This is a genomic window from Pseudomonas iranensis (assembly GCF_014268585.2).
In the GTDB taxonomy this organism is placed as follows: Bacteria; Pseudomonadota; Gammaproteobacteria; order Pseudomonadales; family Pseudomonadaceae; genus Aquipseudomonas; species Aquipseudomonas iranensis.
Window position 1 is genome coordinate 1659645 of sequence record NZ_CP077092.1, and the last position, 57135, is coordinate 1716779.

Sequence of the window (57135 nt, forward strand, 5' to 3'; positions counted from 1 at the left end):
CATTCCCACCGGGATCGATTTGCCGCTGTTGCTGAAGCTTTCGCGCGGCTTGCCGGCGCTGTTGGGCCACGATGTGCCCGGCCAACTGGCCAAGGCCGGGCGCAATTGCGATCTGCATCCGATGCCGACCTGAAGATACAAAACCCTTGTGGGAGCGAGCCTGCTCGCGAACGCGGTGTGTCATTCAACATCGGTATCGACTGATCTGGCGCATTCGCGAGCAGGCTCGCTCCCACAGTTCAAAAGCATTCAGCAGTAACCAGACAACAAAAACAATCGGACGCCCATCGGCAGTCCGCCTGGAGAAAAATCTATGAGCCTCAATGTAATGGAGGCGGGCGTGAATCCGTCCGTCGATCACGACGCCGAAAAAGCCTTGATCAGCAAAGTCGCCTGGCGGTTGATGCCGCTGATCATGGTCTGCTACCTGTTCGCCTTTTTCGATCGCATCAACATCAGCTTCGCCAAATTTCAGCTGCAGGCCGACCTGAGCCTGAGCGACACCGCGTATGGCTTGGGCGCCGGGCTGTTCGTGGTCGGTTATGTGCTGTTCGAAGTGCCTAGCAACATGATGCTGTACAAGGTCGGCGCACGGCGCTGGATTGCGCGGATCATGATGTCGTGGGGCGTGGCGACAGCGGCGATGGTCTTCGTCAACAGCGAATGGCAGTTCTATGCGCTGCGCTTCGTCATCGGCGCGATGGAAGCCGGTTTTGCCCCGGGCGTGCTGTATTACCTGACCCTGTGGTTTCCGCAGCACTTCCGTGGCCGCATCACCTCGATGCTGTTTCTCGCCTCGGCATTCGCCGGGCTGGTCGGCGCGCCGTTCTCCGGGCTGGTGCTGCAACACCTCGACGGCGTGTTGGAGATGCGCGGCTGGCACTGGTTGTTCCTGCTCGGTGGCGTGCCGTGCATCGCCCTCGGTTTCCTGGTGCTGACGCAGCTCAAGGACCGCATCGAGGATGCGCACTGGCTCACCGCTGACGAGAAGAAGTTGCTCTCCAGCCGCATCGCCCATCACGAGCCACACAAGAGCGGCGGCTCATTGCTCGCGGCGCTGAAAATTCCCGGGTTCCTGACGTTGGGTTTGATCTACTTCCTGATTCAGGTCGCGTCCTACGGGTTGAATTTCTGGGCACCGCAATTGATCCGCAGCGCCGGCACCGAAAGCCCGGTGATGATCGGCCTGCTGACCGCCATTCCGTACATCTGCGGGGCGATCAGCATGGTCGTGATCGGGCGCTTGTCAGATGCCACTGGTGAGCGGCGCAAGTTTGTCGCCGGGCTGGTGATCGTCGGCGCAATCGGCTTTTTCAGCGCAGGAATCTTCGCCAGCCACACGACCTTCCTGATCGTCGCGCTCGGCCTGCTTGGCGCCGGCATCATCGCTTCGATCCCGAGCTTCTGGACCCTCCCACCGAAACTGCTGGCGGGCGCCGGTGCCGGCGCAGCGGGCGGGATCGCGGTGATCAATACCCTGGGGCAGTTCGGCGGGATCGTCAGCCCGGTCATGGTCGGACGCATCAAGGACCTCACCGGCAGCACCACCCCGGCGCTGTACGTCATCGGCGTCGCCGCGCTGATCGCCGCAGCGTTGCTGCTGTGGGGCTTGCCGCAGAAGTTGCGCACGCTGGACAAGTATTGAGATTTGCGGCGTTGGCGATGACGCCTTCGCGAGCAGGCTCGCGCCCACATTTGCAATGCGGCTTTCCTGTGGGAGCGAGCCTGCTCGCGAATTCCGACTTCAGACACATGAGAGGATTCGCTGGCCAGATCTGTTGAATCCTCCGATGCAGAAAGGGATAGTGCGCGCCTGGAAATATCTTCAAGGAGCAGGAAGTGACAATGAAGTCCATATGGATCAGCGCTGCGGCGCTCTGCGGGTGGTTGGTGGCTGGGCAGGCGTGGGCCGATTGCACGCCGCCTGCGCTCAGTGGGGAAGCGGACTTTTCTTTGTGCAAGAACTGGCCGGCTTATCCGCAGCTGACGATTACCGCGCTATCGACGTTCGTGCCCGATCCCGTCTATGGCCATGACGGCAGCGTGGGCTCGTACGATCTGGGCCTGGCCGTCACTACGGCTGGCAGCCCCAAGCCGCTGGCAACCTACCATCAGCCGTCGGCGTTTCTCTCCGATGCCATCGCGCTGGAGAGTCTGGAGCTGGATACGGCGCGTTATAAACTCACGCCAGACCTGCGTGCCTTCGGCGTTCGCGCCCATTTCAAAGGCTCGTCACGCGTTAATCCGCTGGATGAAATCTTGCTGTCGCTCTACGTGAAAGAGGGCGACAAACTGCGCCCGGTGCTGGATCGTTTGGTCGTCTACAGCTTCAATGGCGAATGGGATGGCAATTGTGCCGGAGAGCGCTCGGAGACGGTGCGTACGCTTGAGATGGGCAAAACCAGTTCCCATGGTTACGCCGATATCATTGTCCGCTCGGTCACCATGGGCCTGGTCGGTGAGGGACCGGCTGACGCCTGCGAATCGAAAACTACCCACGAAAAGCCGGTACTGACCACGTTGCGCTATGACGGCAAAACCTACGTTTTGCCGCAAGGTTTCAAGGGCATTTGACTGGTGTTACTGATACGAATACTTCAAGGAAGAATCATGAATCTGCATCTCCGAATCTATATCGCCCTCGGCTTGTTCGCGCTTACGGCCCAGGTCCATGCCGCTTGCGAAGTAAAAAAATTCGACGGCCATACTCTCTCGCGCTGCAAAATCTGGCCTGCGTTCAACACTCAATCAATTGCAGCGAAGGCCACCTTCGTTCCCGATTCCGCGGGTGCTCAAGACGGCGTGTTCGATCTGGCACTGTCAGTAATCAACGCCACGACGGGCAACACAGTCGCCCGTTATGCCAAACCCGGCGCTTACAACTCCGATGCGATCAGCTTCGATGATCTGATCATCGATACGGCGCGTTACCGCTTGGCGGCGGATGTCCGTGCGTTCGGGCTGCGATCGACGTTCATGAGCCACGGTTCCAGAGCGAATCCGTACTCCAAAACCGACCTGGCTTTGTATGTTCGCGAAGGCAATCGCTTACGCCCAGTGCTGGAAGGCCTGGTGGTGCGCAAGGATTTCGGTGAGGGTACCGGGGACTGCGATACGCGAGACACACGCATTCGCAGGACTGTCGAAATCGGCTCATCCAGCCACAACGGGTTTGCGGATCTGATCGTCAGTTCCAGTGGTTCGTTGATGGAGTCTTTCACTTCGGGCAAACAATGCGCTTCGAAAACCACCAAACTGAAGAACACCCAGGTCACCCTGGCCTACGACGGCCAGCAATATGTCGTTCCCGAAGACCTCAGAGGTTACTGATTCGATGCTTACCGGTCTTAACCACCTGACCCTGGCCGTCCGCGATCTGCAGCGCAGTCTGGCGTTTTATCGCGATGTGCTGCAATTGAACGTCGAAGCGACGTGGGATAACGGCGCCTATTTGTCACTGCCCGGACTGTGGTTGTGCTTGTCAGAAGATCCTCAGCGCAGTGGGGAGCCGGGCGCGGACTATACCCATTACGCTTTGAGCGTGAGCGCGGCAGACTTCACTTCACTGGTTGAGACGTTGAAATCGGCTCAGGTGCCGCAGTGGCGAGACAACCGTAGCGAGGGCGCGTCGTTCTACTTTCTCGACCCCGACGGGCACAAGCTGGAAGCCCATGTCGGCGATTTGCAATCGCGGCTGGCTGCGTGTCGGCAAAAACCGTACCCCGGCATGCGTTTTAACGACGCGCAGTGATCGGGCGCAGTCGGCTGATATAGACTGGCCGCCACGTGTTCTGGCGCTCGCAGGTTTTCCATGACTCCATCATTGCTGTTGGCCGTTCTGGCTTCGGGTTTCATCTACGGGATCACCCCCGGGCCGGGCGTGCTGGCGGTGTTCGGGATTGGCGCGGCCCATGGGCGGCGGGCCGGGGCGGGGTTTCTGTGTGGGCATCTGCTCGGCGACGTGATCTGGTGCAGTACCGCGCTGGTGGCGATTGTCGGTGCGCAGGAAATCGGCAGCACCGCGTTCGATGTCCTCGGCGTGCTCAGCGCGGTGTACCTGTTCTGGCTCGGCTGGCGTGCGGTGCGTGCCCAACGCCGTAGCGGCGACGAGGCGCAAGGCGCGGCGCGGCAGCCGTTCTGGCACGGCATCGTCTTCGGCCTGACCAATCCCAAGGCGTACCCGGTGGCGGTGGCGACCTTTACGGCGCTGCTGTCGAGCCGCGCCGAACTGCTTAATTGGTCGATGCTGCCGGCGCTGATCGCCCTGAGCTTTATCGGCGGTGCGCTGGCTTACGCTATCCTCATCGGCGTGGTCGGCGCGCAGCGGGTGCGCACGGTGTATCAGCGTCATGAGCTGCTCATCACCCGTTTATGCGGCGTGATGTTTATCGGCTTCGCCATCAATGCGTTGATGCACGCGCTGCCGGGGCTGCTGCCGAACAAGGGCTGATACAAACGCCGTTCGTCGCGCCTCGCCCGGTTTTTCTAAACCTTTGACCGTTAAAGCATTCCTAACAGAGGCGGACGCTTGTCCGCCGCGAGCATTTTGAGCAGCGGGTGAAACTCGGCCCGCGTGAATTATCAACGAAGGAGGGCGCGACCATGAGCCGGATGGCCACCCGTTTACGTAATGCCAGTTTTGCGACTCTGCTGGGCCTGTGCGCCAGCACTGCGTTCGCACAGTCGCCTGCCGAATTCATCAACGATGCCTCTGCCAAAGGCATGGCCGACATCGAAGCCAGCCGTCTGGCCCACGGCAAGACTGAATCCAAAGAGGTGAAGGATTACACCATCGTCGTCATCAACGACCGCACCACGGCCAACCAGCATTTGGCGAAAATCGCCAAGAAGCTCGACCTGCCGGTTGCCCCCCGCGAAGAACTCGCCGACAAGGCCAAAGAGTTGATGCCGGAAGTGAAGGACGGCGCGACTTTCGATCAGGCCTACGCCGCCAGTCAGGTCAAGGCGACCGAAGAGGCCATCACCCAGATCGAGCAACAGGCACAGACCACCGACGTGCCGGAAATCAAAGCGTTTGCCGATGAGACTTTGCCGAAGCTGCAAAGCCATCTGGAAAAGGCCCGCGCGTTGCAGGCCAGTCGCTAGCCTCGCTGTATTGTTGCAGCGCGAACGAAGCCTTCAGTTGAAATGCATGTTTCCTTTGTGGGAGCGAGCCTGCTCGCGAAAGCGGTCTGTCAGTCAATGATGTTTTGACTGACCCTCCGTCTTCGCGAGCAGGCTCGCTCCCACAGGGTGTGTTTACTTGCTCAGCACTCATTCAAATCCTGCTTTGGCTTGCTCTTGTCGCCAAGCCCCTCAAGATCAAACACCTGATTCTCACCCAGCGCGCGGTAATGCCGGCGCAGCGCTTCAAGCTGTTTCAGATCCAGCGCCTCCAGCCCGAGCATCGCGTTCTGCGCTTCCTTGTTCACCCGCAGCAGCTCATCGAGTTTCAAGTGCAGAATGTCGGTATCACGGTTCTGCGTGTTCTGAATCAGGAACACCATCAGGAACGTGATGATCGTCGTCGATGTATTGATGATCAGTTGCCAAGTGTCGTTGTAACCAAAAATCGGCCCGCTCAAACCCCACAACCCGATCAGAATCAACGCCCCCATGAACGTCTTCGGGCTACCGGCCCACAGGGCAAGTTTTTGGGCAATTTTTGCGAATTTCATGATGGGAGTCCTTGTTTTGGGAGCTTGAAATTCAGACATCGGCGTTGCGCTGAAAATTCTGTTTACAAGTTCTCCGTTCACTCAATACCTGGGTTAGGACTTGCCAATCTTAGGCTTATATATGGACACCTTTCATTGTGGAGGTTTAGGTCTAGTATCAAATGGCAGTCAAACCAAACTGCCATCAGCTCATTCCACGGATAGAAACCCGTAAGAGGCGCCTCATGGAATTCTTCGAAAAGTTAGCCAGCCTAGCCGCAAAAGTCCGCTTGCAGAGCGCTGCGATCCAGACTGAAGAAGCAACGAAAAATGCATTCGTCATGCCTTTTATCAGCACGGTTCTGGGTTACGACGTTTTTGACCCGACTGAGGTGACCCCCGAATTCGTCTGCGATATCGGCACCAAAAAAGGCGAGAAGATCGACTACGCGATCATGAAAGAGGGGGAAGTGCAGATTCTGATCGAATGCAAAAAGATCGGTGAATCGTTGCACATCAATCACGCCTCACAGTTGTTCCGATATTTCCATGTCACCAGCGCTCGAATCTCCATTCTTACCAACGGCCAAGTCTATAAATTTTTCACCGATCTGGACGCGCCGAATAAAATGGATGAGAAACCGTTCCTTGAATTGGATTTGTTGGACATTGATGAGTATTCAGTCCCCGAGTTGGTAAAGTTGACGAAGTCAGCTTTTGATGTTGATTCCATCATCAATGCAGCGGGGGAGTTGAAATATGTCAGCCAAATCAAAAAGGTCCTCGCCGCGCAGGTCAGCAAGCCGGACGATGACTTTGTAAAGGTTTTCGCTTCTCGGGTTTATGACGGCGTGATCACGCAGAAAGTGCGCGACCAGTTTCACGAGCTGACCAGAAAAGCTGTCGGTCAATTTTTGAATGACCAGATCAATGATCGGCTCAAATCGGCCATGAGCGGCGCTATCCAGCCAGCGTTGGCCTCCCTGCCATTAGTTTCTGCCGGAACTGATCCGGTAGATCCGCGTGACGAATCAGATGACAAGGTTTTAACAACGCTGGAAGAGCTGGAGGGCTATCACATCGTTCGGGCGTTGGTTCGATCTGTCGTCGATGCCAAGCGCATTGTTCAGCGCGATACACAGAGCTATTTCGGTATCTTGCTGGACGACAACAATCGCAAACCGATCTGCCGTTTGCATTTCAATCGATCACAAAAGTATCTCGGCATCTTCGATGAAGAAAAAAACGAGACCCGTCATGCGATCAACTCGGTGGATGACATCTATGAGTTCTCGGATCATCTGAAAAAAACTGTCGGCTATTACGATTGATGGAGAGTCGACCGTTCAATCAGACACCTCATGCAACGTTCGCACTGGAATTGCCTTTCATGCTGCCTGTATCGTGAAAAGCAATTGAACACCCAACAGGAGAACGCAATGAGTTGGTCTGCCCAGCAATACGTCGCTTTCGAAGATGAACGCACCCGTCCGGCCCGTGATCTGTTGGCGGCGATACCCACGGCGCACGCCCGGGCGGTGGTGGATATTGGTTGCGGGCCGGGCAATTCCACCGAGTTGCTGGTGCAGCGTTTTCCCGAGGCCCGGGTCAGTGGCCTGGACAGTTCGGCGGACATGATCGCCGCCGCGCGCAAGCGCTTGCCCGATGTACAGTTCGAGGTGGCCGAGATCGACAAGTGGACCGATGAAGCCCCGTTCGATGTGATCTTCGCCAATGCGGTGCTGCAATGGGTGCCTGATCACGCTTCGTTGTTGCCAGCCCTGGCCAGCAAGCTTTCAGATGGTGGCAGCCTGGCGATTCAGATGCCGGACAACCTCAACGAACCGTCCCACCGCTTGATGCGTGACATCGCCGCCGATGGGCCGTGGGCGAGCAAGTTGGCAGACGCTGCCGGGCAGCGTACCGACATGGCCAGTGCCAGTGAGTATTTTTCAATGCTGCGCCCGCACTGCGCGCGGGTCGATGTGTGGCGCACCACCTATCATCACCAACTTCGCGATGGTGCGGCGGGGGTGGTGGAGTGGTTCAAGGGCAGTGGTTTGATTCCGTTTCTGAACCCGTTGGCCGAGGAGGAACGGGCGCAGTATCTGCAGCGGTATCTGGCGGAAGTTGCCAAGGCTTATCCGGCCTTGGCTGACGGCTCGGTGCTGCTGCCGTTTCCACGTTTGTTTATTGTTGCGACTCGCTGAATCACGCCTCTAACTTTCTTGAGTTCGCCACGTTATCTCAGGTCAGCGCATCCTTTGAAAGCAATCCGGTCGGTTCCCTCTCCCTCGGGAGAGGGCTAGGGTGAGGGGCTTCTTGGCGCATGCAAATCCGATCACCGCTGCACCGCCACCATCATCGTCCTCTGGCATCCTTTCAACTCGTTCACGCTGAACTCGTCGGAAATTTCCTTCTGTTTTCCAGGCTTTTACACGTGGTGCGCCATGGCTGTTTAAAGCTGAATTGCGTTACGTCCCGATGCCTACAAATCCTTGCGCCGCTGCCTACCGGTACGCCAGAATCCGCCGGCTTGTGCGCCTGGAGGGCGGTCGGTAACTTGGTTCGCGTCACTGATTTCCAGTGATCGGGTTTAGCAGCCCGGCCAGGATTGACCAACGGTTGCACATGTACCTTCCAGTCAGGCTTCGCCTGCACTGATGGTGGCTGTGCGCATGGCACCCTCGGGTGCGCCGGGTTTTGGACTTCCTACCGGTCTGCTAACTTGCGTACAGCTGCCACCCTTTCGTATAGCAGCGGGACGGTTGCAGTTACCACTACAGGAAGATTCCATGTTCAAGGTAACGCCAAATCCACCGGAAACCGATCCGGCCTCTCCGTACGAGTCCCTCGATTCGAAAAAACTCCACGAAGCCGCCGAACGCGCCCTCGACCACTACCTCATTTCGCCGAAAACCAGCTCACCGCCATACCAGACCAGCAGCATGTTCATGGTCAACCCGAGCACCGACACCGAGTCGCTATTGGTCAACGCCAGCGAATCCCTCGGCTCGGCCAGCGTCATGCTCGGCGACTTCGCCGCCATGCTCGACGGCAGCCAGCGCAAAACCCTGCTCGGCATCGCCCAGGTCGTCATGCTGGGCGAGCTGGCGGTGAATCGGGCGCTGGATAATGTGGTGCCGGTCGGTTAGCCGGCGCTGATTTCCGGGCAAAAAAAACCGGTCGTTGCGACCGGTTTTTCGGCTAGTGCAGCGTCAAAACCGCTGATCAATACCAGGTTTGTCCTCTTGAAAGGGCTCGGAAGGGGGAATCGGGAATTGCTGCTCCTCATACTCCCCCACCCGCCGAGCGAGAATTTCCAATTCATCGCCTTCCGGCGAGTTCATCTCAGCGCCCCAGATCTGCTCGATACGCAGCAATGCTGCGGACAAGTCTTCAGTGCTCCGAATGGGTTTGATGTCCATAAATGATGTCCGCTTTGGTAACCACATGAGCGGCGATCTGAACGGCACGACAAACGCTGTGTTCATCATTACGTTGCCAAATATGACTGCATTGCGGAGAGTCAGATTCGCGGTGACAAAAGCGGCCACGCGCGTAATCCTCAGTGTCAGCGGTGTAGCAATCAGAAGATCTCTAATGCTCCACGGAATTAGTGAAAATTACTTAAAAATGGTCATATCTGATCCTTAAGGAAGATTAGATAGCTACAATGGCTCAATTAAGATCCTTAAGAATTGGAAGGGTTTGCCATGTCATTCATGCATTTGCTTCACTCGCCGGCTGAGATCGCTAGAAATGTCGGAGAAAACGCCAAAATCCTGCGGCTCTCCAAAAACCTTTCCCGCAAGACGCTCGCAGAAAAGGCGGGGGTTTCCGAATCCACCATCAAGCGATTCGAAGCGACCGGGCTCGTGACGTTGGAGGCTTTGATCCTGATAGCCACTGCGCTTGATGAACTCAACGCTGTGACCAAGCTGTTCAAACCAGAGCAACCGAGCTCGCTGGATGAGCTGAAGAATGCCAGGCGCAAGAGAGGGATGCGCTGATGATCAAGCCTTTCAAACACACAGAAGCGCTGAATGTTTTGAAAGAGGGCGCCAAGGTTGGCGAGCTGGTCAGAGTCGCGGGCCGGGGGATTTACTTCGCTTACGATCCGGGTTGGCTTGCCACTGGCTACAATCTTTCGCCGCTGACAATGGCTTGGGACGAAAAGCCCCAGTTGGCCAGGAACACCAGCCTCTTCGAAGGGCTACACGGACCGTTCGCCGATTCACTGCCTGACGGCTGGGGCATGCTGCTGATGGATCGATATTTCGACAGCACCTTCGGTGACGGCACCCACCTAACCCTCACAGCGCTTAATCGCCTTGCTTATATGGGCGAGCGCAGTATGGGTGCGTTTGAATATCAGCCGAAGGCGGAAAAAACAGAGCTCACAGGCCCTTTGGATATTTGCCAACTCTACGAAGCTTCAATCGAAGTTCAAGAGGGTGAGACCCCTGCAGTGCTTACCAAATTGCGTCTGGCTGGTGGCTCACCGGGGGGCGCACGACCGAAGGCAATCGTGGCGCTGTCTGCCGACAAAAAACACGCAATTTCGGCCTTTGATGCCCTGCTCGAGGGCTATGCACATTGGATCGTGAAGTTCAGGGCATTGTACGAACCGATTGAAACCGGCGGCATCGAACTCGCCTATGCCGAGATGGCTCGTGCCGCCGGAGTGACCATGGCTGAATCGGATCTTCTGGATGTGCAGATGCCTGGCGGCGAGGTTGAGCGTTTCTTCGCAACCCAGCGCTTCGACCGCGACGGCGAGCGCAAGATTCACATGATGACCGTCTCGGCGCTCATGTACGCGGACTACCGCGCATTGTCATCCATCGACTACCCGAACCTGCTCAAGCTCACTCAGGTGTTGACCAGAAGCTCCGTCGAAGTGGAAAAGATGGCCAGGTTAATGATCTTCAATGCGCTGTCTCACAACCATGACGACCATGCGAAGAACTTTGCCTTTCTCTGCCACAATCCTGAAAAAAAAGGCGAGAGAGAAACCTGGACGCTGTCCCCGGCATACGACCTGACCTTCGCAAACGCCATGGGCGAGCACACCACTGACTTCGGTGGCCGCACTCCCGGCAAGCCTACGCGCAAGCGGATCCTGGAGATCTGCAAGGATTACAAATACCTCAAGGCCGAGGAATACATCGAGCAGACTCTCGCTGCGCTCGCCGACTGGAGGAAAGTATTCACTCGATTGAATGTCCCGCACAAAGCCGGGGAGCCGATCTTCAATGTACTGGCGAGGCTGCATCAGGATTTCGAGAAGTAATCCGGGGAGGAGGGGCTCGGCAATTTTCCGGAAGTCTTCACCGCCAGCACGCTTCAACTCCAGACACAAAAAAAACGGCCATCAAGGCCGTTTTTTTCTATTCCTGCATCCCCCGTCAGACAACACAACGCGAGATCAATATTCGGTGGAGCGGGTAGAGGGAATCGAACCCTCATCTAAAGCTTGGGAAGCTTTCGTTCTACCACTAAACTATACCCGCTCAGAGCGGCTGACTTTGTACCAGACTCGGCCACGGATTTGAAGTTTTCTTTTCTCTGCGAGGGCTTTGCCGCGCAGAAATCGGTCGATCGCGAGCAAGGGCTGCGCCGGTGCAACAGGCACTTCAAGCTTGCAGCCTTGCCGCGATGACGCTGTTTCAAATGGCCAGGGCATGGTGATCCTGCACAAACGAGTAGCGCGTTCGGCTGGCTTGCGGCGCAGGTTTCAGAAAGCCCAGCAGAGCGTTCTGGCTGTCGCGGCAGGCGGCCTTGTGCTCCATGTCGAGGAAGTGCCCGGTGGCTTGCAGGGTGGTGAAGCTGCTGTGCGCTACGTGATTGCCAAACAGGCGTGCGTCTTCAGCAGCGGTGTATTCGTCCCATTCGCCATTCAGGAACAGCACCGGCACGCTGATCTTTTTCGCCGCATTCAGATAGCACTGGCGATCGCTGTGCAGCACGTCGTTGATGTGAAAGTGCATCTGCCCGTACTCATGCTCGGCGAGGCTGCTGACATGGCGATAGTTGAAGCGCTTGAACAGCGACGGCAGGTGTTTGCCGATGGTGTTGTTGACCAGATGACCGACCCGGTCGCCGTCGCGGCTGCCGAGGTAATCGACGCCGCGCTCAAGGTAATCGAGCATGTGCGCATTGATTACCGGGGAGAACGAGCTGATCACGGCTTTTTCAATGCGCCGCGGTTGCTGGGCGAGGGCGACCAGAGTGGCGGCGCCGCCCCAGGAGAACGACAGCACGTGTTCGGCGGCGAAGTGATCGATCAGCTCCAGGAGAATCTGCCCTTCGACTTCCTTCGTCAGATGTTTCTCATGCCGGTTGTGGGCTTTTGAGCGGCCCGCGTAGGGCTGGTCATAGCAGACCACGTTGAATTGCGGGTGCAGGTTTTTCACGGTCTGTGCAAACGACGCAGTCGTGGCCATCGAGCCGTTGACCAGAATGATGGTCTTTTCTGCGGCGTCTGCGCGATAGAACTCCGTGTAAACCCGATACTGACCCTGTATATCCAGCACAGCGATTTCTGGCCTCATGTCATAAGACTCCTGGCAAGCAAGCGGGTATGCGCGCAATCGAGATTGCACGAGCTTTGTGACAGGTAGGCATACGCCTGAAATTTGCTGGCCCATGTCGATCCGGTACGGCAGGTCGACGGGTGTTGTTATTGGCGGGCAGATTGCCGGCTGAGGCGCAGCCCTTGAGGGCAGACGACCGACAAAAAGTTTCTTGGAAGTATGTAGTGACTCATCGGTCACATTTCGGCCGACGTCCTGATTCAAGCAGGGGACTCAGGATCACGCAAGTGCCGTCGGCGAATTGTTCGACAACTTCGGCTGAGCGGTCGCCGGCTTAGAACAAATGAATCTCTTCGGTGCGCAAAGCGCGGTATTCGCCCGGTTTTAGCGCGTGATCGAGGGTCAGTTCGCCGATGGATTCGCGGTGCAGGCGCAGGACTTTGTTGTTGAAAAACCCAAACATGCGCTTGACCTGATGGTAGCGGCCTTCAACGATGCTCAGTCGCGCCGAGCGTGGGCCGAGCAGCTCCAGTTGCGCCGGTTGCGTGGTCAGATCTTCAAAAGCGAAGTAAATGCCCGCGGCAAATTTCAGCGCGTAGCTCGGGTCGATGTCCTGTTCGGTTTCGACGTAATAGACCTTCGACAGTTTGGTTTGCGGCTGCGTCAGGCGTCGCGACCAGGCGCCGTCATTGGTGATCAGCAGCAGCCCGGTGGTATTGAAATCCAGACGTCCGGCGATGTGCAGATCGTCCTTGTGCGGTTCATCGAGCAGGTCGAGCACGGTCGCATGCTGCGGATCGCGGGTGGCGCTGACGCAACCCGGCGGTTTGTGCAGCATGAAATAGCGCGCCGGTTTACCGCTTTGCAGCACCTCATCATCGACTTCGACCCGACTGAATTCCAGCACCTCACTGTGCGGGTCGCTGACGACTTTTCCGTCAATCCGCACGCGCTTTTCCACCAGCAACAGGCGAACCTGCTGACGGTTGTAGCGGGGCAGATTGCTGAGGAAGCGGTCGACGCGCATGGTCAGGATTCAACGGATGAAGGGCCGCGCATCTTACGGGATCGGCCGCCGGCCTGCTTGTAGTTGCGCTTCGACCTGTGCGCAGCGCGGGCACAGGCAGGCTTGATTGCGCAGCTCGGCCGGCAGCGCTTCGAGCACCGCCGGGTCGATGGTCACGCCATAGCACCAGCATTCGCGGTCGGCGGTGCGCGGGTCGGCGAGGCTGCAATCGTTGCGCGCACCGCAGGCCGGGCATTGGTCGGGTTTGACGTCGTTATCAGGCATAGGTCGAGTGCGGCATTTCCATGCAGGTGCGGTTGCGCCCGGTTTGCTTGGCGCGGTACATCGCATGATCGGCTCGGGACAGCAAGCTGTGCAAGGTGTCATCGCGTTGCACGGTGGTGGCGCCGATGCTCACGGTCAGATGCAGGCTGTGGCCATCGTAGGCATATTCGTGTTGTTCGACGTGCTGGCGGATCTTCTCGGCAATTTTCTGCCCGGTCTCGCCGTCGGTGTCTTTCAACAGAACGATGAACTCCTCACCGCCCCAGCGGCAGACGATATCGGCGTGACGCAGGCAACTTTGCAGGTCGCGGGCGAAACCGATCAACACCTGATCGCCGGCCATGTGGCCGTAGGTGTCGTTCAACGCTTTGAAGTGGTCGAGGTCGAGCAACAACGCGGTCAGCGGCTTGGTTTCCCGTTGGGCCTCGTGCAGCGCTTGCGCGGCGAGGATGTCGAAACCGCGTCGGTTCGGCAGTTCGGTGAGACTGTCGAGGGTGGCGTGCGCCTGAATCTTCGCCTGGAAGCGCTTGATCACTCGATTGAGCAAGGCCAGCACGATCAACGTCACCAGCAGGCAGATCAGCAGATTGAGATACAGCGACTGGCGGATCTCGCTCAGCGCGCCGTCCTCGCGTTTATCGACGAACAGGTACCAGTTCAACTCGGGGATAAACCGCACGTTGAGAAAATGCCCTTGGCCCTGAGTGGAATATTCGTAGCTGCCGCTGTGCGGCTTGGGCAACTGGCTGACCAGACTTTTCATGCTCTCCAGTTCGCCAAGACTCTGGCCGATGTGCGCGCCTTCCGGGCCACCCTCGGCACCGGTCAATACGAGGCGGCCGAAGGTATCGACGAAGTACACGCTGCGTTGATAGCGCTGTTGATACTTGTCGATCAGCTTGATCACCGCGTCCACCGTCAGGCCCACGCCCGCGGCGCCGATGAAGCGGTTGTGGTAGTCGTAAACCTTGTAATTGATGAAGAACGTCAGGTTGTCCTTGTTGGCCAGATCCGGGTCGACGTTGATCTCGTACGGGTCCTGCATGTCGCGCACGCGGAAGTACCAGGTGTCGCGCGGTTCATCGACTTTGACCTGCTTGAGCACGCCTTTGGCGTGGTAGTAGGTGAGCGTGGCATTGGAAACGAAGAACGCCGTGTAGGCGCCGTAATGGGTCATGACCTCGTCGAGATAGCGGGTCATCTGCTCGGGATTCTGCTCGCCATTGACCACCCAGTCGCGCATGAACGTATCGCGGGACATCATCGAGGAAATCAGGATCGGCCGGACCAGATCTTTCTGGATTTCCGAATAGACCGTGTCGGAGGTCAGCGGCAGTTCGGTGTTGACGATGTTGTCGCGGATCGACTCGCGGGAGGCGAAATAGCTCAACAGTGACGTAGCGAGAAAGCCGGCGCCGAGCAGGGCAACCAGGGTGAGCACCAGTGAACGTTGCGAGTACAAGGGAGAACGAAGCGGCATGGCAGATCCGTTGGCAGTGGCCCGATGGGATGCATTCTAGTGGCACTGCGCGCAAATAACTGCTCCCTGTGCGGCGTGAATGGTCGTTCCTTTATTCGGGGGGGGCCAGAACCCGTGGGAGCGAGCCTGCTCGCGAAGGCGGTGGGTCAGCCACATCAATGTTGAATGACATACCGCATTCGCGAGCAGGCTCGCTCCCACAGGGCGACAGATTCAGGCCAGGGTTTTGAGGTATGCCCGCCATCCCCCCAAATGACTGATATCCACCGCACCCTCCAACCCATACGGCTCACAGATAAACCCGCTCTCCCAGCGCCCATCCGCCAGTTGCACCTTACCCAGCCCCAGCGGCGCCGGAATCCCGGTGAGAAACGAGCCCAATTCGCTGCTCGGCAACTCCCAAACCTCCACGGCAATCGCCTCGCCGCCATCCTTGACCCGCACCATCCCCGGCCGCAATGGCGGGCCGCCGGCGAGGGCGTGCAGTCGATAGTCCGGCGAACTGAACGTGGTTTCCAGCAAGCGCCCGCCACGCTGGGTCAGTTGCCAGTTCAACGCCAGCCCTTGCAGGTGCGCGCCACACACCACCAATCGAGCGCGATCATTGCGCGCAGGGTTCGTCGGAGTTGGCAGGGCACTGTCGTGCTGGCGCTGCAAGGCATCGGCCACGCTCAACAGATACTGGTCGGTAAACACCCGCCCGAACAACGTCACGCCCCACGGCAGACCATTGCTCATGAATGCGGTCGGCACGGCCACGGCGGCGTAGTCGAGCAGGTTCATGAAGTTGGTGTAATAGCCCAGTTCGGAATTGCGCAGCACCGGCTCGGCCTCAAGCTCGGCCAACGTCACTGGACGGCCGATGGTCGGCGTCAGTACGCAGTCGAGATTTTCCAGGGCCTCGTCGCAGAGGGCCTTCAGTGCCTGCAATCGATATTGCGCGCGAAAGGTCTGCACGCCAGTCACTGCCGGAGCCTTGGCCAGCACCGCACGGATCACTGGCAGCACCGCTTCGGGATTCTGCTCCATCAGCTCACCGGCGACGCTGTAACGCTCGGCGACCCACGGCCCGTCGTAAAGCAACCGCGCCGCTTCCAGAAACGGTGACAAGTCCAGCTCGACGGCTTCGCCACCCAAGGCCTTGAGCCGTTCGATGGCCGCTGCGAACAACTGTGGCCCCTCGCTGCAACCGAAAAACTCCAGATCCTGCGCCCGTGGCACGCCGAAGCGAAACGGCCGTGGCGCGCCAAATGCCGAGCCGTCGTTCCATGCCGGATTTCCTCGGCTGTATTCATCGCGAGGATCGTGTTTGGCCGTAAGCGCCAGCAACTGACTGGCCTCGCGAGCAGTCGCGGTGAAGGTGGTTACGCAGTCCAGCGTGCGGCACGCCGGCAGCACGCCGGCGGTGGTGATCAGGCCTTTGCTCGCCTTCAATCCCACCAGATTATTCAGCGCCGCCGGCACTCGCCCGGAACCAGCGGTGTCAGTGCCCAAGGCAAAACTCGCCACACCCAGCGCCACTGCCAGTGACGAGCCGGCGCTGGAGCCGCCGGACGGATACTCGGGCAAAACGCTGTTCGGACACGCACCATAAGGCGAGCGGCTGCCATTGAGGCCGGTGGCAAACTGATCGAGATTGGTCTTGCCCAGCGGAATCGCCCCCAGCGCCAACAGCTGCTCGACGATGCTCGCCGACTGCTGCGGCACATAGGCAAACGCCGGGCACGCGGCGGTGGTGGGAATGCCGGCCAGATCGATGTTGTCCTTGATCGCGAACGGCACGCCATACAGCGGCAGACTGTCGAGGTCACGATCGTCGAGGGCGGCCAGATACGGCTCCAGTTCATCGACGCTGAGCAGGTGGATGAACAGGTGATAGTCGGGATTCAGCGCAGCGGCTTTTTCGCGCAATTGCAGCAGCAGTTGGCGCGGTGTGGTATCGCCATTGCGATAGGCCTGGCGCAGTGCATCGAGTTGCAGATTCATCAGTTGATCCTTTTCAGAAATGGCTTCAGTCGAGTTCCAGCACCGCCACCCGTTGTCCGGCGCGCACCGCCGAACCGGGTTGCACGCGGATCTCGCGCACCACGCCGGCCAGCGGCGCGAGGACAGGGATTTCCATCTTCATCGACTCGAGAATCACCAGTACATCGCCCGCCGCGACGCGCTGGCCGGTCTCGACCTGCACCTGCCAGAGATTGCCGGCGATGTGGCTGTCGACGCTGTGTTCACCGCTGTGCAGCGGTGCTTCTTCGCTGGCGTCAGGCACGGCTTCTTCGCTGTCGAAATGCGCCTGGCCGCTGGCGATCCAGCGCTCGCGTTCAGCCTTGAACGCGCCCTGTTGCTGCGCACGGAAAGCGCTGATGCCCTCGGCTTCCTGACTGAGAAATGCCTGATAGTCGGCGAGGTTGAGCTGGCTGTGTTCGATGTTCAGATCGAAGCGCCCAAGGGGGAAGTCGCGGCGGATGCGCAGCAGTTCTTCAGCGCTGACCGGGTAGAAGCGGATCTGATCGAAGAAGCGCAGCAGCCACGGTTTGCCATCGAACGCGGCGACTTCGCGATAGCGATTCCACATCTGCAGGGTGCGCCCGACAAACTGATAACCGCCCGGGCCTTCCATGCCGTACACGCACATGTAGGCGCCGCCGATGCCCACCGAATTCTCGGCGGTCCAGGTACGCGCCGGGTTGTACTTGGTGGTCACCAGACGATGGCGCGGATCGAGCGGCGTGGCCACCGGCGCGCCGAGGTAAACGTCGCCAAGGCCCATCACCAGATAGCTCGCATCGAACACCGTGCGCTGCACTTCGTCGAGGTTCGGCAGGTCGTTGATGCGCCGGATGAACTCCAGATTGCTCGGGCACCACGGCGCGTCCTTGCGCACGGTGGTCATGTATTTCTCGATCGCCAACTGGCAGGCCGGGTCGTCCCACGACAGCGGCAAGTGCACGATGCGCGACGGCACTTGCAGATCTTTTGCGGCGCACACCGCGTCCCATTCGCCGGCGATGATGCCGAGCAGATCGGCCAGCGGCAGTTGCTCCGGCTGGTAGTGCACTTGCAGCGAGCGAATGCCCGGGGTGAGGTCGATCACCCCATCCAGGGCTTGGCTTTCCAGCGCCTGCATCAGTGCGTGGGCGCGAAAGCGCAGGACCAGATCAAGCTCCGGCGCGCCGATTTCCAGCAGTAGATGAGTGTCGCCAGAAACCCGTGCAACCAGTCGCTGATCGCCTTGGCCCAACGCCAACACCACAGGCGACATCAAACCCTGTGGGAGCGAGCCTGCTCGCGAAGAGGCCGTGTCAGTCAATATCGATTTGTCTGGGGCGACGCTTTCGCGAGCAGGCTCGCTCCCACAGGGGGCATCCCATTTCAGGGCGAGATCGCGGGCGGTGCAGAGGTCGACGGGGATGAACTGAATTTTATCGCCCGCCTTGAGCTGCCCCAGCTGCCACAGATCCGCCTCGATCACCGTCACCGGGCAGACAAACCCACCCAGGCTCGGGCCATCCGGGCCGAGGATCACCGGCATGTCCCCGGTGAAATCCACCGCACCAATCGCATACGGATTGTCATGGATGTTCGACGGGTGCAGACCCGCTTCACCGCCATCCTCACGCACCCACTCAGGCTTCGGTCCGATCAGGCGCACGCCGGTGCGGCTGGAGTTGAAATGCACTTCCCACTGGGTCGCGAAGAATGTGGCGATGTAGTTTTCGCTGAAGTATTCCGGTGCGCCGTGCGGGCCGTAGATCACCCGGATCTGGCGCACGCTCGGCAGCGCCGTGATGTGCTGTTCGGCCAGTTGCTGGCCGGCGCTGCGCTCGGCCAATGCCGGCACATGCAACACGTCACCGGCCCTCAACGCGCGACCGCCATGCCCGCCAAACTGGCCGAGGGTGAAGGTACTTTTGCTGCCCAGATAATCCGGCACCTGCACGCCGCCGCGCAGGCACAGATAACTGCGCGCGCCGGCGCCGCTGATGCTGCCCAGCTGCAACGTCGCGCCGGCCGGGATCAGCAGCGCGGTGTTCATCGGTACCGGTTCAGCGTCAAGGGTCAAGGCAATCGGCGCGCCGGTCACCGCGACCACCGCGTCACAATTGAAGCGCAGGATCGGCCCGCTCATGGTGATTTCCAGTGCGGCGGCGCCTTGTTCATTGCCGAGCAGACGATTGCCCAGGCGCAGCGCTCGGCTGTCCATCGGCCCCGAGGGTGGCACGCCGACGGCCCAGTAGCCGAGGCGTCCGGGATAGTCCTGCACGCTGGTTTGCGTACCGGCGCTGAGTACTTCGAAGGTGTTGGCGTGATACAGCAGATTTTCCAGACAACGGGTCCACGGCTGACCGCTGGCGAATGGAGTATCGAGCAGAATCTGGCGCAGGTAATCGCGGTTGGTTTCCACGCCGTACAGCAGGCTATCGCCCAATGCCTGATGGAGTTCGGCGCGAGCCTGTTCGCGACTCGGCGCCCACGCGATGAGCTTGGCGATCATCGGATCGAAATACGGCGGAATTTCTACACCGGCCTCGACCCAGGTGTCGATGCGCAACTCAACGCCGTTGGCTGGCGGAAATTGCACAGCGGTCAGCAGGCCCGGGCTCGGCTGGAAATCACGCCCCGGATCTTCCGCGTACAGACGTGCCTGAATCGCATGGCCCTGCGGTTCCAGGCCTTGATACAACTCGTTCAGCGGCGGCAGATCACCAGCGGCCAGCTCGATCATCCAGCGCACCAGATCCACGTCCCACACCTGTTCGGTGACGCCGTGCTCGACCTGCAACCGCGTGTTCACTTCGAGAAAATAGAAGCGCTGGCCCTCGCTGTCGAAGACGAATTCGACGGTGCCGGCGCTGCGGTAATTCACTGCTTGCGCCAGTTTGATCGCCGCTGCGCACAGCTCATCGGCCATGCCTTCTGGCAGGTTCGGCGCCGGGGTTTCTTCGAGGACTTTCTGGTTGCGCCGCTGCACCGAACAGTCGCGCACGCCGAGAGCGATGACTTCACCGCAGCCGTCGCCGAACACCTGCACTTCCAGATGCCGCGCGCGTTCGATGTACTTCTCGATGAACACGCCGGCGTCGCTGAAGTTATTCTGGCCGAGGCGTTTCACGGCTTCGAACGACTCGCTCAACTCGCTCGCGCTGCGGCACACGCGCATGCCGATGCCACCACCGCCAGCGGTGCTTTTCAGCATCACCGGGTAGCCGACCTGTTCGGCGGCGCTCAGCGCGCAATCGAGGCTGTCGAGCAGGTCGGTGCCTTCGAGCATCGGTACGCCGTGCTGTTTGGCCAAGGCGCGAGCAGTGTGCTTGAGGCCGAACACCCGCAATTGCTCCGGCGTCGGCCCGATGAAGGCGATGCCCTGCGCTTCGCAGGCTTCGGCGAACGCTGCGTTCTCGGAGAGAAATCCGTAGCCGGGATGAATCGCCGTGGCGCCACTTTGTTTGGCGATCGTGAGGATTTTGTCTATCGCCAGATACGTCGCGGACGCCGCGCCTTCGCCGAGGCTGTACGCTTCAGCGGCCTGGGAGATGTGCAGGCTGGCAGCATCGGCTTCGGAGTACACGGCGACGCCTTGGGCCTTCAGCACGTTGATCGTGCGCAGGATGCGACAGGCAATCGCGCCACGGTTGGCGATGAGGATTTTTTCGAACATGGCATAACCCCTGAAGGGGGAGCGGGCCGTCCCGCTGTTTTTCGACAGACATCCGGGCCGTCCCGGATGGAAAACACACACTTCACTCCAACCCACCACAAACCCACAGGGTTCAGGGTTGTCCGGTGGATTTCAGGCACTGCCCGGAACGCGCCTGGCACAGTGCAAAAAGCCAACGGCGTAAGCGGCTGATGGTCAGTTCCATACGAGCAACTCCGCCGGGGTCGGGTTGTAGGCATTGCATGGATTGTTCAGCTGCGGGCAGTTGGAAATCAGCACGATGACGTCCACCTCCGCGCGCAAATCAACGTACTTGCCCGGCGCAGAAATCCCGTCCTCGAAGCTCAGCCCGCCATCTGCCGTTACCGGCACGTTCATGAAGAAATTGATGTTCGGCCCGATGTCACCTTTGCTCAATCGGCCGTCGTGGGCGCAGGCGCGCAGGTAGTTGTCGCGGCAGCTGTGCATGTAGCGTTTTTCCAGGGCGTAGCGCACGGTGTTGCTCTCTTGCGCGCAGGCACCGCCGAGGGTGTCGTGGCGCCCGCAGGTGTCGGCAACGATGGTCAGCATCGGCTGGCCGAGGTTGGAATACAGCACGCTGCCGGTGCTCAGGTAGACGCTGTTCTGCCGGCGCAAGGTGCGTTGCACGTCGTAGCGTTCCTTGGGGTTGGCGAGGCTGTAGAACAAGGTGTCGACGGCCTGATTGCCTTCCAGATCGAGGATGCGCAGGGTCTGCCCGGCCTTGACCTCCATCAGCCAGGGCTCGCCGGCGGGAATGGTCGCGCGGTAGATCGCGCTGTCGGCTTGCTTGTGCGAAGTGGCGATTGCGAGTGACATGGCTGCGATCCTCAGGCGAACAAACGGTCGGTGTTGATGAAGCCGCGCTCGTTTTCCGGGCGCGAAGTGCGGCAGTGTTCGGCGACGCTGTCGTCGGCGTTCATCCAGCTCAGCTTCAAGGGTTTCGGGGCGTATTCGGGGGACGGGTCCATTGGATGTTGCAAGGCGGTGAGCACCACCAGGCTGTCCATCGGCGCGTATAGCTCGATGTAGTCGCCGGCCTTCGAGTTGCCTTCGACGAAGTGGAAACGCCCGGCCTCATCGACGTTCACACGGCTGAACAGATTGAGGGTCATCAGCAGGTCGGACAGGCCCAGGCCCCACTTGCCGAGCTCCACCAACAGGTTGTCGGTGCCATTGCGAAAGAAGCCGTTGCGCAGTTCCTGGTAGCGGCCCTGGCCGTATTTTTCTGCGACCTCTTGCGCGCACAGCACGCCGCCGAGGCTGTCGCTCCAGCCGCAGGTGTCGGTGGTGATCGCGGCTAGCACGCGGCCCATGTCCGAGTACAGGCAGTGGCCGGCGGTGAGCTTGGCGGTGTGTTGGCATTTGAGGCTGTCGGGCAGGTTCAATCGCTCGGTTTTTTCATTGGCATTGAGCAAGGTCAGGCTGACATTGGCGCCGCCGCGCAGGTCGGTCAGGCGCAGCAATTGGCCGCGCTTGAGCACGAATGAACGGTGGCCGCCGCCCGGCAGCAGTTCTTCAGCGAAGGGTGGGAAGAGTTGGATTGAATCAGTCATTGGAGCAGTCCTCTCAAGCAGTGCGAAGGGTGCCCGCCAGCGGCAGCGGCAGGGCCTCGACGGCGGCGCGCTGGGCGCGGCGGTCGCTGTTCAACGGGATGTCGTAGGTGATGCGGGCGCCATAGGCGCCGGGGGCGTGCGGGTCGAGGCGCACCTTGTCGAACACCAGCAGGCGCGTGCCCAGGCTGAAGCCTTCCGACAGGTCGTGGGTGACCATGAACACCGTCAGTTGCGTCTCGCGCCACAGCTCCAGCAGCAGCGCGTGCATGTCTTTGCGAATGCCCGGATCGAGCGCGCCGAAGGGCTCGTCGAGCAGCAACACGCGCGGCTTCATGATCAGCGCCTGGGCGATGGCCAAGCGTTGCTGCATGCCGCCGGACAGCTGTGCCGGGTACTTGTCCTGCGCATGGCCGAGGCCGACTTTTGTCAGCAGGGCTGCAGCCTGCTCGCGCGCCTCGCGTTTGGCGTTGCCGAACAGCCGGCCGAGCAAGGGCGCGCGCGGCAATTCGAGACCGAGGGCGACGTTGTCGAGCACGCTCAGGTGCGGGAACACCGAGTAGCGTTGGAAGACCACGCCACGGCTGGCATCCGGCTCGCTGGCCAAGGGCTGGCCGTCGAGCAGAATCTCCCCGCGACTGGCGCTTTCCTGGCCGAGCAGCAGGCGCAGGAAGGTCGATTTGCCGCAACCGGAGGCGCCGACCAAGGTGCAGAACTCGCCTTCGTTGACGCTCAGGTTCAAGCCTTCCAGAACCACTTGATCGGCGTACTGCTGCCAGACGTTTTTTACTGTGATGAAGCTCATTTCGCCGCTCCCTCATACCAAGGGAAAGCGCGCTGGGTCAGCTGTTTCAAGCCCCAGTCCATCAGCCAGGCGAGCAGGGTGATCCACACCACGTAGGGCAGGATCACATCCATCGCCAGGTAGCGCCGCACCAGAAAGATCCGGTAGCCGAGGCCATCGGTGGAGGCGATCGCTTCGGCGGCAATCAGGAACAGCCACGCCGAACCGAGCATCAAGCGCAGCGAGATCAGCAAGCGCGGCAACAGCTGCGGCAAGACCACGCGCAGCATCAACGTCCAGGTCGAGGCGCCGAGGGTCTGCGCCTTGATCAGCAGTTCGACCGGAATGTCGCGGGCACGCTGTTCCAGATCCCGGGCCAGTGCCGGGGTGATGCCAATCACAATCAGCATGACTTTCGACAACTCGCCCAGGCCGAAGACGATGAACAGAATCGGCAGGATCGCCAGCGGCGGCACCATCGACAGCACCGTCAGCAACGGCGACAACGGCGCGCCGAACAGCGGCAGGGTGCCCGCCGCGATACCGAGGCAAAGACCCGCCAGCGCCGCGATGCCGAGGCCGATGGCCAAACGCCGCAGACTCGACGCAGTGTCTTGCCACAACAGGTATTCACCGGTGCGGCTGTCGGCGTTGAAGGCCAAGCGTTTAACCGCGTCGCTCATCTGCACGGCGCTGGGCAGCAGTTTGTCGTTGGGGTTGTCCGCCAGGCGCTCGGCCGAGCCTGTGAAGTAGGCGAACAGCACCAGCGCGAACGGCAGGATCACCAGCAACAGGCGACTCGGGCGATCAGGGTGGCGATTGATCAGGCGCATGGCCAAATCCTCCGTGGCTTACAGCTTGGCGTCGGCGGCCATCTGCACGTAGGTCGGATCGAAACGCAGCTTGAGGTTGGCGGTGTCGCCGCTGGTCACGCCGTTGGCGAAGGACATGCCCACCGCGCTCGGGTCCTTCGCGCCTTCGCCGAGCAAGCCGTGCTCGAAGGAGAACTCGGCGACCTTGCGCATGGTGTCCGGCAGTTGTTTGCTGGTGGCGAAATTCAGCGCTTCGCTTGGCGTGGCGAACAGTTTTGTGGTGTCCAGTTGCGCCTGGAAGCCGGCGAGATCGGTGCCAGAGGCCTTGGCCATGTGTTCCAGTGCGGCTTTGCTCGCGGCATTTTTCGCGTTCATCAAAGCGACCACTTCGAACCACGCGCCAGTCAGCGCTTTGCCCAGTGCCGGGTTGTCTTTGAGCGTGGCGCTGTTGACCACCATCATGTCCATGATCTCGCCGGGGATCTGGCTGGAATTGAACACTTCGCTGACGCCGGGTTTGGCCTTGATATCCGAGAGCATCGGGTTCCAGGTGGTCACGGCGTTGACGTCGTCGGTGTTGAATGCGGCGGCAATGTCGGCGTCGGAGGTGTTGACCACCTTCAGGTCTTTCTCGGTCAGGTCCACCGAGTCCAGCGCGCGAGCCAGCAGGTAATGCGAGACCGAGAGCTCGACCAGATTGACGTCCATGCCTTTCAGATCGGCGACTTTTTTACCTTCGCCTTTGAGCACGATGCCGTCATTGCCATTGGAGAAATCGCTGACGATCAACGCGGTGCTGTCAACGCCTCCGGCAGCCGGAATGGTCAGCGCATCCATGTTGGTCATGGTGCAGCCGTCGAACTGGCCGGCGGTGTACTGGTTGATCGATTCGACGTAGTCGTTGAGTTGCACGACGTCGATCTTGATCCCGTATTTCTTCGCCCATTTGTCGACAATGCCCTGGCTGCCGGCGTATTCCCATGGCATCCAGCCGGCGTAGATCGTCCAGCACACGCTGAAGTGGTCTTTCTGGGCGGCGGAAGATTGCGTGCTGATGAGCGCGGCGAAAGCGGCGGCGAGCAGGGCGGGGAAACGTAGTCGGATCATTGCGGATTCTCCAGTTGATCGAGGGCGGACAGGAAGGCAACGCGGCACCGCGAACGGTGGCTTGTCTCCCGGGCTTTTGTCCCGCCGTGTAACCTCAACTGGAGGTCGCCAACTCTCGGACCAGCCACTCGCGCTTGCGAGCCGGAACCCTAGTCAGCCATTGCAAATTGTGGTGCCGCGAACCTGTGATGACTCCTGCACAGGTTTGCTAAAGCGAGAGGCGTGCCAAGTCGCGCCGAGGCCTCTGCGGCGGGGATCTGCTGGATTGCCGGGGGGAGCGGGGCGAGCGACAGCGCATCGTGGTGGTGCGCGGTTGCACCGTCATGCAGCGCGTTTACGCATCACTGATCGTTGATTTGCGGATTAACAAGATTTCATGATCACTTGTTTCAACTTGTTGCAGGAACGCACCAGATTCTGAAACCGCTGTCTGATTCTTCGACAGTCACGCAATTGCTGACGGTCGCCTGCCAGCGTCGCTGGTGTGGCCAACCCGCGGTCCAGGAGGCCGCCATGTATCGCCGAATCGTACTGCTTGCCGTGATGCTTTTTTCCCTTGGCGGATGCGTTCCTTATTCCTATGGAGACAGCTACTACAGGTCAGAGGTCTACACATCACCCGCTCCGGCCTATTACAGCGGTGGCGGCTCCTATTACCGCAGCGGCGGCACTTATTACACTCAGCCGCGCTACTACCAACCAGCGCCGCGGTACTACCAGCAACCGCGTTATTACCAGGCGCCGCGGCACTATCAACCGGCCCCGCGTTACTACGAAAGCCGGCGTTGGCACGGCAATGATCGCGGACGCTGGGACGGCCACCGTCGCGGCGGTTGGGACAATGACCACCGGGGTCGCGGCAACTATGATCGTCACAGCGGTCGCCGTGACCACAATGGCCGTGGCAACCGCTGGTAAATCACCGCAACGAACAAGCGGCGCATCAAGCGCCGCTTTTTTTTGCCCGGCGAAAAAGCGTTCCGTGGGCCATCTCCCAAGGCAATCCCGGAAGCGTCCTACAGTTTCATTTCGTGGTGTTTGTTAGCGTTCGTGGATGCCGAACGAGGCGAGCAATCCTCAGCTCGATAGCGGCGAAAAATGGACGTTCAGCGCTATGAAGCTACTGGTTATTCATCAAAATTTTCCCGGTCAGTTCCGTCATGTGGTGCTGGCAGCGCTGGAGCGCGGTGATGAGGTTGTGGCGATAGGCCGGGACACGGCACCGGGCGTCGCCGGTGTGCAAATCCATCGATATCGAGCGACCAGCCGAGCGCCCGGCAATATTCACCCCTATCTGATCCGCTATGAACAAGCGGTGATCGACGGTCAGAAGGTTTTTGAAATCCTGGGCAGGCTGAAACGTTCGGGTTATCAGCCAGATGTCATTCTTGCTCATCCCGGATGGGGAGAGACGCTGTTTGCCAAGGATGTCTATGCCGATACGCCGCTGATTCACTATTGCGAGTATTACTATCGAGCGCAGGGCGCCGACTGCGGGTTCGACCCTGAATTCCGCCGAGCCGCAAGGGAGTCGTCACGGCTGCGCGTGCTCAACTCGCTGCATCTGTTGAATCTTCAACAATGTGATATCGCAATCGCGCCTACGCAATGGCAGCGCAGCCTGTTTCCGGCCGCTTACCGGTCGGCGATTCGGGTCATTCACGAAGGTGTGATTCAACGTTCTGACCTGGCGAAAGTCGGGGCAGTCAGATTGCCCAATGGAATCGAGCTCAAAGCCGGACAGCCGATCGTTACCTATGTCGCCAGAAACCTCGAGCCTTATCGCGGCTTTCACAGTTTCATGCGAGCGATCCCGCTTATTCAGGCCGAGTGCCCCGATGCGCAGATCATCGTGGTTGGCGGTGACGGTGTCAGTTATGGCAGTAAGCCGGTCGGGTACCCGGATTGGCGCAGCAGGATGGAGGCGGAGGTCAGTTTCGATCACTCCAGAGTGCATTTCACAGGGAAACTTCCTCACCAGACTTACCGCGCGGTTCTGACATGTTCCAAAGTCCATGTTTATTTGACGTATCCGTTTGTCTGGTCTTGGTCGTTACTGGAGGCGATGGCGTCTGGTTGTGTGGTTGTTGCGTCGGATACGGCTCCGGTAAGGGAAGTCATTGTCGAGGGGGCTAATGGCGTGTTGGTGGATTTCTTCGACCATCAAGAAATTGCCAGCAGTGTAAGCAAGGTTTTGAAGTCGGCAGGTGAGTACGATGGACTTGCCAGCGCCGCAAAGTTGACGGCAGGTCGGTTCAGTGTGGAATCGGGCGTGAGCCAATACTTTGAGGTTTTTGCAAGCGCGATATCCGGGCATAACGACATACCAACCGTTCCGCAGTTTGAGCGGGAGGTTTGAAATGTCCAGGAAGTCGCGTAAGCAGACGATCAAGTGGTTTAAAAGGTTATTGAAGTATGGATTGTTCTTTTATGTCTGTTATTGCGTAGCGGAATTTTATATTCGCAAAGAACAATCTGCCGAGTCGGCGGCTATTCACCAAGCAAACGAGAAAGCTTGCCAGAACAAGCTGGCGAGCATGAAGCAAGTGCCGATATTAGGCGGCGCCTATATAGATAAGACACTAGTCCCCGAGTTTTACGTTGGCATGCCTGAGATGGTGAACAAGAAAGCGTGTCTGGCGATTGCTCTGAAGGGGCTTTTCTGGTGGACCGGGACGGGGCTGCGCCGGCACCAGAATCAGCGCCTGGAACCGATCCCCGAAAGCTGGCGGCTCTATAAATTGAATGCCGGGCTTTTTACCAGAAAGGAAACTACCGAGCCCCATGAGCGGGGTTATCGGCACGTCAACTGGCCGGATGAGTTGATTGTGAAACTAAAGAATTATCCGGGGCTGGAAGTTTGGCTGAATGCTCCGCCACCGCATTTCAAGAATGTGTCATCCGTACGAAATTTTGTCATTGCAGGTTGGCCGCGGCGAGACGGAACCCCTCGGCTGATCAAGTGTGACGGCTTGATTCGCCCGGCTTCCGAAGAGCAACTGACTGACAAAAAGCTGGCAGGTTTTGGTAGGGCTGAATTGGAGAATCTGGATTTCGGCAAGCTGAATTTCTTCTGCACGGTCAATCTGGATAACTTCGACTTCGCTGGAGGGCACGGTAGTGTAGGTCTTGGTCTGTCGTCATTACGCGAAGCACCTGAGATGCTCAAGTATCTCAGTGATTATCTTTCACGCTCTGTTATTACAAGGAAGTAACAATGAGTTATGTTTTTAACGATATGGAAAAATCCGAAATTTTCAATGCGGCAAATAGTTGCAAAGGCATGACATTAAATTCTGAGGGTGTGGAGTACATTGCATTGGAATTAGCAGGGGCAAGCTGCGCTCCCCTGTACCAGAAGCTATTCGACATTATTGGTGAAAAAGTTTCTGACGTTGCAGCTGCCGATAGAGAGGCTGGAGAGGTGCTGAAAAGCGCCAGACTCTGGCTTGCCGTGGCCATTGATGCCAACGGTGGAAACGGTGCCTACTCTGCCCTGATTCGTGGTTACACCTCACGCCAGGGTGAACTCAGACTGAATACAATTTTCAGTGAAGACCTGATGCAGCTTTCATCCAACCAGGTTGCCGTCAACTTCATCAATACCCTGATCAACGGATCCCTTGCCGGTCAACTGGCACCCTGGACTGTTCCGTCAATCAGCCAGATCGCTGAAATCGACGCCAGCGCGATTGGCGAGGCGCTGTTCAAGGAGGTTTGCGGGGAGGACGATACCGCCGTGAAACGCAATGCCGGCTGGTCTGGAACAGTCGGATTCAGCCTGCTGGGCGGTAAACCTCCCTATGAAACCTGGAGACTAGATTTCTGCTGGCGACCCGAATGCGGAAGATGACGGCCCACCCACTCAGGCAAAACCCAACCGGCTCGACGACTATAAAAACATTCTCTTCGCCATCGACGCCTACAGCGTCGGCCTGCGAGCGGCGATCAGCAATTTCGGCGTCAATCCACTGCAAAGTCTGCTTTCAGTGGTTCCGGAGCAAATCAACATCGCGCTGGCGAGTGGCAGTGTGAATCCGCTGATTCAGCATGTAGTCAAAGGTACGCCTGTTGCCGCCGTGGTCGAGCTGATCTTGCGCTACGGCCAGAACGAATTTCTCGACATGTTCAAGCGCACTTACGACGGCGATTCTGCTGCCATACCCACCACCAACGACACCTTCGCCAGCAACGCTTACGCCTTCTTCTCGGCATTCTCCCCAGAGCGGTCGCAAAGCATCGTCACCCGGACAATAAGCGAGTTCGGCAATGCCAATGCATGGGCGAAACTGGCAGGCGAGGCGACGCCGCTCGGTGTGGCGTTGCGCAACTCTTTGCAGCAACTCAGTGAAGTCGTCATAGAACGAGCCGACGGTTATCCCGATCGCAATCTCGAGCTTTACGATCCGCACACTGGCGAAGGCTTTATCACCGCGCAGTGGCTGGCGGATCGAGCGCAAATGCTGGCGCGGTTGATTGCCCGAACCCAAGGCTCGTTTGGCGAACACTCGCTGCAGCAGTTTTCCTACTCCGATCTCGCCTCAGGCAAACAGGCGCCGATGACCACCGGAGTGCTGAACCCGCTGGCCATGTTCGGTGATGACGGTGGGCGATCTTTCGCCGGCGGCGCAAATGCCGATCATCTGTATGGCGGCGTGGGCAATGACTCGATCCATGGGATGGCCGGTCACGATGTCATTGAAGGTGGTCGCGGTAACGACTCGCTAACCGGAGGTGACGGCAATGATGAGTTGTACGGAATGGCCGGTGACGATGTTCTGCTCGGAGGAAAGGGTAACGACTCCTTGATCGGAGGCGAGGGCAGTGACCGCTATGAGTTTTCCAGCGGCGATGGCATCGACGAGATTCTTGATGCCAACGCCGATGGGCAACTGTGGATCAACGGCGCGCCGATTCCCCAACTCAAACGCTGCGCGCCTCTGAGCAATATCTGGTCTACCGAGGATCGGTCCATCACCCTGACGCTTGTTGAACACACCCTCAACATCAAACATGGCCAGAGCGATCTGGTGGTCATCAAGAACTTCCAGCCCGGGATGCTTGGCATCCGCCTCCCTGAATACGAGGGGCAGCCGCTCACTGCTGCGGATTTGACGCTTCAGGGCGACTGGAAAGCCAAAGACGCTGATCCCACCGTCCCTGGCGATCAGCCTTCCTTTGATGAGCTGGGCAACGTGGTGCTGCTGTCCAAGGTCAAACAGCGCAACAAGGCCGACGTACTTTACGGTTCCGCCGCAGACGACGTCATTCTCGGCCTGGGTGGTTCTGATCGATTGTTCGGCAAGGCTGGAGACGATCGGTTATTCGGCGACAAGCAGACGACGCTCGAAAAAGCTATGGCCGACGGTGACGCCAAGGGCAAGGCAAGTCGCGGAGACTGGCTCGACGGCGGGCAAGGTGACGATTTGCTTATCGGTACGGCATCCCGAGATGTTCTGCTCGGTGGTAATGACCGGGATACCTTGATCGGCGGTGCTGGCGACGATGTGTTATCCGGAGACGAAACCACCGGTGCACTGGAACAAGGTTGGGCGGTCAAACGCGCTGACGTCCCCATAGCTCGCGGTGTAACCAGTCACCGAGCGGTCTATTCAAAGGCCTCGATAAACAGTGCGCCCGAGGGCGGTGACGACGTGCTGTACGGGCAGGGCGGCAAGGACATTATCAACGGCGGCTGGGGTGAGGACCTGCTTGACGGCGGAGCTGACGACGATTTTCTCAAAGGCGATCAAGGTGACGACACCCTGACCGGTGGCAGCGGCAACGACGTAATGCTCGGCGACAACCTCGATTGGGGCGGTGGGCTACCCAGCAAACACCATGGCAACGATGTGCTGGACGGCGGTAGCGGTGATGACCGGCTCGCCGGTAACGGTGGCAGCGACGCGCTGTATGGCGGCCCTGGCAACGACATTTTGCAGGGTGATGACGGCGTACTGGACGGCGTCGAAGGCGATGCCGCGCATTTTTTTGGCGATGATCTGCTGGACGGTGGCTCCGGCGATGACACGCTCTGGGGCGGCGGTGGCGATGATTTGCTCTTCGGCGGCGAAGGTAATGACGATCTGATCGGCGATAGCCCTGAGCATCCGGTTCGCTATCACGGCAACGACTTTCTCGATGGCGGCGCGGGGGATGACACCCTGCGCGGCATGGGCGGCGCGGATACGCTGGCGGGTGGCGCAGGGGCGGATTTTCTCGATGGCGATGTGTCTGACCTGCAGCCGGGCGGAAGCAACAATGACGTGCTTCAGGGCGGCGAAGGAAACGATACGTTACAGGGTGGTTTCGGTGCCGACACGCTGTACGGCGGCGCGGGTGACGACATTCTTGCCGGCGATTACGAAAACAGCGCTGAGGCCGAGCAGAATGCCGATTATCTGCACGGTGGCTCAGGTAACGACACGCTGCTCGGAGGCGGTGGCAACGACACCTTGCTGGGCGGGGAAGGGACGGACTACCTTCGCGGTGATTCCGGTGACAACGTGTTTGATGGCGGTCCCGGTGCTGACGTGCTGGATGGCATGGATGGCGCCGACATCTACTATTTCGGCGCTGGCGACGGCCTGGATATCGTCACCGATGCCGGCGGCCGCAACCTCATCAGGTTCGGTGCAGGGTTTTGCGCGCAAAGTTTGAAGGCCGACGTTATCGAAGTTTCCGTCGGTACGGTGTTGCGACTGGCCAATGGCACAGGCGACGCGATACTCATCAAGAATCACGAGAAGTGGAAGGATTCCACATTCAGTTTCAGCGACGGCGGGGTACTGGATTACGCAGATGTCCTGCGCAAAACATTGCCACCGATAGAGACGGCCGAGCCACCCGTACCGGAACCTGTCACCGCCTCGGCAACCCCGGAAAGCAAAGTTGAGGATCCGGTTCAGCCAGACGATGTCACCGCTGCGGCGCAAGGCCCGGTGGCGTCTGTTCAAACGGTCAACTGGACCGATGAGTTCCTCGCGCAAACCAAATCAAAACGCTCCGCCCGCAAACACGCCACAGGTTTTACCTTGAATGAGCAAGGCGTTTGGGTGCGCAGTCATGTCACCACCAGCGACACCGGTTACACCACTCACAGCGAGCTGATCGATGGCAGCGTCGAAGCGGGGACACTGTCTGATACGCCGCCATGGATGAAGGCGGATGCAGGGCAAGCCGTAGTCAGTGAAAGGCAGTCGACAACCACAACCCGTGTCGAACATAAACCGGTGAAAGCCGAGGGAGCAATCGCCTCCTCAAGTCAGGCGCCTCGCTATTATCGATCCGGCTCGGCCAACGGGTTTTCCTTCAATACGGGCGACGTATTGGTTGAGGACCGAAAGCAATCCGGCGCGCTTGAAGGCTGGTACGTCTATCCGGCGGCAAGCTTCAGTTCGGGCGCAACAGTGCCCAAGGCGTTTCGCTGGGATGTCACAACTGAAACGATCAAACGCAAAATCGTCCATGGCAACGATGCCGGCGGGCGGGTCAACGTTGAAGTGGAAAACGTTTTCCACGGCGGCGCGGGTGATGATCTGATCGTCGCTTATGCAGGCTCCCCACTTGACTATGGCACTGTCGGCGACAGAACACCGGGCGCGTTTTTATCCGCAGGTGCAGGTGACGATACCTTGCTCGGCTCCGAGGGCGCCGACTATCTGCTCAGCGGATCGGGTGATGACTGGCTCTACGGCGAAGACGGCGCCGACACCTACATCGTGCAAGCGCATGCCGGGGCGACAACCACGATTGCGGACGTGCTCAACCCTGTTTTCCACCGAGCAGAAGTTGGCGTAGCGGGGTGGAAAGACGAGTACGGATTGATCGATCAGGACACGGTCGTTCTTCCCGCAGGCGCGCAGCGCGATGCACTGCAATTGAGCTGGGGTGCTGCGCTGATAGAGACCACCCATGTCGAGCTTGAGCCCAACCCGGATCGCGCGGCTTACCGCAACCCGCCGAGAGCGAAAATGCTTCATCCGACGCTCGATATCCAATGGGGTGGGACGCAAAAAGTCCGCATCGTCTTGCCCCACAGCGGTGAACTTGAGGGCGCCGGTATTGAGCTCGTCAAGTTCGCCGATGGGGCGGTCGCAAGTTTGAGGCAGCTCCTGGAATCAAGTCAGCTCGGCCCTGCGCCCGAGACTTTTCGTACGGGTGTCATCGTCAACCATCCCACCCTTTCAACTTCCTTGCGAGACGGACGAGCGCTGCCACTCGTGGGCGGTCGCGGCAACGACACGATAAGCGGCGCGGGGGAGATCCGAGGCATGCACGGGGATGACGTGCTCACCGGCGGCCTCGGTGATGATCTGCTGTTGGGTGGGCCGGGCAATGACACGCTGACCGGCGGTGCTGGAAATGATATCTACCGATACGATGGCCTCGGCAGAGACGTGATCATCAACAACGGAGGCGGCCTGGACGGAATCGATTTTTCCGAGCGCAGGCTGACGATCGACAACCTCAAGTTTCATCGTGAGCGCGATGATCTGGTGATCGTGGTGGATTACGGCATGGCGCCGAAAATCCGGGTTTCCAGTCATTTTGCTGCTGGTGAAAGCGCTATTGGCTTCATAAGAGTCAGCGAAGGAACAGCGATTCAAGACTACAGCGCGACGCAGATTGCCGAGCGTCTGCACCCGCTTCCGCCACTGAGGGATGTCGAGGATATTTTGATAAAGGGCGACGATGCAGCGCAGCGGGCCATCAAGGAAATCATTGAGTTCTACGAACTGAATGTCTGACAGGATGACCGATTGAGCCGGCCCGTGATGGAAATCCAGTCGCCATCGCGGGCCACGCGTCACCTCAATACTGGGTCAGATCGGCCAACGGATGCCGCCCCTCCCAGACTTTATGAAAGTGCGCCTCGACCACCGCATCCGGCACGTTATTGATGTCCGGCCAGTGCCAGTGCGGCTTCTGATCCTTGTCGATCAAACGCGCGCGCACGCCTTCGCTGAATTCCGGATGGCGGCAGCAATTGAGGCTCAGGGTGTATTCCATCTGGAATACTTCGGCCAGCGACATGTGCCGCGCGCGGCTGATCTGTTCCCAGACCAGATGCGCGGTCAGCGGTGAACCCTCGGTCATGGTTTTCGCCGCGCGGGCAATCAACGGATCGCTGCTGTCGCGGTGCAGGCTGATGGCTTTCCACGCACAGGCAACGTCGCTGACATCGAGCAGTTCGTCGATCTGCTGACGACGCGGCAGCCACTGCGCTTCGGGCATTTGTTCGAGTGCTTCCTGCTGCAAAGCCTTGAGCAGGCTGTTGAGCTGCATGGCGGTCTGTTCCTGCCAGTTCAATTGCAGCAAGCCTTCGATCAATTGCGGTTGCTGTTCGTCGAGCAGGAAGCGGTCGGCCAGATCCAGATCCAGCGCATCACGGCCGTTGATGTGCGCGCCGGTCAGACCGAGAAACAAGCCGAGCTTGCCCGGCAACCGGGCAAGAAACCAACTGGCGCCAACGTCCGGATACAGACCAATGGTGATTTCCGGCATCGCCAGACGGCTGCTCGGCGTGACGATCCGCGTGCTGGCGCCCTGCAACAGGCCCATGCCGCCGCCGAGCACGTAACCGTGACCCCAGCAGATCAGCGGCTTCGGATAGGTATGCAGGCTGTAATCGAGGCGATATTCCGCGCTGAAAAACTGCGCGGCCAGCGGCGGCACTTCGCCGGGGTGAGCGCGGCAGGCTTCGACCAGGCTGCGCACTTCGCCACCGGCGCAGAAGGCTTTGGCGCCGTTACCGCGCAGCAGTACGCAGACGATTTGCGGGTCATTGGCCCAGGCGTTCAATTTGTCGCTGAGCGCATTGATCATCGGCAGGGACAGCGCGTTCAACGATTTCTCGGCATCCAGGCTGGCGATGCCGATGCGGGCGCCGTCGGTGCCGGTTAGTTCTTCGAAGTGCAGATTCATCGTGACCTCGATCGGGAATTTGAGCGATCAGTATGATCGCTATGGGGGAAAGTGCCGGATCTGCGTCAGATTAATTGACAAGCGTGGTCGGCTTTCCTAGGGTTCGCCCCATTGTTTTTGCCGGAAATGACCATGACTGCTGACGACCGTATCAAACTCGAACCGAGCTGGAAGGAGGCACTGCGTGCTGAGTTCGACCAGCCTTACATGGCAGAGTTGCGCAGCTTTCTGCAGCAGGAGCGGGCATCCGGCAAGGAGATCTATCCGCCGGGACCGATGATTTTCAATGCCCTGAACTCAACGCCGCTGGACAAGGTGAAAGTGGTGATTCTCGGCCAGGACCCTTACCACGGCCCGGGCCAGGCCCACGGTCTGTGCTTCTCGGTGCAACCGGGCGTGCCGGCGCCGCCGTCGCTGGTCAACATCTATAAAGAGCTGAAACGCGACCTCAACATCGACATTCCCAACCACGGCTACCTGCAGAGCTGGGCCGAACAGGGCGTGCTGCTGCTCAACACCACCATGACGGTTGAGCGCGCCAACGCCAACGCGCACAAGGACAAGGGCTGGCAACACTTCACCGACCGCATCATTGAGGTGGTCAGCGAGCGGCAGCCGCATCTGGTGTTCATGCTCTGGGGTGCCCATGCGCAGAGCAAGCAGAAGCTGATCGACGCGACCAAGCACCTGGTGCTGACCTCGGTGCATCCGTCGCCGTTGTCGGCCTATCGCGGGTTTTTGGGCTGTGGGCATTTCAGCCGGACCAACAAGTTTCTCGAACAGAATGGCGAAACGCCGATCGACTGGCGCTTGCCACCGATTTGATGTGTCGACCGGGTTGGCCCCTTCGCGAGCAGGCTCGCTCCCACAGGAATTGTGTGCAAGCCACAAACCCCCTGTGGGAGCGAGCCTGCTCGCGAAAAGAGCAACTCGATCTCGCAGACTTAGGCGGGATGACGATTCCAATACCTGAACAACGGCTCCGCCAGAAACAGCACAAACAACAGCCGCATCACCTGCATCGCCGTCACCAGCGGCACCGACAGTTGCAGGGTCTCCGCCGTCAGACTCATTTCGGCAATCCCGCCCGGCATCATGCCCAGAGTCAGTGAACGCAGATCCAGATGGGTCAATGCACTCAAGCCCAGCGCCGCCAGCGACGCGATCAACATGGTCAGCGCGGTGCCGATCAACGTCCGGCCCATGAACGACGGCGCGCGGCGGAAGAACTGCCGATTGAAGTGACAGCCCAGACCGCTGCCGATCAGCCATTGACCGATCTGACTGCCGCCATTGGGCAAACCGATGTGCAGATCCCACGTAATGCTCACCGCCGCACTGACCAGCAACGGCCCGAACAGCCATGGATTGGGTTGGCGCAGACGCTGCCAGAGCCAGGCGAGCAGGGCGCCCGCCGGAAACAGAATCGCCAGCCAGCGCCAATCGACACTGCCGGCGTGAGAAATCGGCGTGCCGTCACCGAGCAGATACTTGAACGCCGCCGGCACGCACAACACCACCACCAACACCCGCAGACTCTGCCCGGCCGCGACATGGCTGAGCAGAGCACCGTTGCGCGCGCCGAGGTTGACCATCTCCCCGGAACCACCGGGCATGCTTGAGAAAAAAGCCGTGGCGCGATCCTCGCCGGTGCGGCGCATCAGCCACACGCCGACCACCGCCGAAAGGCTGGTGACCAATGCACCGAAGAAGATCAAACCGAAATGACTGAGCACCTGTTCCATCACCAGCGGGGTGAAGTGCAGGCCGATACCGATGCCGACGATCCACTGGCCGCACTTGCGCCCGCCGGGGATTTCCGCCAGTTGCCACGGCGTCAGGCAGCGCACCAGGATGATCGCCAGCAACGAGCCGACCATCCACGGTAGCGGCCAGCCGATCTGGCTGGCGATGAAACCACCAAGCAGACCGACCAGCGGGGTGCCCCACCAGGCTTTCAGGGACAAGCGATCAAACATCGGCAATGACGCGCCGTGCCGCCGAACGCTTGCGCCAGATGCGGATCAGCGGCATCAGCAGCATGATCGCGGTGAGGATCCAGCAACCGAAGGTGATCGGACTCGACCAGAGAATCTCCAGCGCGCCATTGGAGATCGACAGGGCGCGACGCAGGTTCTGCTCCATCAGGCCACCGAGGATGAAGCCCAGCAGCAGCGGCGACAGCGGGAAATCCAGCTTGCGCAGGATGTAACCGAAGATGCCGATACCGATCATCAGGAACAGATCGAAGGTGGTCGCGTGCACCGCGTAAACGCCGATCCCGGTGATGATCGCGATGATCGGCACCAGCGCCCAGTTCGGCACGGCGAGGATGCGGGTGAATACGCGGATCATTGGGATGTTGAGGATCACCAGCATCACGTTGGCGATGAACAACGACGCGATCAGGCCCCAGACGATGTCCGGTTGCTGTTGGAACAGCAGTGGACCCGGGGTGATGTTGTACAGCGACAGCGCGCCGATCATCACTGCGGTGGTACCCGAACCCGGAACGCCGAGGGTCAGCATCGGAACGAGAGCGCCGCACGCCGCGCCGCCGATAGCGGTTTCCGGCGCGGCCAGACCACGGGGGTCGCCTTCACCGAATTTGCCGCTGGAGCCAGCGATGCGTTTCTCGGTCATGTAGGCCACGGCACTGGCGAGCGTTGCGCCGGCACCGGGCAGCACGCCCATGATGAAACCGAGCACGCCGCAGCGCACGTTGACGACGAAAACCGACGCCGCTTCCTTGAAGTTGAACATCATCCGGCCGGTGGCTTTCACCGCTTCCTGGCCGTGGTGGGTTTTTTCCAGCAGCAGAAGGATTTCGCTGATCGAGAACAGACCCAGCACCAGCACAACGAACTGAATGCCGTCGGTCAGGTGAATGTTGTCGCCGGTGAAACGGTACACGCCACTGTTGGCGTCGATGCCGACGGTGGAAAGGAACAGACCGATCAGCGCCGCAATAAAGGTCTTCAACGGTCGATCACCGGCCATGCCGCCGAGACAGACAATCGCGAACACCATCAGCACGAAGTATTCCGCCGGTCCGAAGGCAATCGCCCATTTCGCCAGCAGCGGCGCAAACAGGACCATGCCGCAGGTGGCGATGAACGCGCCGATGAACGAACTCCACGCCGACAGTGACAGCGCGACACCGGCCATACCTTTGCGGGCCATCGGGTAGCCGTCGAGGGTGGTCATGACGGTGGAAGCTTCACCCGGAATGTTCAGCAGGATCGAGCTGATCCGGCCGCCGTATTCGCAGCCCAGATACACCGCCGCGAGCAGGATCAGCGCCGACTCCGGCGGCAGGCCGAGCGCGAACGCGATCGGAATCAGCAACGCCACGCCGTTGATCGGACCAAGGCCCGGCAACAGGCCGACGACGGTGCCGATCAGGGTGCCGCACAGTGCGGTCACCAGGTTGTACGGGCTCAGCGCGACGCCGAAGCCCTGACCCAAATAGCCAAGGGTATCCATATCAGTTCTCCAGGACGCTGAGCAGGCCGAGGGGCAGCGGAACATCCATCAAGCGATCGAACAGCAGATAGAGACCAACCGCCATCAGGCTGATGATCACCACGCTCGGCAGCCAGCGGCCGCCATAGAGACGGGCCATCGGTACGCCGGTAATGATGCTGGCCACGATGAAGCCAAGGGGTTCGAAGGTGCCGGCGAACACCAGCAGCAACACCACGCACAGACCGATCTTGGTCAGGGTTTCGCGATCCAGCGGCGGCTCATCCGGGTTGTGTTTGATCGGCGCCGGGCGAAACACCATGTACAGCAGCGCCAGCCCCATCAGGCCGAGCATCAGCAGCGGAAAGGCGCGCGGGCCGACCGGTTCATAGGAAAAAGCCGCTTGGTACGGCCACGCCATCAGTGCCAGGCCGGCACACACCAGCAGTAACACCGAGGCGAAAATGCGTTGAATAAGCATGGGAGCTCCTGTGCTGCGTCCCCGCGTAGGAGACGCAGCCACTAGACAGAGACGATCACTGGATCAGGCCGAACTCTTTGGCCAGCACTTTGTAGTCGGCGACCTGCTTCTTCACGTAGGTGTCCAGCTCCGGGCCAGTCATGGCGAACGGGAACAGCTCACGCTGATCGCGCAGCTTGGCGAACTCGTCGGACGCCAGCAGTTTGTCGAACGAATCTTTCCACCAGGCGTAGTCTTCGTCGCTGACTTTTGGCCCGAGGTAGAAGCCGCGCACCACTGGCCAGACGATGTCGTAGCCTTGCTCACGAGCGGTCGGGATGTCCTTCATTTCCGGTTCGTCGAGACGCTTGTCCGAGAACACCGCGAGCAGACGCATGTCACCACTCTGGATGTGCGGCATGGAGTCGGAGATGTCGGTACTGCCGACCTGGATGTGGCCGCCGAGCAGGGCCGTGGCGATTTCACCACCGCCTTCGAGTGCCACGTAACGCAGTTCGCGCGGGTTGATCCCGGCAGCCTTGGCGATCAGTGCGGTCTGCATCCAGTCCTGGCTGCCGACGGTGCCGCCGGAGCCGATAACCACCGAGCCTGGATCTTTCTTCAACGCCTGAACGAGATCGTCGAGGGTCTTGTAGGGCGAATCGCTTTTCACTGCGATGGCGCCGTAGCTGGTGCCGACGGCCGCGAGCCAGCGCACGTTGGTTTCATCGAAGCGGCCGAACTTGCCCTGGGCCAGGTTCAACAGCGAACCGCTCGACCACGCCACCAGCGTTCCGGCATCCGCCGGACGTTGCGCCACTACTGCGTTGTATGCCACCGCGCCGACACCGCCGGGCATGTAGGTCACGCGCATCGGTTTGCTCAACAGCTTCTGGTTGACCAGTGCGCTCTGCACCAGTTTGCAGGTCAGGTCGAAACCACCGCCGGGGGAGGCGGGGGCGATGCATTCGGGACGTTTCGGCTCGGCCATGAGTTGGCCGGCAAACAGCATCGCGCCAGCGGCGAGAGCAACTTTACGCAGTGATACGTTCATTTGAGTCTCCAGAGGAGTTGTTGTTATGGGTGGACCGAATGACCAAAGGGCAACGCGAAAACCTAGCGGCAGGCGCAGTTCTCTCGCGGCGCGAGCGCAACGACTGAAACAACGGAGGGGAAACAGGACTGCGGCGAAAAACCGACAGTGCAACGGTGGAATCGAGCAAGGCGAGCAGGCATTACAGCCTTGGTGCGCATGGAGGGCATGCTGGGGTACTCCGTTATTGTTCTTATGAGTCGAAAACGCTTCATGGCGTTTTTCGTTGCGCTGTGTGGCGGCAGCGGCGACAGTCGAAACTGTCCGTGGGCCGACTCTAACCGGCTAACCTTTCAACAACCTTTCAATTGTCTTTCACGGTTTTCGGGCTTCACAGCGGCGGTTGCGGCTGTAAACTCCGCGACAAAGCGTGGCGTCGGCCAACCCTGAACGAGGTAAAAATCCATGCGTGTCCTGCTCGTCGAAGACCATCTGCAACTGGCCGAAAGCGTGGCTCAGGCGCTCAAGAGCACCGGTCTGACGGTGGATGTGTTGCACGATGGCGTGGCCGCCGACTTGGCGCTGGGCAGTGAGGAATATGCCGTGGCGATCCTCGATGTCGGCCTGCCGCGCATGGACGGTTTCGAGGTGCTGGCGCGGCTGCGTGCGCGGGGCAAGAACCTGCCGGTGTTAATGCTGACCGCGCGCAGTGACGTCAAGGATCGCGTGCATGGCCTCAATCTCGGTGCTGACGACTACCTGGCCAAGCCGTTTGAGCTGACGGAACTGGAAGCGCGGGTCAAAGCCTTGCTGCGCCGCAGTGTGCTGGGCGGCGAGCGTCAGCAGCGCTGTGGTGTGCTGGCTTACGACCTCGACACAAGGCGCTTCACCCTCGGCGACGAACTGCTGACCCTCACCTCCCGCGAGCAAGCTGTCCTGGAAGCGTTGATCGCGCGGCCGGGGCGAGTAATGAGCAAAGAGCAACTGGCCGCGCAGGTGTTCGGCCTCGACGAAGAAGCCAGCCCCGACGCCATCGAAATCTACGTGCACCGCTTGCGCAAGAAGCTCGATGGCCAGCCCGTGGCCATCGTCACCTTCCGTGGCCTCGGCTATCTGCTGGAAAGCCGCGATGCATAAGCCCAGCAGCCTGCGCTGGCGGTTGCTGTGGAACCTTGGATGGTTGCTGGTGGTGCTGATGCTCGCCAGTGGTTTGAGCGCTTACTGGAACGGTCGCGAAGCCGCCGACACCGCGTATGACCGCACGCTGCTGGCCTCGGCACGCACCATCGCTGCCGGGTTGTCGCAGCGCGATGGCAGCCTCAGCGCCGACGTGCCTTACGTGGCGCTGGATACCTTCGCCTACGACAGCGCCGGGCGCATTTACTACCAGGTCAACGACATTCACCAGAAGCTGATTTCCGGCTACGAAAATCTCCCCGGGCCACCGCCCGGCACGCCGCGCACCGACAGCTATCCGGCGCTCGCGCGCTTTTACAACGCGAAGTACAACGGCCAGAACGTGCGTGTGGTCAGTCTGCTCAAGGCAGTAAGCGAGCCGAACATGAACGGCATGGCGGAAATCCGCGTGGCTGAAACCGACGAAGCGCGGGTCAGCATGGCGCGCAGTCTGGCGGCTGACACCCTGTTGCGCCTGGGCATGCTGGCCGTGGGTGCATTGCTGCTGGTGTGGTTCGCGGTGAGTGCGGCGTTGCGCCCGCTGGAGCGGTTAAGAACCGCTGTTGAGGAACGCCAGCCCGACGACTTGCGGCCGCTGCCGCTGGTGGAAGTGCAGCATGAATTGGGACCCTTGGTCCGCGCGCTCAATCATTTCACCGAGCGTCTGCGCGGCCAGTTCGAGCGGCAGGCGCAGTTCATCGCCGATGCCGCTCACGAGTTGCGTACGCCGCTGGCCGCACTCAAGGCACGCCTGGAACTGGGCCTGCGCTCGAACGAGCCGGAGACCTGGCGCACCACCCTTGAATCGTCCGCGCAAAGCACCGATCGCCTGACCCATCTGGCCAATCAGCTGCTATCGCTGGCCCGGGTCGAAAACGGCGCGCGGGCGATTGCCGAGGGCGGCGCGCAGTTGCTCGATCTGAGTCAATTGGCCCGAGAGCTGGGCATGGCCATGGCGCCGTTGGCGCACAAGCGCGGCGTGGCGCTGGCGCTTGAAGCGGATGAACCGGTGTGGCTGCGCGGTGAGCCGACGCTGCTCAATGAGCTGCTGAGCAATCTGGTCGACAACGCGCTGGCGCATACGCCATCGGGCGGCAATGTCATTCTGCGGGTCACGGCGCCGGCGGTGCTTGAGGTTGAGGATGACGGGCCGGGCATCCCGCTGCACGAGCGTGATCGAGTGTTCGAACGGTTTTATCGGCGCAATCAGCAGGTTGCCGGTTCAGGTCTGGGCTTGGCGATTGTCGGCGAGATCTGTCGCGCTCATCTGGCGCAGATCACCTTGCATGATGGCGAGCAGGCGGGGTTGAAGGTGCGGGTCAGTTTTATTGCCGGGTAATACCTTTGTGGCAAGGGTTTTTTGTGGCGAGGGGATTTATCCCCGCTCGGCTGCGCAGCAGTCGCGGTTCGGATCGCAGAGTCTAGGGTCGCTTCGCAACCCAACGGGGATAAATCCCCTCACCACAGGTCAGTAGAACATCGACCGCGATTCTTCCAGATCCGCGCAAAACTGCTTGTTCTCCGGATCAATCCCGAGCTTTCTGAACGCCGGCACGCTAAACGGGTCAATCCGCGCAAACGGATGGTCGGTGTCCTTGCGGCAATACAGATTGGCCACCTGCACGACATCGACGTAATCGATGCGCGTCGAGTCGCGGCTGAAGTCTTGATACAGCAACGGCAAATGCACCAGGCGCTCGGGAAACTCCCACACCCGCAGCAATTTCTCGCCGAGCAATGGGTGAATCTGCTCGATCACATGGGTCAGGCTGACCGCATCCGAGAGCAGTTCATTGTGGTCTTCGGCGTAAGTCAGGATCGGCAACACACCAATCTGATGCACCAGCCCGCCGAGTGCCGCCTGATCGGGTTTGAGCTGAGTGTGACGACGACACAGCGCATAGCTGACGCCAGCGATTTCCAGACTGCTGCGCCAGACTTCGCGCATCTTCTGTTCGACCACCTCGGAGCGGGCATTGAAGATCTGCTCCATCACCAGACCGATCGCCAGGTTGCTGCTGTAGTTGATGCCCAAACGGGTGATGGCGGTGTGCAGGTCGGTGACTTCCTGCGCCGCGCGCAGCAGCGGACTATTGACCACTTTGATCAGGCGCGCCGACAGCGCGGTGTCGCGGCCGATGACTTTGCTCAGATCGCTGACGCTGATTTCCGGATCCTCGGCGGCCTTGCGAATTTGCAGGGCCACTTCCGGCAACGTTGGCAGAACCAGGTCATCGTTATCGATGGCCGCAACCAAATCCTGTTGGACCTTTTCCGCCAGTTCGCTCATTTGGACTCTCTAGGGTGTTGCAACAATGCTGCGATCAACGCTGGATTTCGCGGTCGCGATCCAGTTCGTAAGGCAGGTCGAGCACGTGCAACGCGGGGCCTTCGAGGGCGCCCAGACGCAAATCACCGGCTTCGGCAGCTTCGGCCTGCAACACGGCCAGGAGTTCAATGTTTCCCTCGGCATTGGCCGCCAGCACCACTTCGCCGATCGAGCTGTTGTGGCTGGGGGCAAACAGTTGAGTGCCGGGCTCCGGCAACTCGGCTGCGTCGAGGTGCAGGCGGTACAGGCGCCGCTTGAGCTTGCCCAGGTACTGCATGCGCGCAACGATTTCCTGGCCGGTGTAGCAACCTTTCTTGAAGCTCACCCCGCCGACCGCCTGCAGATTGAGCATCTGCGGGATGAACAGTTCGCGAGTGGAAGGCATGACCTGACCGATACCGGCGCGGATCTGGCCCAGCAGCCATTGATTCAGTTCGCCCTCAGCCAGCGTGGCGGACAGTTGGCTTTGAATGTTTGGCGCCTGAGCGGCAGGCACCCAGAGTTCGGCGCGCTCGGGCGAAACGCGAATTGCGATCAGGCCTTCATTGCGTACAACGCTGTCGGTTTCGGCCGGCAGTGCCAGACCGAGGCTGGTCAGGGCTGCATCGCCATGTGCCAGACCGAAGCGCACCCAGGCGGCGCTTTCATCGGTCAGTTTCGATTTGGAGAACACTGCGTACTTTTTCAGGTCGGCCAGTTGCGGCTCGAGCAGCTCGCTGGCCATCGCCATCACCACGCCGTCGCCCTCAAGCAGGATGCGGAAGCTCGACTGCATCCGGCCTTTCTGCGTGCAGCGGGCGCCGAGGCTGGCGCGGGTGTCGCTCAGGTAATTGATATTGCAGGTCAACTGGCCTTGCAGGAATTTTCCGGCGTCCGCACCGCGAACCGCGAGTACGCCTTCATGAGACAGGGTGCAGAAAAAAGCAGAATCGGCCATGGGTCATCGCAGGGTAAATAGACTGGGGCACATCATAAGGGGGCAGGGTTGAAATGGGTAGTTGATAAAGGATCACGGGTGCCCGACCAAAGCCGACTGTGCGGCCCGCGCCGGGGCTGTATACTGCCCGGCAAATTCGAGGAGGGCTCCATGGTCGAACAAGTTGAACTGAATCGCCTCTTTTGGCACAGCCGTCGCGGCATGCTTGAGCTTGACGTGCTGCTGGTGCCGTTCGTGCAGGAGGTCTATCCGCACCTCAATCAAGTGGATCGTGATCTGTACGTGCGTTTGCTGACCTGTGAGGATCAGGACATGTTCGGCTGGTTCATGGAGCGCAGCGAGTCGGAAGATCCGGAGCTGCAACGCATGGTCCGGATGATTCTGGATCGTGTCCAGCCCAAGTAATACGTTCGAATGCCGCTGGCATGCCTCGCGGCAGTTGCTGGCGGCGTATCTGTTGGCCCAGGCGTTCGCCATGGGTTCGTTGTGTCTGCTGTCGATTCCGCTCTGGGCCAGTCTGCTCGGCGCTTGCGCCTGTGCGCTGCACGGTTTTTGGGTGCTGCCACGTCAGATTCTGCTGAACCACCCGAAAGCATTCTGCGGGTTGCGGCGCGACGGCGATGGCTGGCAGGTGTGGAATCAGGCTGATGGCTGGCAAGCAGTGCAATTGCGCCCGGACAGTCTGGCGCTGCCATTGATCGTGGTGCTGCGCTTTCGTTTGCGAGGAGAGTGGCGGGTCAGGTCGATCTGCGTGCCACGTGACTCGCAGGCGGCGGATCTGCACCGACGCCTGCGAGTGCGGCTCAAGTTCAGCCGGCGTAGGTGGGCGGCACCAGAATAGTGTCGAGCGCTTCGGGCAGCATATCCGGATAGTCGAGGGTGTAATGCAGCCCGCGACTTTCCTTGCGTTCCATGGCTGAGCTGATCATCAATTCGGCAACCTGTGCCAGGTTGCGCAACTCGATCAGGTCTCGGCTGACTTTGTAGTTGCTGTAAAACTCATCGATCTCATCCAGCAGCAGACGCACCCGGTGCTGCGCTCGTTGCAGGCGCTTGTTGGTGCGCACGATGCCGACGTAGTCCCACATGAACCGCCGCAATTCGTCCCAGTTGTGCGCGATGATCACGTCTTCATCCGAGTCGGTCACCTGGCTGGCATCCCAGACGGGCAGGGCGTTTGGCGCCGCGACCTCATCAAGTTGCGCGAGAATGTCCGCCGCTGCCGAACGGGCATAAACGAAGCATTCCAGAAGTGAGTTGCTGGCCATGCGATTGGCACCGTGCAGACCGGTGAAACTGGTTTCGCCGATAGCATAGAGGCCGGGCACGTCGGTGCGACCGTGCTGATCGACCATCACCCCGCCACAGGTGTAGTGCGCAGCGGGGACCACCGGGATCGGTTGTTTGGTGATGTCGATGCCGAAGCCCAGGCAGCGCTCATAAACAGTCGGGAAGTGAGCTTTGACGAACGATTCTGGCTTGTGGCTGATGTCGAGGTATACGCAGTCGACACCCAGACGCTTCATTTCATGGTCGATGGCCCGCGCGACAATGTCACGAGGCGCCAACTCCGCGCGTTTGTCGAAGCGATACATGAAGCGCTCGCCGTTGGGCAGCTTCAAATGCGCGCCTTCGCCACGCAACGCTTCAGTGATCAGGAAACTCTTGGCTTGCGGGTGATACAGGCAGGTCGGGTGGAACTGGTTGAATTCCAGGTTCGCCACCCGGCAACCGGAACGCCAGGCCATGGCGATGCCGTCACCGCAGGCGCCGTCGGGGTTGCTGGTATAAAGGTAGACCTTGGCTGCGCCGCCCGAAGCCAGAATCACGAACCGTGCGCCGTAGGTGTCGACTTCGCCGGTGGCGCGATTCAGCACGTAGGCACCGAGGCAGCGGTCGCCTTCCAGGCCTAAGCGGCGCTCGGTGATCAGATCAACGGCGACGCGCTGTTCCAGCAATTCGATGTTCGCGCGCTCTTTGGCCTGGGCCAGCAAGGTTTTGAAGATCGCCGCGCCGGTGGCGTCGGCAGCATGGATGATCCGTCGATGGCTGTGGCCACCTTCGCGGGTCAGGTGAAATTCGAAACCACCGTCTTCAGTGCCGGACTGTTCGTCGCGGGTGAACGGCACGCCTTGGTCGATCAGCCATTGAATGGCTTCGCGGCTGTGCTCGACAGTAAAGCGTACGGCGTCTTCATGGCACAAGCCGCCGCCCGCATTGAGGGTGTCGTCGACGTGGGATTCGACAGTGTCGGTATCATCGAGCACGGCGGCAACGCCGCCCTGGGCCCAGAATGTCGAACCGTTGGCGAGATCGCCTTTGCTCAATACGGCAATGCGCAGATGACCGGGCAAGGTCAAAGCGAGAGTCAAACCGGCAGCACCGCTGCCAATCACCAGAACATCGTGTTGGAACTGTTGGCTCATTTCAGGATTCCGCTCAAAGCGACCCGGGTCGGGGTTGGCGCAAGACAGCTGGATCGGCGAGTCAAGACAGCCACACAGCCCACTAGTATATAGAGGGGTTGGGCGGCACAATAGCCGGGCCCAGATGGCATTGTGAGACTACTGCGCAGTAAAAAGCGCTGTGCTTCGTCGGAAGTTTTTTTCATCGTTTTTGAAAAATGACACCTGTATCGGCGCTGAAACAGTCTTTTCCGAGCAGGGTTGCGCAATGTCAGGTGGGTACGGCTATAAATAATTGGAACTTTTGCCAAAGGCCCAAGATCAATAGACGGTGCCAGAAACCAGGGACAGTGTCGGCTTCAGTGCGGAATCTGCGTTTGGATTCCTGCCGGCGAAACCGATAACAAGATTATTCGCGCAGCCGGTTTATCCCGCGCTGCGTTTTTCGTGCGTGCCAAATCAGAGCCCGCAGGAAACTTGCTTGGAGGGGGAGAACTTTTGCGAAAAGCCCGAGTCTATGTTTGCAAGTCTGGTCGTTTAGTAATGCAAGTCTCCTCCGGGCTTATCGAGGAGTGTTCATGCTAACCCAGGAAGAGGATCAGCAGCTGGTCGAACGCGTACAGCGTGGCGACAAGCGAGCTTTCGATCTGCTGGTGCTGAAATATCAGCACAAAATTCTCGGGTTGATCGTGCGTTTTGTGCACGACACCCATGAAGCCCAGGACGTTGCTCAGGAAGCCTTTATCAAGGCGTATCGGGCACTTGGAAATTTCCGCGGTGACAGTGCGTTTTATACGTGGCTGTACCGTATTGCCATTAATACGGCAAAGAACTACCTGGTTTCCCGCGGCCGTCGGCCGCCGGATAGCGATGTAAGTTCAGAGGATGCAGAGTTCTACGATGGCGATCACGGCCTCAAGGATCTCGAATCTCCGGAACGTGCATTGCTGCGGGATGAGATCGAAGGCACTGTCCATCGGACCATCCAGCAACTGCCAGAGGATTTGCGTACGGCTTTAACTTTACGTGAATTCGATGGTCTGAGTTACGAGGACATTGCGAGCGTCATGCAGTGTCCGGTGGGTACCGTGCGCTCCCGGATTTTCCGCGCTCGGGAGGCCATCGACAAAGCCCTGCAACCGTTGTTGCAGGAAAACTGAGACAGCGGCGACAGCCAAGAGAGGAACGCCATGAGTCGTGAAGCCCTGCAGGAATCGCTGTCCGCAGTGATGGATAACGAAGCGGACGAACTGGAATTGCGTCGAGTGCTCAGCGCACTGGATGATGTTGATACCCGTGAGACCTGGGCTCGTTACCAGATCGCTCGGGCAGCCATGCACAAGGATCTGCTGCTTCCGCGTCTGGATATCGCTGCGGCAGTGTCTGCTGCGCTGGAAGACGAAACGGCTCCGGCCAAAGTATCCCGCAGCCCATGGCGTAACCTGGGTCGCCTCGCTGTTGCCGCTTCGGTAACCGTGGCCGTTCTGGCCGGTGTTCGCCTGTACAACCAGGACGAAATCGCCGGTGTTGAGCTGGCCCAACAGTCGAATCAGCCTACTCTGGCCACTCCACAGGTCAAAGGTCCGGCAGTTCTGGCTGGTTACAGCGAAAGCTCGGAAGCGACTGGCCCTATGGCCAACGGCGTTCTGCAAGGTCAGCCAGGCTGGCATGATCAGCGTCTGCCAGGCTACCTGCGTCAGCACGCTCAGCAGGCTGCGCTCAAAGGAACTGAAAGCGCGCTGCCATACGCACGTGCCGCAAGCCTGGAAAACCGTTAAGGAGGATCATGCGCGCCATCCCTCTACTTTCGCTTCTGCTCAGTGGCTGGTTCATAGTTCCAGCCCACGCTGACGAGGCCCAGGACTGGTTGACCCGTCTGGGCCAGGCCGAGCAGCAGCAGAGCTTCCACGGCACTTTCGTTTACGAGCGCAACGGCAGTTTTTCCACGCACAACATCTGGCATCGCGTCCAGAATGGCCAGGTCCGCGAGAGGTTATTACAGCTCGACGGCTCGGCTCAGGAAGTCGTGCGTATTGATGGACGTACTCAATGCGTCAGCGGCACCCTGATTGCGGGATTGGGTGATTCACCCAATGCTGCCGCCCGTGCGCTGGATCCCAAAAAGCTGAAGAATTGGTATGACCTTGCCGTCATTGGCAAGTCGCGCGTGGCCGGCCGTGATGCAGTGATCGTGTCGCTGACGCCTCGTGATCAACACCGTTATGGTTTCGAGTTGCATCTGGACAAGAAAACCGGGCTGCCGCTCAAGTCGTTGCTTTTGAACGACAAGGGGCAGTTGCTCGAGCGTTTCCAGTTCACCAGCCTCGACACGGATGAAGTCCCGTCGGACAAGGACTTGTTGGCGGACCCGGATTGCAAGCCGATCAACATTGCAAGCGACAAGGCTTCTGCAGCTAAAACCGTGCAAAACTGGCGTTCGGACTGGCTCCCGCCAGGCTTTGAGCTGACCAGCAGCAGTTCGCACAAGGATGCGCAGACCAAGACCCAGGTCAGCAGTCTGATGTATGACGATGGTCTGGCGCGTTTCTCGGTGTTCCTTGAACCGTTGAATGGCGCAACCGTCACTGACACCCGCACTCAGTTGGGCCCGACCGTCGCGGTATCCCGTCGCCTGACCACGCCGCAGGGTGAAATGATGGTCACGGTGGTCGGCGAAATCCCGATTGGCACCGCCGAACGAATCGCTCTATCGATGCGTAACAACGATGGCGCTGCGACCAGCAAGCAGTGAGCTGATTTCAGTCATTTCCACTTCGTCGTCGAGACGTCGAAATGTTTGCTGAGCATTTTCATTTGCAAAACCCCTGAAAATTTTTTATAGGTCAGAGCCTCACGGCTCTGGCCTTGTTTGTTGTTCCCGGAACAAAAATGCCGGTCTGTGGTTTCCGGTGTTCCTTTGCTCCATATCGCTTAACCCTGCTCGTCGTAACGGGAGCTGTATGTCGATACCAAGTTTGAAGTCTTACCTTTCCATCTTCGCCACCGTGCTGTTGCTCGGTCAGGCGGTGCCTGCTGCGCAAGCGGCCGATCTGCCTGATTTCACCCAATTGGTCGAACAAGCGTCGCCAGCGGTGGTGAACATCAGTACCACGCAGAAACTGCCGGACCGTCGTGTCAATCAGCAGATGCCGGATCTGGAAGGCCTGCCACCGATGCTGCGCGAATTCTTCGAGCGCGGCATGCCGCCTCAGCAGCGCTCGCCACGTGGCGATGGCCGCCAACGTGAAGCGCAATCGCTGGGCTCGGGGTTCATCATTTCGCCGGATGGCTACATCCTCACCAACAACCACGTGATCGCCGATGCTGACGAAATCCTCGTCCGTCTGGCTGACCGCAGTGAGATGAAAGCCAAGCTGGTCGGCACCGATCCACGCTCTGACGTGGCGTTGCTGAAAATCGAAGGCAAGGATCTGCCGGTGCTCAAGCTCGGCAAATCTCAAGACCTGAAGGCCGGCCAGTGGGTCGTCGCGATCGGTTCGCCATTCGGCTTTGACCACACCGTGACCCAAGGCATCGTCAGCGCTGTCGGCCGCAGCCTGCCGAACGAAAACTATGTGCCGTTCATTCAGACCGACGTGCCGATCAACCCGGGCAACTCCGGTGGCCCGCTGTTCAACCTGAACGGTGAAGTGGTCGGCATCAACTCGCAGATCTACACGCGCTCCGGTGGTTTCATGGGCGTGTCGTTCGCCATTCCGATCGACGTGGCGATGGACGTTTCCAATCAGCTCAAGAGCGGTGGCAAAGTCAGCCGTGGCTGGCTTGGCGTAGTCATTCAGGAAGTGAACAAGGATCTGGCCGAGTCGTTCGGTCTGGACAAGCCAGCTGGCGCGCTGGTAGCGCAGATCCAGGATGACGGCCCTGCGGCCAAGGGCGGCCTGCAGGTTGGCGACGTGATCCTGAGCATGAACGGTCAGCCGATCGTCATGTCCGCCGATCTTCCGCATCTGGTCGGCGCGCTGAAGGCTGGCGCCAAAGCCAATCTGGAAGTGATTCGTGAAGGCAAGCGCAAGAACGTCGAGCTGACCGTCGGCGCAATCCCGGACGAGGACAAGGAGCTGGCAGGTCTGCCGAAATCCGGTGCTGAAAGCAGCAGCAACCGCCTCGGTGTTGCGGTCGGTGAATTGACCGCCGAGCAGAAGAAAACCTACGACCTCAAAGGTGGTGTGGTGATCAAGGAAGTGCAGGACGGTCCTGCGGCCCTGATCGGTCTGCAACCGGGTGACGTGATCACCCACCTGAACAATCAGGCCATCGGCTCGGCCAAGGAGTTCACCGACATCGCCAAGGCATTGCCGAAGAACCGTTCGGTGTCGATGCGCGTGCTGCGTCAGGGCCGTGCCAGCTTCATCACCTTCAAACTGGCTGAATAAGCCAGCAACAAGGTAAAAAAAACCGCCTCGAAAGAGGCGGTTTTTTTGTGTCTGGTTTTTGTTTTGTCTCGAAAGACTCAGCCCATCATGTCCTTGACCATACGCTCCTGCTCCATCAGCTCGCGCTGGCGGGCATCGATGCGCGAGGACAGCGGGAAGTTGTTGCCCGCCTTGCGCTTGGCGAAGTCCAACTGCTGAATGGCCTGGCGGTAATCGCCGACCAGCGCAAAGTACTCAGCGCGCGCCTGATGCAGGCCAATGATGTTGCCCGACAGCCCGCGAGTTTCGGCAACCTGATACCAGACGTCCGGGTCATCCGGGCGGGTCTTGAGCAAACTGTCTAGCGCCTTCTCGGCATCGGCGGCGCGATTCTGTTTCAGCAGCAGATCGACGCGCACCTGATTCAGCGGATAGTTGCCCGGGTACTGCGTGAGCATGCGGTCGACCCGTGACTGCGCATCAGGCAGGCGATTATTGGTGATGTCCAGATCGACCTGAGCGAGGTTGTAGATGATCTCGTTCGGCGACTTGGCCAACAATTGCTTGAGGTTCTCGCGGGCCTCGTTGAGCTGGCCGCCCTTGATCTGGGCGATGGCGAGGCCGTAACGCGCCACATCGTTTTTCGGGTTTTCATCGAGCAGGGCGCGGAAACGCTTGGCGCCCAGTCCCGGGGTTTCTTCGTAGATCAACTGCACCCGCGCGCGGATCAACTGGTAGCGCATGCTGTCTTCGATGCCGCCCGGTTTCGCCTGCTCGGCGCGGTTGCGGGTGTCGGCGATACGCGATTCGGTAACCGGGTGAGTCAGAAGGAATTCCGGCGGCTTCGCGTCAAAGCGGTACTGGCGCATCAGGCGCTCGAACATGGTCGGCATCGAGCGCGGGTCGTACCCGGCCTTTTCCAGGTTGAGGATGCCGATGCGGTCCGCTTCCTGTTCGTTCTGCCGTGAGAAGCGCCGTTGTTCCTGCAACGCCGCAGCCTGGGTGCCGGCGATGGTGGCGATGCCGGCATCACCGCCACCTGCTGCCGCGATGACGATGCCGGCGAGCAAAGCGGCCATCATCGGCACCTGCATTCTTTGTGAGGCTTCGACGCCGCGAGCGAAGTGGCGTTGCGACAAGTGCGCCAATTCGTGAGCGAGCACCGAGGCGTATTCACCTTCGGTCTGGGCGTTGAGGAACAGGCCGCCGTTGACCCCGACCACGCCGCCCGGCGCTGCGAAGGCGTTGAGTTGTGGGCTGTTGATCAGGATGAATTCCAGCCGTCGGTCGGAGACCTGACTGGTCTCCACCAGCTTATAGACGCTGGATTCGACGTAATCCTTGAGCTGCGGATCGTTGAGCTGGGAAACCTGACTGCGCAGCATGGCCAGCCAGGCGCGGCCGAGCTGGTATTCCTGTTGCGGCGAGACAATGGCAGAGCTGGCGTCGCCGAGTGACGGCAGATCGTCGGCAAAGCCTGGTGAGGCGAGCAGGCAAGCGAGCGTCAGCAGGGTAGGGCGCAGAAAAGTCATGCACAAAGCCTTGGAGGACAAAGACCTTACTGTAGCCGGACACCGAAGCCGCGACCAGATATTCTAGGCAGCTCGACAACCCGAACCGGAGTGACGCAATGACTGACGCTGTAGCCCATGACGTGGAACTGGACGCCAGTGGCCTGAACTGTCCGTTGCCGTTGCTCAAGGCGAAAATGGAACTCAATAAACTGCAAAGCGGCGCTGTACTCAAGGTCATCGCCACCGATGCGGGCTCGCAACGGGATTTTCGTACCTTTGCCAAACTGGCCGGTCATGCGCTGTTGCGCGAAGAAGACGAGGCTGGCGTTTACCGTTACTGGTTGAAAAAAGCCTGACGCGAGCGCGTTAACGATCGAAGGGATTATTGATGTTCAAAGTGTTACGCGACTGGATTCAGCGCTACTTCTCCGATGAGGAAGCGGTGGTGTTGGCAGTGCTGCTGTTTCTCGCCTTCACCGCCGTGCTTACCCTCGGCGGCATGCTTGCGCCGGTTTTGGCCGGGATGGTGCTGGCGTATCTGATGCAGGGCCTGGTGGTGACGCTCGAGCGGCTGCGTGTGCCCGGCGGGGTGGCCGTGGGGCTGGTGTTTGCGCTGTTCATGGGCGCGCTGATGCTGTTTATCGTCGTGGTGCTGCCATTGCTGTGGCATCAGTTGATCACGCTGTTCAACGAGTTGCCGGGCATGCTCGCCAAGTGGCAATCGCTGCTGCTTCTATTGCCGGAGCGCTATCCGCATCTGGTGTCTGACGAGCAAGTCCTGCAAGCGATCGAAGCGGCGCGGGGCGAGATTGGCAAGTTCGGTCAGTGGGCACTGACTTTCTCGTTGTCGAGTTTGCCGCTGCTGGTGAACATCATGATCTACCTGGTGCTGGTGCCGATTCTGGTGTTCTTCTTCCTCAAGGATCGGGCGATGATTGGCGAGTGGGTGCGTGGCTATCTGCCTCGCGAGCGCGCGCTGATCACCCGCGTCGCCCAGGAAATGAACCGGCAGATCGCCAATTACATACGTGGCAAAGGCATCGAGATAGTGATTTGCGGAGGCGTGACCTACATCGCCTTCATCGCGCTGGGCCTGAACTACGCGGCGCTGCTGGCGTTGCTGGTCGGTCTGTCCGTGGTGGTGCCGTATGTCGGTGCGGTAGTGGTGACCGTGCCGGTGCTGCTGATTGCGCTGTTCCAGTGGGGCTGGAGCGATCAGTTCATCTACCTGATGGCGGTTTACGGAATTATTCAGACGCTGGACGGCAACGTGCTGGTGCCGTTGCTGTTTTCGGAAGCAGTGAATCTGCATCCGGTGGCAATCATCTGCGCGGTGCTGTTGTTTGGCGGGTTGTGGGGATTCTGGGGGGTGTTCTTTGCGATCCCGCTGGCGACGCTGTTCAAGGCAGTGCTGGATGCGTGGCCGCGAAAGGAACCGGTGGTGGCGCCGTTGCTTTAAATCGGGGTGAGGCTTTTGGCCTCATCGCTGGCAAGCCAGCCCCCACAGGTTTTGTATGTGCTGAACCCTGTGGGAGCTGGCTTGCCAGCGATCGCGTCGGTGACGACGCAACAGAACCATCAGGCTTTATTCAGAGCCTCAGCCGCCGCCAGCACGGCATCAACATGCCCCGGCACTTTCACGCCACGCCATTCCTGACGCAGCACGCCGTCCTTATCAATCAGGAAAGTGCTGCGATCAACGCCCAGGTATTCCTTGCCATACAGCTTTTTCAGCTTGATCACGTCGAACAACTGGCAAACCGCTTCGTCCTTGTCACTGATCAGTTCGAAGGGGAATTCCTGTTTGCCTTTGAAGTTTTCGTGCGACTTCAAACTGTCGCGGGAAATGCCGAAGACTTCGGTGTTGGCAGCCTTGAACGCCGCATATTGATCGCGAAAGCCCTGGCCCTGAGTAGTGCAGCCCGGGGTGCTGTCCTTCGGGTAGAAGTAGATCACCACTTGCTTGCCCTTGAGTTCGGACAGGCTGACGGTTTGCCCGCTGGTCGCAGGCGCGGTGAAATCCGCAACCGGTTGGTCGATGACAACGGCCATGAAAGCTTCCTTACATTGGGTTTTGTGGGCGCCAAGGTTCGATCAGGGCATCGAGGTTCATCGCATCGGCGAAATCGAGGAACTGATCGCGCAGCCAGCTGATCTGCGTGTTGGCCGGCAGGGTCACGGTGAACGTGGCGTTGAGCATGGTGCCGCCGGTCTGTGGCGCCTGATAGGTGTCGCAGGTGAGGTTTTCCAGCTCGACGTTGTGGTCCATGAAGAACTGGCACAGCTCATTGATGATGTCCGGGCGATACGCCGAGCTGACGTAAGCCACGTAAGGCAGCGCTTGCGGACGATTTTCCAGAGCGGCGCTGCGCACCACGTTGACGGTGAAAGCGTGACGCTTGGCCAGCAATGGCAGGCTGCCTTCGAGGCGCGCGAGGGCGTCCCAGCTGCCGGAAATTTCCAGCACCAGGGCGCTGCACTCGCCGTGGCGGGTCAGGCGAGAGGTGACGACGGCGCAGCGGTTTTCATGGCTGGCGCGGCACAGGACGTTGGTCAGCTCCATGGGGTTGGCGCCGAGGGCACTGATGACAAGGAATTGTTCGCGAACTGTGGGGGTGGACATGCAGCATTCCTAAAGCGATGAGCGGTCGGTAGGTTGACGGGCGTTGGCGGCCGGGAGTGCCTGTTCTGGCGGTCCGTATAAAGAGCCCCGGCCAGCGTTCGCGGCTCGCTCCACTGTGCAGGAGCGCGTCGATGCGACGCAGGAACGGGGCCTGGGAGGCCGAAAGGGGAGGCTGAAACCCGGCGTACAAGCTGATCTGTACCGATCAAAGTCTGAAGGGTAGCGAAAAGCGGCGCCAAGGGGAATGGCGGCGGCGCAGTACTTCGCTTGTGCAAGCATCTTGGCGCCAGTACCATTACCGCTCTCTTTTTCCGGCAGGAGCGGTTTCATGATTGCGGGCAGTATGGTGGCACTGGTCACTCCCATGGATGCAGAAGGGCGTCTTGACTGGGACAGCCTCAGCAAACTCGTGGACTTCCACCTCAAGAACGGCACCCATGCCATCGTCGCCGTCGGTACTACCGGCGAGTCGGCCACCCTTGATGTAGAAGAGCACATCGCCGTCATCAAAGCCGTGGTCAAACAGGTTGCCGGGCGCATTCCGGTCATCGCCGGCACCGGCGCCAATTCGACCCGCGAAGCCGTCGAGCTGACTCGCAACGCCAAGGCCGCCGGCGCCGATGCCTGCCTGCTGGTGGTTCCTTATTACAACAAGCCGACCCAGGAAGGCCTGTACCAGCACTTCAAGCACATCGCTGAAGCGGTCGACATTCCGCAGATTCTCTACAACGTTCCCGGCCGCACCTCCTGCGACATGCAGGCCGAGACGGTGATTCGCCTTTCCACCGTGCCGAACATCATCGGCATCAAGGAAGCCACCGGCGACCTCAAGCGCGCCAAAGCGATCATCGATGGCGTGAGCAAGGATTTCATCGTGCTGTCCGGCGATGATCCGACCGCTGTCGAGCTGATCCTGCTGGGCGGCAAAGGCAACATTTCGGTCACCGCCAACGTCGCCCCGCGCGAAATGGCTGACCTGTGCGAGGCCGCGCTCAAGGGCGACGCCGGTACCGCACGCGCAATCAACGAAAAACTGATGCCGCTGCACAAGGACCTGTTCATCGAAGCCAACCCGATTCCGGTGAAGTGGGCTTTGGTCGAAATGGGCCTGATGCACGAAGGCATCCGCCTGCCACTGACCTGGCTGAGCACCCCTTGTCATGAAACGCTGCGCTCGGCCCTGCGCCAGTGCAACGTCCTGGTTTAATTGAGGAAGTACAACGCATGAAGCGAATGGCCGGACTTTCCGCACTTGCCTTGATTATCTCCAGCACCAGTGGCTGCGGATGGGTCTGGGGGCCGGAAGGTTATTTCCGCGACCGTGGAAGCGATTACCTGCAAGCGCAACAGACTGCACCGATGCAATTGCCACCGGATGTGAGCACTGCCAAACGTCTCGATCCGCTGTTGCCGATCCCGCGCAACGTGGCCGATGACACCGCGACGGGCGAATACGTCGTGCCGCGTCCTCAGCCGCTTTCGGCGGTTGCCGATGCCACGGATTACTCGCTGCAGAAGAGCGGTGATTCGCGTTGGGTCGTGGCCCAGCACCCGCCGGCCGAAGTCTGGCCAGTGGCGCTGCAGTTCTTCCAGGACAACGGTTTCCGTCTGGATGAACAGCGTCCGCAGACCGGTGAATTCACCACCACCTGGCAGCACTCCGACGAGCTGTCCGCGTCGATGGCCAAGCGCCTGAGTGCGGCCGGTATCGCCAGCGACAGCGAAACCCGCGTGCGCGTGCGCATCGAGCCGGGCGTGCAGCGCAACACCAGTGAAATCTACGTGGTCAGCGCCGAGCGTCCTGCCGGCAGCACGGCGGACGTGGCTTTCACCAACCGTTCGGTCAACACTGGCCTGGACGCTGCGCTGGTCGACGACATGCTCGCGAGCATGAGCCGCACCTCCGAGAAGGGCGGTTCGGTGTCGATGCTGGCCTCGCGTGATTTCGACGCGCCAAGCCGCGTCAGCCTCAGCGAAGACGGTAGCGGCAACC

General features: G+C 59.8%; 52 protein-coding genes, 1 tRNA gene, 1 pseudogene and 1 riboswitch (2 of these 55 running past the window's edge). Of the genes and pseudogenes, 29 read left to right on the plus strand and 25 right to left on the minus strand.

The window, feature by feature from the left end; translation table 11 throughout:
* The 7 genes from HU724_RS07295 to HU724_RS07325 form a co-directional block, all read left to right on the plus strand.
* Window positions 1–133: the 3' portion of a hydroxymethylglutaryl-CoA lyase gene (locus HU724_RS07295; protein ID WP_186568286.1), read on the plus strand. The gene continues 794 nt to the left of window position 1, outside the view; the window shows 133 of its 927 coding nt (coding positions 795–927); its start codon lies off the left edge, out of view; the stop codon is at window positions 131–133.
* Between the two features lie 180 nt (window positions 134–313).
* Window positions 314–1645: an MFS transporter gene (locus tag HU724_RS07300; protein WP_186568288.1), complete on the plus strand. Its 1332-nt coding sequence runs from the start codon at window positions 314–316 to the stop codon at window positions 1643–1645.
* A 194-nt stretch (window positions 1646–1839) separates the two neighbouring features.
* On the plus strand, window positions 1840–2574 hold the full coding sequence (locus HU724_RS07305) for a PA3715 family protein (protein ID WP_186568289.1): 735 nt from the start codon (window positions 1840–1842) through the stop codon (window positions 2572–2574).
* A 36-nt stretch (window positions 2575–2610) separates the two neighbouring features.
* A complete protein-coding gene (locus tag HU724_RS07310; protein WP_186568291.1) occupies window positions 2611–3330 on the plus strand; it encodes a PA3715 family protein in 720 nt (239 codons plus the stop codon).
* Window positions 3331–3334: 4 nt separating this feature from the next.
* Complete coding sequence (gene fos / locus HU724_RS07315) at window positions 3335–3751, plus strand: fosfomycin resistance glutathione transferase (protein WP_137215396.1); 417 nt, start codon at window positions 3335–3337, stop codon at window positions 3749–3751.
* Between the two features lie 60 nt (window positions 3752–3811).
* Window positions 3812–4450 carry a LysE family translocator gene (locus HU724_RS07320; RefSeq protein WP_186568294.1) on the plus strand — a complete coding sequence of 213 codons (639 nt, stop codon included), beginning with the start codon at window positions 3812–3814 and terminating at the stop codon, window positions 4448–4450.
* A 152-nt stretch (window positions 4451–4602) separates the two neighbouring features.
* Window positions 4603–5106: a DUF4142 domain-containing protein gene (locus HU724_RS07325; protein WP_122691681.1), complete on the plus strand. Its 504-nt coding sequence runs from the start codon at window positions 4603–4605 to the stop codon at window positions 5104–5106.
* 161 nt (window positions 5107–5267) lie between these two features.
* Here HU724_RS07325 and HU724_RS07330 read toward each other — a convergent pair whose 3' ends face one another.
* Complete coding sequence (locus tag HU724_RS07330) at window positions 5268–5678, minus strand: low affinity iron permease family protein (RefSeq protein ID WP_016771301.1); 411 nt, start codon at window positions 5676–5678, stop codon at window positions 5268–5270.
* 224 nt (window positions 5679–5902) lie between these two features.
* On the opposite strand from HU724_RS07330, the gene HU724_RS07335 reads away from it, so the two are divergent.
* The 3 genes from HU724_RS07335 (at window position 5903) to HU724_RS07345 (ending at window position 8812) form a co-directional block, all read left to right on the plus strand.
* Complete coding sequence (locus HU724_RS07335; protein ID WP_016771300.1) at window positions 5903–6988, plus strand: type I restriction endonuclease; 1086 nt, start codon at window positions 5903–5905, stop codon at window positions 6986–6988.
* A gap of 108 nt (window positions 6989–7096) precedes the next feature.
* A complete protein-coding gene (gene tam, locus HU724_RS07340; RefSeq protein ID WP_186568296.1) occupies window positions 7097–7867 on the plus strand; it encodes a trans-aconitate 2-methyltransferase in 771 nt (256 codons plus the stop codon).
* 585 nt (window positions 7868–8452) lie between these two features.
* The gene (locus HU724_RS07345; protein WP_186568298.1) at window positions 8453–8812 is read left to right on the plus strand and encodes a DUF6124 family protein; all 360 of its coding nucleotides are present in this window, start codon (window positions 8453–8455) and stop codon (window positions 8810–8812) included.
* A 63-nt stretch (window positions 8813–8875) separates the two neighbouring features.
* On the opposite strand, the gene HU724_RS07350 is transcribed toward HU724_RS07345, so the two are convergent.
* Window positions 8876–9214 carry a hypothetical protein gene (locus tag HU724_RS07350; protein ID WP_186568299.1) on the minus strand — a complete coding sequence of 113 codons (339 nt, stop codon included), beginning with the start codon at window positions 9212–9214 and terminating at the stop codon, window positions 8876–8878.
* 159 nt (window positions 9215–9373) lie between these two features.
* On the opposite strand from HU724_RS07350, the gene HU724_RS07355 reads away from it, so the two are divergent.
* Together HU724_RS07355 and HU724_RS07360 are read left to right on the plus strand one after the other, a co-directional pair.
* Window positions 9374–9670, plus strand: a complete 297-nt coding sequence (locus HU724_RS07355; RefSeq protein WP_110602078.1) for a helix-turn-helix domain-containing protein — start codon at window positions 9374–9376, stop codon at window positions 9668–9670.
* Complete coding sequence (locus tag HU724_RS07360; RefSeq protein ID WP_186568301.1) at window positions 9670–10953, plus strand: type II toxin-antitoxin system HipA family toxin; 1284 nt, start codon at window positions 9670–9672, stop codon at window positions 10951–10953. Before HU724_RS07355 ends, HU724_RS07360 begins: the two co-directional genes overlap by 1 nt.
* 146 nt (window positions 10954–11099) lie before the next feature.
* Here the strand turns inward: HU724_RS07360 and HU724_RS07365 are convergent.
* From HU724_RS07365 to HU724_RS07420, 12 genes are all read right to left on the minus strand, one after another.
* A tRNA-Gly gene (locus tag HU724_RS07365) sits at window positions 11100–11173 on the minus strand.
* Between the two features lie 156 nt (window positions 11174–11329).
* Window positions 11330–12214, minus strand: coding sequence for an alpha/beta fold hydrolase (locus tag HU724_RS07370; protein ID WP_016771295.1), 885 nt, complete (start codon window positions 12212–12214; stop codon window positions 11330–11332).
* 316 nt (window positions 12215–12530) lie between these two features.
* Entirely contained in the window at window positions 12531–13223 is a 693-nt protein-coding gene (locus HU724_RS07375; protein WP_186568303.1) for a pseudouridine synthase, read from the minus strand.
* Between the two features lie 33 nt (window positions 13224–13256).
* Entirely contained in the window at window positions 13257–13487 is a 231-nt protein-coding gene (locus HU724_RS07380) for a cysteine-rich CWC family protein (protein WP_186568305.1), read from the minus strand.
* Window positions 13480–14967: a sensor domain-containing diguanylate cyclase gene (locus HU724_RS07385; RefSeq protein WP_186568307.1), complete on the minus strand. Its 1488-nt coding sequence runs from the start codon at window positions 14965–14967 to the stop codon at window positions 13480–13482. The genes HU724_RS07380 and HU724_RS07385 overlap by 8 nt, the downstream gene beginning before the upstream one ends.
* 213 nt (window positions 14968–15180) lie before the next feature.
* Window positions 15181–16953, minus strand: a complete 1773-nt coding sequence (gene atzF / locus HU724_RS07390; RefSeq protein ID WP_186568309.1) for an allophanate hydrolase — start codon at window positions 16951–16953, stop codon at window positions 15181–15183.
* 25 nt (window positions 16954–16978) lie between these two features.
* Entirely contained in the window at window positions 16979–20626 is a 3648-nt protein-coding gene (gene uca / locus HU724_RS07395; RefSeq protein WP_186568311.1) for an urea carboxylase, read from the minus strand.
* A 195-nt stretch (window positions 20627–20821) separates the two neighbouring features.
* Window positions 20822–21463 (minus strand): urea amidolyase associated protein UAAP2, encoded by a 642-nt coding sequence (locus tag HU724_RS07400; RefSeq protein ID WP_186568313.1) that lies wholly within the window; start codon window positions 21461–21463, stop codon window positions 20822–20824.
* 11 nt (window positions 21464–21474) lie between these two features.
* Complete coding sequence (locus tag HU724_RS07405; RefSeq protein ID WP_186568315.1) at window positions 21475–22200, minus strand: urea amidolyase associated protein UAAP1; 726 nt, start codon at window positions 22198–22200, stop codon at window positions 21475–21477.
* A 13-nt stretch (window positions 22201–22213) separates the two neighbouring features.
* Window positions 22214–23002: an ABC transporter ATP-binding protein gene (locus tag HU724_RS07410; RefSeq protein ID WP_186568317.1), complete on the minus strand. Its 789-nt coding sequence runs from the start codon at window positions 23000–23002 to the stop codon at window positions 22214–22216.
* The gene (locus HU724_RS07415) at window positions 22999–23814 is read right to left on the minus strand and encodes an ABC transporter permease (RefSeq protein WP_024011982.1); all 816 of its coding nucleotides are present in this window, start codon (window positions 23812–23814) and stop codon (window positions 22999–23001) included. Before HU724_RS07415 ends, HU724_RS07410 begins: the two co-directional genes overlap by 4 nt.
* A gap of 18 nt (window positions 23815–23832) precedes the next feature.
* Entirely contained in the window at window positions 23833–24900 is a 1068-nt protein-coding gene (locus tag HU724_RS07420; RefSeq protein ID WP_186568319.1) for a putative urea ABC transporter substrate-binding protein, read from the minus strand.
* A gap of 63 nt (window positions 24901–24963) precedes the next feature.
* A riboswitch (guanidine-I (ykkC/yxkD leader) is annotated at window positions 24964–25064 on the minus strand.
* Between the two features lie 349 nt (window positions 25065–25413).
* Here HU724_RS07420 and HU724_RS07425 point away from each other — a divergent pair.
* The 4 genes and pseudogenes from HU724_RS07425 to HU724_RS27510 all read left to right on the plus strand — a co-directional run bounded on the left by HU724_RS07425 (window position 25414) and on the right by HU724_RS27510 (window position 33650).
* The gene (locus HU724_RS07425; RefSeq protein ID WP_125917750.1) at window positions 25414–25818 is read left to right on the plus strand and encodes a hypothetical protein; all 405 of its coding nucleotides are present in this window, start codon (window positions 25414–25416) and stop codon (window positions 25816–25818) included.
* 136 nt (window positions 25819–25954) lie between these two features.
* Window positions 25955–27259 carry a glycosyltransferase family 4 protein gene (locus HU724_RS07430; RefSeq protein WP_225927670.1) on the plus strand — a complete coding sequence of 435 codons (1305 nt, stop codon included), beginning with the start codon at window positions 25955–25957 and terminating at the stop codon, window positions 27257–27259.
* Between the two features lies 1 nt (window position 27260).
* The gene (locus HU724_RS07435; protein WP_024011986.1) at window positions 27261–28115 is read left to right on the plus strand and encodes a hypothetical protein; all 855 of its coding nucleotides are present in this window, start codon (window positions 27261–27263) and stop codon (window positions 28113–28115) included.
* A 2-nt stretch (window positions 28116–28117) separates the two neighbouring features.
* Window positions 28118–33650, plus strand: a pseudogene (locus tag HU724_RS27510) (calcium-binding protein).
* Between the two features lie 64 nt (window positions 33651–33714).
* On the opposite strand, the gene dspII reads toward HU724_RS27510, so the two are convergent.
* Window positions 33715–34827: an enoyl-CoA hydratase/isomerase DspII gene (dspII, locus tag HU724_RS07445; protein WP_123442927.1), complete on the minus strand. Its 1113-nt coding sequence runs from the start codon at window positions 34825–34827 to the stop codon at window positions 33715–33717.
* Window positions 34828–34959: 132 nt separating this feature from the next.
* Between dspII and ung the strand changes: the two genes are divergently transcribed.
* Window positions 34960–35652 carry a uracil-DNA glycosylase gene (gene ung / locus HU724_RS07450; RefSeq protein ID WP_056783514.1) on the plus strand — a complete coding sequence of 231 codons (693 nt, stop codon included), beginning with the start codon at window positions 34960–34962 and terminating at the stop codon, window positions 35650–35652.
* A gap of 119 nt (window positions 35653–35771) precedes the next feature.
* Here the strand turns inward: ung and HU724_RS07455 are convergent, their stop codons facing one another.
* Genes HU724_RS07455 through HU724_RS07470 form a run of 4 tightly spaced genes read right to left on the minus strand, consistent with a single transcriptional unit; the run spans window position 35772 to window position 39806 of the window.
* On the minus strand, window positions 35772–36806 hold the full coding sequence (locus HU724_RS07455; protein ID WP_122602179.1) for an AbrB family transcriptional regulator: 1035 nt from the start codon (window positions 36804–36806) through the stop codon (window positions 35772–35774).
* Window positions 36799–38313: a tripartite tricarboxylate transporter permease gene (locus HU724_RS07460; RefSeq protein WP_056783519.1), complete on the minus strand. Its 1515-nt coding sequence runs from the start codon at window positions 38311–38313 to the stop codon at window positions 36799–36801. The genes HU724_RS07455 and HU724_RS07460 overlap by 8 nt, the downstream gene beginning before the upstream one ends.
* Before the next feature lies 1 nt (window position 38314).
* Window positions 38315–38773 (minus strand): tripartite tricarboxylate transporter TctB family protein, encoded by a 459-nt coding sequence (locus tag HU724_RS07465; protein WP_016771276.1) that lies wholly within the window; start codon window positions 38771–38773, stop codon window positions 38315–38317.
* A gap of 55 nt (window positions 38774–38828) precedes the next feature.
* Entirely contained in the window at window positions 38829–39806 is a 978-nt protein-coding gene (locus tag HU724_RS07470) for a Bug family tripartite tricarboxylate transporter substrate binding protein (protein WP_024011991.1), read from the minus strand.
* 444 nt (window positions 39807–40250) lie between these two features.
* Here HU724_RS07470 and HU724_RS07475 point away from each other — a divergent pair, with 444 nt between their 5' ends.
* The gene (locus HU724_RS07475) at window positions 40251–40922 is read left to right on the plus strand and encodes a response regulator (RefSeq protein ID WP_024011992.1); all 672 of its coding nucleotides are present in this window, start codon (window positions 40251–40253) and stop codon (window positions 40920–40922) included.
* Window positions 40915–42300, plus strand: coding sequence for a sensor histidine kinase (locus HU724_RS07480; RefSeq protein WP_024011993.1), 1386 nt, complete (start codon window positions 40915–40917; stop codon window positions 42298–42300). Before HU724_RS07475 ends, HU724_RS07480 begins: the two co-directional genes overlap by 8 nt.
* 129 nt (window positions 42301–42429) lie before the next feature.
* Here HU724_RS07480 and HU724_RS07485 read toward each other — a convergent pair whose 3' ends face one another.
* Together HU724_RS07485 and ygfZ are read right to left on the minus strand one after the other, a co-directional pair.
* Entirely contained in the window at window positions 42430–43251 is an 822-nt protein-coding gene (locus HU724_RS07485; RefSeq protein WP_016770675.1) for an HDOD domain-containing protein, read from the minus strand.
* 34 nt (window positions 43252–43285) lie between these two features.
* A complete protein-coding gene (gene ygfZ / locus HU724_RS07490; protein ID WP_076566391.1) occupies window positions 43286–44227 on the minus strand; it encodes a CAF17-like 4Fe-4S cluster assembly/insertion protein YgfZ in 942 nt (313 codons plus the stop codon).
* Window positions 44228–44377: 150 nt separating this feature from the next.
* Here ygfZ and HU724_RS07495 point away from each other — a divergent pair, with 150 nt between their 5' ends.
* Together HU724_RS07495 and HU724_RS07500 are read left to right on the plus strand one after the other, a co-directional pair.
* Window positions 44378–44632, plus strand: a complete 255-nt coding sequence (locus tag HU724_RS07495; protein ID WP_007963266.1) for an FAD assembly factor SdhE — start codon at window positions 44378–44380, stop codon at window positions 44630–44632.
* Complete coding sequence (locus HU724_RS07500) at window positions 44616–45068, plus strand: protein YgfX (RefSeq protein ID WP_186568321.1); 453 nt, start codon at window positions 44616–44618, stop codon at window positions 45066–45068. Before HU724_RS07495 ends, HU724_RS07500 begins: the two co-directional genes overlap by 17 nt.
* Here HU724_RS07500 and nadB read toward each other — a convergent pair.
* On the minus strand, window positions 45037–46653 hold the full coding sequence (nadB, locus tag HU724_RS07505; protein ID WP_186568323.1) for an L-aspartate oxidase: 1617 nt from the start codon (window positions 46651–46653) through the stop codon (window positions 45037–45039). The two genes, HU724_RS07500 and nadB, sit on opposite strands and share 32 nt — an antisense overlap.
* 557 nt (window positions 46654–47210) lie before the next feature.
* On the opposite strand from nadB, the gene rpoE reads away from it, so the two are divergent.
* The 4 genes from rpoE to HU724_RS07525 all read left to right on the plus strand — a co-directional run bounded on the left by rpoE (window position 47211) and on the right by HU724_RS07525 (window position 51026).
* The gene (gene rpoE, locus HU724_RS07510; protein WP_003172477.1) at window positions 47211–47792 is read left to right on the plus strand and encodes an RNA polymerase sigma factor RpoE/AlgU; all 582 of its coding nucleotides are present in this window, start codon (window positions 47211–47213) and stop codon (window positions 47790–47792) included.
* Between the two features lie 30 nt (window positions 47793–47822).
* Window positions 47823–48410: a sigma-E factor negative regulatory protein gene (locus HU724_RS07515; protein ID WP_008077804.1), complete on the plus strand. Its 588-nt coding sequence runs from the start codon at window positions 47823–47825 to the stop codon at window positions 48408–48410.
* 8 nt (window positions 48411–48418) lie between these two features.
* Window positions 48419–49384 carry a MucB/RseB C-terminal domain-containing protein gene (locus tag HU724_RS07520; RefSeq protein ID WP_186568325.1) on the plus strand — a complete coding sequence of 322 codons (966 nt, stop codon included), beginning with the start codon at window positions 48419–48421 and terminating at the stop codon, window positions 49382–49384.
* A gap of 208 nt (window positions 49385–49592) precedes the next feature.
* Entirely contained in the window at window positions 49593–51026 is a 1434-nt protein-coding gene (locus HU724_RS07525; protein ID WP_016771271.1) for a DegQ family serine endoprotease, read from the plus strand.
* Window positions 51027–51103: 77 nt separating this feature from the next.
* Here the strand turns inward: HU724_RS07525 and HU724_RS07530 are convergent, their stop codons facing one another.
* Complete coding sequence (locus HU724_RS07530; RefSeq protein ID WP_039760903.1) at window positions 51104–52537, minus strand: M48 family metalloprotease; 1434 nt, start codon at window positions 52535–52537, stop codon at window positions 51104–51106.
* A 98-nt stretch (window positions 52538–52635) separates the two neighbouring features.
* Here HU724_RS07530 and HU724_RS07535 point away from each other — a divergent pair, with 98 nt between their 5' ends.
* Together HU724_RS07535 and HU724_RS07540 are read left to right on the plus strand one after the other, a co-directional pair.
* Window positions 52636–52875: a sulfurtransferase TusA family protein gene (locus tag HU724_RS07535; RefSeq protein WP_016771269.1), complete on the plus strand. Its 240-nt coding sequence runs from the start codon at window positions 52636–52638 to the stop codon at window positions 52873–52875.
* Window positions 52876–52907: 32 nt separating this feature from the next.
* Window positions 52908–53978, plus strand: a complete 1071-nt coding sequence (locus HU724_RS07540; RefSeq protein WP_016771268.1) for an AI-2E family transporter — start codon at window positions 52908–52910, stop codon at window positions 53976–53978.
* A gap of 119 nt (window positions 53979–54097) precedes the next feature.
* On the opposite strand, the gene HU724_RS07545 is transcribed toward HU724_RS07540, so the two are convergent.
* Both HU724_RS07545 and HU724_RS07550 read right to left on the minus strand, forming a co-directional pair.
* On the minus strand, window positions 54098–54571 hold the full coding sequence (locus HU724_RS07545) for a peroxiredoxin (RefSeq protein WP_041478861.1): 474 nt from the start codon (window positions 54569–54571) through the stop codon (window positions 54098–54100).
* 10 nt (window positions 54572–54581) lie between these two features.
* Window positions 54582–55142 (minus strand): glycine cleavage system transcriptional repressor, encoded by a 561-nt coding sequence (locus HU724_RS07550; protein WP_071174673.1) that lies wholly within the window; start codon window positions 55140–55142, stop codon window positions 54582–54584.
* 328 nt (window positions 55143–55470) lie between these two features.
* On the opposite strand from HU724_RS07550, the gene dapA reads away from it, so the two are divergent.
* Together dapA and bamC are read left to right on the plus strand one after the other, a co-directional pair.
* A complete protein-coding gene (dapA, locus tag HU724_RS07555; RefSeq protein ID WP_186568327.1) occupies window positions 55471–56349 on the plus strand; it encodes a 4-hydroxy-tetrahydrodipicolinate synthase in 879 nt (292 codons plus the stop codon).
* A 17-nt stretch (window positions 56350–56366) separates the two neighbouring features.
* On the plus strand, window positions 56367–57135 hold the 5' portion of the coding sequence (gene bamC, locus HU724_RS07560; protein WP_186568329.1) for an NlpB/DapX family lipoprotein. Its footprint extends 347 nt past the window's final position; only the first 769 of its 1116 coding nucleotides appear in the window; its start codon is at window positions 56367–56369; the stop codon falls past the right edge of the window.

Coding starts and splice junctions, on each gene's coding strand:
- HU724_RS07485 (WP_016770675.1), bottom strand. CDS start 43,251: ATGAGCGAACTGGCGGAAAAGGTCCAACAGGATTTGGTTGCGGCCATC.
- HU724_RS07360 (WP_186568301.1), top strand. CDS start 9,670: ATGATCAAGCCTTTCAAACACACAGAAGCGCTGAATGTTTTGAAAGAG.
- HU724_RS07375 (WP_186568303.1), bottom strand. CDS start 13,223: ATGCGCGTCGACCGCTTCCTCAGCAATCTGCCCCGCTACAACCGTCAG.
- tam (WP_186568296.1), top strand. CDS start 7,097: ATGAGTTGGTCTGCCCAGCAATACGTCGCTTTCGAAGATGAACGCACC.
- HU724_RS07465 (WP_016771276.1), bottom strand. CDS start 38,773: ATGCTTATTCAACGCATTTTCGCCTCGGTGTTACTGCTGGTGTGTGCC.
- HU724_RS07545 (WP_041478861.1), bottom strand. CDS start 54,571: ATGGCCGTTGTCATCGACCAACCGGTTGCGGATTTCACCGCGCCTGCG.
- HU724_RS07525 (WP_016771271.1), top strand. CDS start 49,593: ATGTCGATACCAAGTTTGAAGTCTTACCTTTCCATCTTCGCCACCGTG.
- HU724_RS07385 (WP_186568307.1), bottom strand. CDS start 14,967: ATGCCGCTTCGTTCTCCCTTGTACTCGCAACGTTCACTGGTGCTCACC.
- HU724_RS07425 (WP_125917750.1), top strand. CDS start 25,414: ATGTATCGCCGAATCGTACTGCTTGCCGTGATGCTTTTTTCCCTTGGC.
- HU724_RS07380 (WP_186568305.1), bottom strand. CDS start 13,487: ATGCCTGATAACGACGTCAAACCCGACCAATGCCCGGCCTGCGGTGCG.
- HU724_RS07300 (WP_186568288.1), top strand. CDS start 314: ATGAGCCTCAATGTAATGGAGGCGGGCGTGAATCCGTCCGTCGATCAC.
- dspII (WP_123442927.1), bottom strand. CDS start 34,827: ATGAATCTGCACTTCGAAGAACTAACCGGCACCGACGGCGCCCGCATC.
- uca (WP_186568311.1), bottom strand. CDS start 20,626: ATGTTCGAAAAAATCCTCATCGCCAACCGTGGCGCGATTGCCTGTCGC.
- dapA (WP_186568327.1), top strand. CDS start 55,471: ATGATTGCGGGCAGTATGGTGGCACTGGTCACTCCCATGGATGCAGAA.
- HU724_RS07325 (WP_122691681.1), top strand. CDS start 4,603: ATGAGCCGGATGGCCACCCGTTTACGTAATGCCAGTTTTGCGACTCTG.
- HU724_RS07355 (WP_110602078.1), top strand. CDS start 9,374: ATGTCATTCATGCATTTGCTTCACTCGCCGGCTGAGATCGCTAGAAAT.
- HU724_RS07405 (WP_186568315.1), bottom strand. CDS start 22,200: ATGACTGATTCAATCCAACTCTTCCCACCCTTCGCTGAAGAACTGCTG.
- HU724_RS07370 (WP_016771295.1), bottom strand. CDS start 12,214: ATGAGGCCAGAAATCGCTGTGCTGGATATACAGGGTCAGTATCGGGTT.
- HU724_RS07410 (WP_186568317.1), bottom strand. CDS start 23,002: ATGAGCTTCATCACAGTAAAAAACGTCTGGCAGCAGTACGCCGATCAA.
- HU724_RS07335 (WP_016771300.1), top strand. CDS start 5,903: ATGGAATTCTTCGAAAAGTTAGCCAGCCTAGCCGCAAAAGTCCGCTTG.
- HU724_RS07330 (WP_016771301.1), bottom strand. CDS start 5,678: ATGAAATTCGCAAAAATTGCCCAAAAACTTGCCCTGTGGGCCGGTAGC.
- HU724_RS07415 (WP_024011982.1), bottom strand. CDS start 23,814: ATGCGCCTGATCAATCGCCACCCTGATCGCCCGAGTCGCCTGTTGCTG.
- HU724_RS07420 (WP_186568319.1), bottom strand. CDS start 24,900: ATGATCCGACTACGTTTCCCCGCCCTGCTCGCCGCCGCTTTCGCCGCG.
- HU724_RS07310 (WP_186568291.1), top strand. CDS start 2,611: ATGAATCTGCATCTCCGAATCTATATCGCCCTCGGCTTGTTCGCGCTT.
- HU724_RS07460 (WP_056783519.1), bottom strand. CDS start 38,313: ATGGATACCCTTGGCTATTTGGGTCAGGGCTTCGGCGTCGCGCTGAGC.
- HU724_RS07480 (WP_024011993.1), top strand. CDS start 40,915: ATGCATAAGCCCAGCAGCCTGCGCTGGCGGTTGCTGTGGAACCTTGGA.
- HU724_RS07550 (WP_071174673.1), bottom strand. CDS start 55,142: ATGTCCACCCCCACAGTTCGCGAACAATTCCTTGTCATCAGTGCCCTC.
- HU724_RS07515 (WP_008077804.1), top strand. CDS start 47,823: ATGAGTCGTGAAGCCCTGCAGGAATCGCTGTCCGCAGTGATGGATAAC.
- nadB (WP_186568323.1), bottom strand. CDS start 46,653: ATGAGCCAACAGTTCCAACACGATGTTCTGGTGATTGGCAGCGGTGCT.
- HU724_RS07475 (WP_024011992.1), top strand. CDS start 40,251: ATGCGTGTCCTGCTCGTCGAAGACCATCTGCAACTGGCCGAAAGCGTG.
- HU724_RS07400 (WP_186568313.1), bottom strand. CDS start 21,463: ATGTCACTCGCAATCGCCACTTCGCACAAGCAAGCCGACAGCGCGATC.
- fos (WP_137215396.1), top strand. CDS start 3,335: ATGCTTACCGGTCTTAACCACCTGACCCTGGCCGTCCGCGATCTGCAG.
- HU724_RS07345 (WP_186568298.1), top strand. CDS start 8,453: ATGTTCAAGGTAACGCCAAATCCACCGGAAACCGATCCGGCCTCTCCG.
- ygfZ (WP_076566391.1), bottom strand. CDS start 44,227: ATGGCCGATTCTGCTTTTTTCTGCACCCTGTCTCATGAAGGCGTACTC.
- HU724_RS07455 (WP_122602179.1), bottom strand. CDS start 36,806: ATGTTTGATCGCTTGTCCCTGAAAGCCTGGTGGGGCACCCCGCTGGTC.
- HU724_RS07470 (WP_024011991.1), bottom strand. CDS start 39,806: ATGAACGTATCACTGCGTAAAGTTGCTCTCGCCGCTGGCGCGATGCTG.
- ung (WP_056783514.1), top strand. CDS start 34,960: ATGACTGCTGACGACCGTATCAAACTCGAACCGAGCTGGAAGGAGGCA.
- HU724_RS07540 (WP_016771268.1), top strand. CDS start 52,908: ATGTTCAAAGTGTTACGCGACTGGATTCAGCGCTACTTCTCCGATGAG.
- HU724_RS07535 (WP_016771269.1), top strand. CDS start 52,636: ATGACTGACGCTGTAGCCCATGACGTGGAACTGGACGCCAGTGGCCTG.
- HU724_RS07520 (WP_186568325.1), top strand. CDS start 48,419: ATGCGCGCCATCCCTCTACTTTCGCTTCTGCTCAGTGGCTGGTTCATA.
- HU724_RS07435 (WP_024011986.1), top strand. CDS start 27,261: ATGTCCAGGAAGTCGCGTAAGCAGACGATCAAGTGGTTTAAAAGGTTA.
- atzF (WP_186568309.1), bottom strand. CDS start 16,953: ATGAATCTGCAACTCGATGCACTGCGCCAGGCCTATCGCAATGGCGAT.
- HU724_RS07495 (WP_007963266.1), top strand. CDS start 44,378: ATGGTCGAACAAGTTGAACTGAATCGCCTCTTTTGGCACAGCCGTCGC.
- HU724_RS07430 (WP_225927670.1), top strand. CDS start 25,955: ATGCCGAACGAGGCGAGCAATCCTCAGCTCGATAGCGGCGAAAAATGG.
- HU724_RS07530 (WP_039760903.1), bottom strand. CDS start 52,537: ATGACTTTTCTGCGCCCTACCCTGCTGACGCTCGCTTGCCTGCTCGCC.
- HU724_RS07320 (WP_186568294.1), top strand. CDS start 3,812: ATGACTCCATCATTGCTGTTGGCCGTTCTGGCTTCGGGTTTCATCTAC.
- rpoE (WP_003172477.1), top strand. CDS start 47,211: ATGCTAACCCAGGAAGAGGATCAGCAGCTGGTCGAACGCGTACAGCGT.